Below are 55,908 nucleotides of genomic sequence, written 5' to 3'. Positions count from 1 at the left end.
AGCCCGCGCAGCAGGCTCACGTCCAGCGGCGGCAGGGCCAGGACGCGCCATTGATCCGTCATGCCCGGATCCTACGCACCGGTCACCACCCGCCCTGGAAGAAGGCCAGCAGCCCCGGCGCCGGGTCCGCCGCGTTGCCCGTGTTCGCGACGGCGACGACGACCAGGGCGAGCGCCGCGAGCACCGAGAGACCCCCGGACGCGCCCAGCACGCCCCGTCCGCGCCGTCCGGCCGACCGCGCGAACGCCCGCCCCAGCACGACGCCGACCGCGAGGAGGACGACCGCGACGACGGCCGCGATCACCGCCATGACCAGGTGGTACCGGGCGAAGTCGCCGACCATCGCGTCGAGCGGCGGGGTGCGGCCGTCCGGCGCGCCCGCGAGCTGGCTCCGTACCTGGTCGAGCGTGCCGGCGAGCCGAGGGTCGTGGCCGCCGTCCGGGAGCATGGGGAGCAGGGACGCGAACGGCGCCGCCGCGCCCTGGACATTGGCCATCACCGCGACGAGGGCGAACGCCGCGAACATGCCGAGGGAAAGGCCCGTCGTGGCGAGAACGCCGCGCCGTCCGGTGCCGTCCGCCCGGAGGTACGCCGTCCAGACGAGCCGGCCGAGCGCGAGCAGCACGATCAACAGCATCGCGGCGAACGCGCCCTTGGCCACGTGGTAGCGGAACCAGTAATCGACGACCCGTTCCAGGTCGGGCGACAAGTCCCGGCCGCCCGCGTCCCAGTACCCGGTGAACGCCGCCCGCAGCGCGGCGGAGAGATCGGACTGGCTTCCGAACTCACCGCCCGCCACCACTCCCGGAGCGACGACGAACGCACCGGCCAGCACGGCCGCGAGCACGCCGAGGAGCCCGAGCACACGACGGGGAACAGGCGCCGACGGCGCCGGGACAGCGAACATGAGACCTGCCTTCAACGAGCCGGAACGACCGGGACCCGAGCCGTTCCCTCCCGAGCATCGCGCCCGCCGGGGCCGCTTCGCATCGCCCGCGAGGTTGACGGTGGGTCATCCGCCGAGCTGACCCCGCCGCGCGGGCTAGACCAGAAGGCCGATGCAGCGGAGCAGGTCCTTGAGCGTGGCCGGGTCGTCGATGCGGCGTTTGTCCATCTCCGTCCGGGGGACGCGGGCCAGTTCGAGGACGGCGTCGGTGAACGCGACGGCCTGGCGGCGGATCGCGCGGGTGTCCACGAAACGCATTGTCGGCATCCCGGCGTTCAGCAGATACGCGGGGCCGCTGATGAACTGGAGCGACGGCAGGCCCGCGATCCGCCACATGCCCTCGCCGTCCCCCGGCCACCAGAACCCGCTCGGCGACTCGTTGCGCGTGTCGGGCAGGAACGGCCGCATGACGCGCGCGTCGCCCATGCCCGACCGCAGGTGCGCGCGGGTCGCCGCGCCGATCACGGCGGGGTGCGGGGACGTGAAGCAGATCGCCGTCTCGTATCCGGAACCGATCTGGAACCGTCCGTCCGGGCCGGGCAGCCACGGCCGCGCGCCGAGGTGCTCCAGGCTCATCCCGGCCACGGTCCGCGCGACGAGCCCGTCCTTGTGATGGCGCAGGAACGTGTCCGTACCGATCGTCCCGGCCATATGCCCGGTACTCAGCACGACCAGCACGGACCTGGGGAGTTCGGCGCGCGGTATACGGGCGAGGTACTGCGCCATCGCGAGGATCGCTTCGGGGCCGTTCTCCTCCAGCCCGTTGGTGCCGTCGGTGTGCGACTGGACCATGACCAGTTCGTCGGACGCGCCGGGAATGATCCCGTACAGGTTCGGCGTCGTGATCTGCTCGACCGCCGCCTCCAGCCGCAGCCGCACGCTCGCGCCGTCCCGCGCCGCCGCCGCGAGCCGCGCCCCGGCGTCGCCGTCGACGATCAGCGACGGGATGCCCCTGTTGATCCCGTCGTAGGGCAGGTACTGGCCGCGCGCGACCTCGGCGGGCAGGTCCAGGACGACGACCAGCCCGACCGCCCCGGCGGCCTTGTGGTCGTCCATCGCCCGGACGGCCGACATCCCGCCGAACCACGGACGGTCGTACACGTCCAGCGGGTTGTAGCCCGGCGCGTGCCGCGGCCTGCCGGGGGCGTTCCAGTCGATCAGGTCCAGCAGCAGGTACGGGAGCTGCGGCGGACGCACCGTGACCAGCCCGATCGTGCCGCGCTCGGGCTCGGTCGACAGCGGCGCGGTCACGCCGTCCGGCCCGGTGCTCCCCGAATACGGGACGTACCAGGAGACGTCGACGGCGCCCCGGCCGACGACGTCCAGCCCCCAGCCGGACGGCTCCCAGCGCGCCAGCGGCACCGGATCCGTCCGGACCCCCCGGATCCCGACCTGTTCCATCCGCTCGGCGAGCCGGTCCACGTACGCGTGGTGCGCGCGGCCGCCGGTGGCGCGCAGGCCGATGGCGTCCACGGCCTCCTGCCAGGCGTGGATCTGCTCCCACGGCAGGAACTGGGCGTCGGCGACGCGGAGCGCGGCGTCCCCGGTCAGCGGGGCGTCCGGCCAGGTCGCGGCGCGGGCGGACGGGGCGAGCCAGGTCCCGGCCAGCGCCGCCGCGCCGCCGGCCAGCACGTGCCGTCGCCTGAACGTTCTCGGCATCTCGACCCCCTAGAGGACCGCGCGGAAGGCGCCGGCCATGCGGCGGTAGCCCTCGGTCGTGGCGTGGCCGTCGTTGTCGGTGCACTGGGACGTCCAGGCGCAGATCCGCGCGACGTTGACCGGGATGCTCCCGTACGGGTCGAGCGTCACCTTGGCCCCGAAGTCGTGGGTCTGGAACGTCTCGTTGACGTCGGCGACGCGGAAGCCGGCCACCGCCGCGGCGGCGCGCTGGACGAAGTTGAAGGCGTCCAGCAGCGGCACGGACGCCAGCGCGGTGAGCTGGTCGCCCTTGACCCAGGACGCCAGCCCCGGGTCGTAGTAGGTCATGGACGCGTAGCGCGGCGCGTCCCCGCCCGCCTCCTTCAGCCTGCTCGTGATGGACGGCAGCTCGGTGAGGAGCGCGGCCGTCCCGCGCAGCCCGCACGCGAGGTCACCGCCCAGCAGGCAGGCGGTGTTGTTGACGCCGACGCTGAGGGTCACGTACCGCACCCGTCCGGGGTGCGCTTTGAGGAACGCGAGCGCCGCGTTGAGCTGGGAACCCTCGGGGTACTCGCAGATCCCGCCCTGGATCATCGTGGTGGTGGTCTCGCCCGCGCAGCCGAGCTTCACCAGCTTCAGCTCGGGCTGATCGGCCCGCAGCGCGGCGTGCAGGACGTCGACGTAGCCTTCGTCGGTCGGGCCCTTCCCGTGCTGGAATCCGACCGCGCCCGAATCGCCGAGCGCCAGGTAATAGGTGGGTTCGGTGGCGGCGCGGGCGGGCATGGTCCCGGACGCCGCCAGCACGGCCAGGCTGATCAGGAGTGAGACACAGGCACGACGCATGGGACGCTCCCCGGCTCTCGAATAGTCCATTTCGGACTATCGTCACCGTAGAGACGGCCGGTGGCACCGTCAAGGCCTCCGGGGGGCCGTCAGGAAGGCTCCTGCTCCAAGGCGTCCTGCCAGAGCCCGACCATCATCCGCTCGTACCGGATCCCGAACTCCAGCGCGTGCCGCTGCCCCGGCGTCAACTGGTCGCCGACCAGACGGGCCAGCTCCTCGTACTCGGCGAGCGTCCTGGAATGCGCCGCGACCTGCGTGGGCGCGTGTTCCCGGGGACTTCCGCCGAGCCACATCTTCAAGATGCCGCGCTCGCGCGCCTCGACCGGCGTCACGACGGTGTCGGCCAGCCATTCGCGCAACGCGTCCCGTCCGGCGTCGGTCAGCCGCATGACGCGCCGCTGCCGCCCCTTCCCCTCCTGCTCCTGCTCCAGCAGCCCGGCCTCGACCAGCCGGTCGCACACCGCGTACACCTGCGCGTGCGGAACCTGCCAGAACGGCGCCACCGTGCGCCCGGCCTCCACCTTCACGTCGTACGGACTGGCCGACCCCAGCAGGTTGACGACACCGAGCACCAGAAAGGCCGAGGGAGTGAGGTTCACACCCCCGAAGATAACGCCGCCCGCCGGCTCACGACCCTGATGCGGGGCCGGCCTGGGTGAGGGCGGCGGCGGTGACGCGGCCCATGCCGCGGACGACGGAGAACGGGCCGGGCGCGAGCCGGGGGGCCGATCCGGCGGCGATGCGGTGGAACTGGGCGTTGTGCCAGGCCAGCTCCAGGTAGGAGTCGGCGGGCCGGTAACCGGTGCGGGGCGCGGCGGGGAGGGCCGGGACGTCCTCTCCGGCCAGGAGGCGCCGGGGGATGTCGGGGTGGAAGGCCAGCGGACGGCCCAGCCCGATGACGTCGACGGTCCCGACGCTCAGCAGCTCGTTCATCGCGGCGCGCGTCCGGATGCCGCCGGTGAGCATGATCGGCATGGTCGTCCGGCCGGTGAGCTGACGGGCGTACTCCAGGAAGTAGGCGTCCCGGTGGCCGACGCCTTCGACGAGCCCGGTCATCGCCGGGGACTGGTAGTCGCCGCCGGACACCTCCAGCAGGTCGATCCCCTCGTCGGCGAGCGCGAGCGCCACGTGGAGGGACTCCTCCTGGGTGAGGCCGCCGCGATGGAAGTCGGCGGCGTTGAGCTTGACGCCGACCGGGACGCCGGGCCCGACGGAGGCGCGGACGGCGCGGACCACGTCCAGCAGCAGGCGGCGGCGGTTGGAGGGCTCGCCCCCGTAGGCGTCGGTGCGGCGGTTGGCCGCCGGGCTCAGGAACTGCGACAGCAGGTAGCCGTGCGCGGCGTGGATCTGCACGCCGTCGAACCCGGCGGCGACGGCGAGTTCGGCGGTCCGGGCGAACCGCCCGACGATCTCGGTGATCTCGGCGCCGGTGAGGGCGCGCGGCCGGCGCAGGTTGTAGCCGGGGACCGGGAGCCGGACCGCGGACGGAGCGACGGGCCGGCGCGACAGGGGCGCCACGGCGGCCCGGCCCGGATGGTTGATCTGCATCCAGACCGCGGCGCCGTGCGCGTGCACGGCGTCGGCCCAGGCGCGGTGGGCGGGCAGGTGGCGCGGGTCCTCCAGGACGGCGTTGCGCGGCTCGGTGAACGCCGCGGAGCTGATCATGACGTTGCCGGTGATGAGCAGGCCGGCGCCGCCTCGGGACCAGGTCGCGTACAGGCGGTTCAGCCCGGGGGTGGGCGAGCCGTGCCGGTCGGCGAGCTGTTCGCTCATGGCGGCCTTGGCGATCCGGTTGCGCAGGACCGCGCCGCACGGCAGGGTCAGCGGCTGGTGGAGCATCACGGGGCCTCCTTACAGAACACGGGTGGACAGGGTGCGCAGCGTGTGGAACGGGCTGACCGGACGGATCGGGATCGGGGGCCGTCCGACGGTGAGGTCGACGCGGTGCAGGCGTCCGAGCAGCACGGAGCCGACGCCCATCCGGCGCAGCTCGTCGCCGATCGTCAGGTCGATGGCGGCGTGGCGGGTCTCGATCGGCCGCTCGCCCGGGGTGAAGGCGACGACGCGCGGGAACGCGGCGCCGAGCAGGCCGGTGACGTTGCGGTGCGGTCGCCCGATGATGGGCGGCGCGTCGGGGTCGGTGCCGCCGAGGTCGGCGGTCATGCGGACCGCGTCCGCGCCGCGTCGCGCGGCGTGCGCCGTGATGCGGTTGTCCCGGTGGTCCCAGGTGATCTCGGCGAGGCGTTTCGGATAGCCGGTGGCCTCCCGGCCGAGGATGAGGGCCCGGTCGTCGTCGACCAGCATCCAGGGGCAGTGGACGCCCGTGCGCCCTCTGCTCCCCGGCCCGGTCCTGACGTGGACGAACAGCCCGGCCTCGCGGTAGGGGCCGGTGTAGGTCTGGTCGGGGAAGTAGGCGGTGAACAGCTCGGCACGGTAGGGGGCGGCCAGCCGCAGGGTGCGCGGCAGGAACCGCCGCATGGCCTTGGGGTCGATCTCGACGGTGGCGGCCAGGTAGTGCGCGTCGCGGTACGGGGGACGGCCGTGCGGACGGACCAGGCTACTGACCGGGTTCATGTGAGGGCTCCGATGACCTTGGTGAGGACGGGCAGCAGGACCGCGCGGGGCGTGTACCGTCCGCCGACGGTCCCGGCGACGGCGAACGCCCCCGGCACGGCCCGGCGGCGTCCGCGTTCCATCGCGGTGAGGGCCTGGCCGGCAGCCTGTTCGGCGCTCACCCAGACGAATCCCGGCGCCCTCCGCTCGAACTCGGGGACGTCGGCGACGGCGGTGAACCCGGTGCGGACCGGGCCCGGCGCCAGCAGCGTGCAGGTGACGCCGGTGCCGCGCAGCTCGGCGTGCAGCGCCTCGGCGAAGGTGTTGACGAACGCCTTGGACGCCGAGTAGGTCGCGGCCCCGGGCATCGGCTGGTGCCCGGCTGTCGAGCCGGTGACCAGGACCGCGCCCGAGCCGCGCGCCACCATGCCCGGCAGCACGGCGGCGGTCAGCTCGTGGACGGCGACGACGTTCACCTCCACCTCCTCCCGCTCGCGGGCCGCGTCCAGGGCGGAGAACCCGCCGAAGGTGGCGAATCCGGCGTTGTTGCAGAGCACCGAGATCGTCCGGTCCGCCAGTTCCCCGCACAGGGCGCGGCGGTCCCGGACGTCGGCCAGATCGCAGCCGCGCACCTCGACCTCGACCGCGCGGTCCCGGCGCAGCCGTCCGGCCAGTTCCTCCATCCGGTCGACGCGGCGGGCGACGAGGATCAGCGCGTGGCCGCGGGCCGCCAGCCCTTCCGCGAGGGCGGCGCCGATTCCGGACGAGGCGCCGGTGACCACGGCACGGGCGGCGGGGTGGGGACGGGGCAGGCTCATGACTCGAACTCCTGGTTCGTGGAACGCGGGTTCCCCGCGCTGGTCGGGAACGCGGCCGGTGTCCGGGGCGACGGTCCGGCGCCGCCGGGTCGCCGCGTCCGGGCCGACACGCGGCCGAGCCGGCGGCGCAGCCGGCGGATTCCGGCGAGCAGTTCGGCGTTGCCGGCGAGGATCGAGCCGTCGGCCCGGCCGCGCTGGCCGAGGAAGTCCGACAGCGGACGGCCGAGCGGTTCCTGGGCGCGGACCGCCTCGGCCAGCAGCCGCGATCCGCGGGTGATCATCCGTCCGGCGCCCGAGCGCGGCGCGACCAGCCCGAAGACGTACAGGTTCGCCAGGCCGGGCACGAGGACGTGTTCGATCAGCAGCGGCTGGCCGTCCTCCCACACGAACGTGGAGTCGTCCAGGAAGGGGAAGGCCGTGTGGAAGCCGGTCGCCCACACGATCGTGTCGTAGTCCGAGCGCGACCCGTCGGCGAAGCGCACGGTGGAACCGTCGAAGCCGCTGATCTCCGGTCGCGGGGTGACCTTGCCGTGCCGCAGCGCGTACAGCAGGGCCGTGGAGACGGTGACGTCCTTGCTGAACAGCTTGTGGTCGGGGTGGGGCAGCCCGTACTGCCGGTACAGGCCCTGGGACATCAGCAGCGCGGCCTTCATCGCGACGCGCTGGACGGGAATCGGAACGTTGATCCGGTCCAGCTCGGAGGACGGGATCCCGAAGACGGTCTTGGGCAGGAACCAGTAGCCGCGGCGCATCGACACGTCGGCGTGCCCGAAGGTCGCGGCGGCCTCCACCGCCATGTCGCTGCCGGAGTTGCCCGGCCCGACCACGAGCACGCGCGGTCCGGGGCCGAAGTCGGCGGGGCGTTTGTAGTCCTTGGAGTGGATCTGGTGTCCGGTGAACGTGCCCGGATAACTGGGGATGTTCTTCTTCCAGTAGTGGCCGTTGCAGACGACCACCCCCCGGTAGTGCCGGACCTCGCCGTCGGCGGTCTCGACCCGCCAGCCGGTCAGTCCGCGCGGATCCAGCGGGGCGCAGGAGACCACCTCGGCGTTGAGGACGATGCGTTCGCGCAGCCCGAAACGGTCGACGTAGTCGTTCAGGTAGGCCAGCATCTGCGCGGCGCTCGGGAAGTCGGGGTAGTGGCCGGGCATCGGGTGGTCGGCGTACTGCGTGGACCGGCGCGAGGAGATCAGGTGGGCGGAGTCGTAGACGCCGTGCGCCCAGTTGCCGCCGATGTGATCGGTGGCCTCCAACTGGTCGTAGTCGATGCCCGCGTCGGTGAACGCCTTGGCCACGCCGTTGCCGACGTACCCCGCACCGATGATGCAGTAGCGGTGTCGTGTGCTCGGTGTTGTCATCGTGGTCGCCTCTCGGCAGGGGCGGGGGTCGGCGGACCCTCTTGATGACCAATTGGTCATAATTGCTACACCACTGAAGCTTCAGTCATGTAGCAATCTGGGTCAAGGGGGAGGCGGAGTGACCGCCGTCACGCGTGCGCGGGTCCGGTGTCCCTGGTCAGCGAGCGGAGTGCGAAAAGCTAGACTTCCGGGACATGCCACCTCGACGGCCTGCGGAGCGGCGCCCCTACGCGCCCCGGATGTCCCCCGAGGAACGCCGCGAGCAGCTTCTGGACGCGGCGCTGCTCCTGATCAACGAGGGCGGCGTCAAGGCCGTGACCGTGGACGCGGTCGCGCGGACCGCCGAGGTCACCCGTCCCGTGGTCTACGGCCAGTTCGAGGACGCCGACGACATCCTGCGCGCCCTGCTCGACCGGGAGGCCGCCGCCGCGCTGCGCGAGTTCGAGGCCAGCCTGCCGCCGGAGCCGGGCAGCGGGGACCCGGGCCGGGTCGCGGCCCGGTCGCTGCGCGTCCTGCTGACCGCCATCGCGCAGAACCCGCGACGCTGGCACGCCATCCTGCTGCCGGTCGGCATCAGCCCCGCCCCGGTCCAGCGCCGGCACCGCCGGATCCGGGCGTTCGTCCTGGAGCGCGTCACCGCGTTCAGCGCCTGGGGCATCGAGCAGCGGGGCCTGGACCTGGACCCGGAGCTCCTCGCGCACAACCTGCTGTGCTGGGTCGAGGAGTGCGGACGCCTGATCCTCACCGAACCCGACGCCTACCCTCCCGAGCGTCTCGTCGCCTTCAGCGAGCAGATGATCGCCCTGTTCTTCGGCGGCCCCGCCGGCGAAGCGGGTCGCGACGAGCCGGAAGCCACCTGAGCGCGAGCCCTGCCCCAGGCCGACGCCCGGCGGTCCAAGCTTCGGCAGGGACGCGCAAAGCCCGCGCCGAACGGCCGATGCGATGAGTCGCGGACGACTACACCAAGGATTCGGACGAACAGGAGCTTGATCATGTCCGAACGTGTGGTCGATCCTTGCTCTGGAACGTTCCCGTGGGAGGGCTGGGGCGCCTGCCTGTCCTGGTGGGCGGGCACCGAACTCGGCCGGCGGGACGACCTCGCCCGCGCGCTGTTCGGCCGCGGCCGGACGCGCGTGCGGCTCGCCGACCAGGACGTCACGCTCCCCGGGCTGGGCCTCACGGTCGTCCGGTACGACCTCGGCGCCTGCACCTGGCCGCGCCCCGGCGACGGCCCGGCGCGGATGATCGAATCGCCCCGGATCGTGCGGCGCAAACAGATCGAGGGCTACTGGCGCGGCACGGACTGGGACTGGGCCGCCGATGCGAACCAGCGGAGCATGCTGCTGAAGTCCCGCGACCTGGGCGCGGACCACTTCGAGATGTTCTCGGTGTCGCCGCCGTGGTGGATGACCGTGAACGGGAACCCGTCCGGAGCCGAACGTCCCGACCAGGACAACCTGGCCCCGCCGCACCGCGAGACGTTCGCGCGGTACATCGCCGCCGTCACACGGCACGCCCGCGACCACTGGGGCGTGCGCTTCGGATCGGTGGAGCCGTTCAACGAGCCGTCCCTGCTGGCGTGGCACGCGAGCCAGAACCAGGAGGGCTGCCACTTCACCGTCGACGCACAGGCGGCGGTCCTCACTCCGCTGCGCCGCGCACTGGACGAACGGGGCCTGGGCGACGTACGGATCTCCGCGTCCGACGAATGCTTCTACTCACAGGCGACGAACACCTGGCGCGGCCTCCCCGCGGACGTCCGCCGAATGGTCGGGCGCGTCAACGTCCACGGCTACGAACGCGACGACGAGTCCGCCGGCCGCGCGGCACTGCGCACCGCGGTAGGCGCGACGACCCCCATCTGGCAGAGCGAGTACTGCGACGGCGAACCCAGCGGACTGAAGACCGCACTGAACATCGGCCGCGACCTGCGGAGCCTGCACCCCCGCGCCTGGGTCTACTGGCAACCGGTCGACGGGTCCGGCTGGGGACTGCTCACCGGCGCCTACGACGACACGACCCCGCATCCGAACGGCGGCGCACCGGGATCGCTCCGCGCCACCGTCACCGGAGTCAACCCCAAGTACTACGTCCTCGCCCAGTACACACGCCACATCAGACCCGGAATGCGCATCCTCGACGCCGGCCGTCGCGACACCGTCGCCGCCTACGACGACGCCGCCGACCGCCTGACGCTGATCACAACGAACGCCGGCCCCGCTCGCACCGTGACCTACGACCTGCGCCGCTTCTCCAGAGCAGCGGGCCACGGCGACGACCACGCCGTCCGCGTATGGGTCACCGACGCGACCGACGACCGTCCCGCCCGCACCTACGCACGCGACCACGACGCCCGGCTGGACGGCCGCACGTTCCCGATGACCCACGCACCGGACACGGTCACAACAATGGAAGTCGACAACGTAAAACCCTGACAACGCCTTCGACGGCGCCGGTCCGCGTGCTCGCCTCGGTGGTGATCATGTGCGGACCGCCCTCAATTTCGGCTGCTATAAGTGCCGATGTGTCGGTGGACGGCGCTTGGCGATCGTTCCACGCCAATCATTTGACTTGGCGTTACCGGCATTGTCAGGCCATGTGTGGGCGGCGTAGGGTGTGATCATTCACGGTGCATTGGATTCAGATTTAGCGCGAGACGTGACCGCGGGCGATGTCGTTCGCGAATGGGCTCATCGAAGCCCGAATAATTTCGGCGCATCCGAATCGAAGGTCGGCCATGGGAATGAGTGACATCCCCGCGCGACGGGTGATCGTTCAAGGCTTCTCAACGTACTATCTGGACGTGGGCGAAGGCCCGGTCGTCCTGCTCGTGCACGGAAACGCGAGCAGCGCACGCGACTGGTGGCCGTTCGCGGAGGCGCTGACGACGACGAACCGGGTCGTCGCGCTGTCGCTGCCGGGCTACGGGGAGACCAGTCCGGTGGGCGACGTCCGGCCGGGCCGGTTCGTGTCCTTCATCGCCGCGTTCCTGGACGAACTGGGCATCGACCACGTCATGGCCGTGGGCCACTCCTACGGCGGCCTGCTCGTGGCCGAGCTGGCGCTCGCCCATCCCCGGCGGGTGACGCGGCTGGTGATGATCGACTCGGCCGGGCTCGGCCGGGCGGTGAACCCGCTGCTCGTCGTCGAGTCGCTCATCCCCGTCCCGGTCGCCGAAGTCCTGATCACGGCGCTGCTCCTGCCCGGAGGCGCGGCTTTGAGGGCGCTCGGCGGCGCGCTGCAACTACAGCGGCCGTGGCGTCTTCCGAAAAGCTTCTGGGTCCGGCAACTGCGCCTCGGCCATTCCCGGACGTTCCTGCGGACGTCCTTCGACGCCGTTCGCAACGGTGTGGGCCTACGCGGCCAGCGTTTCGACGTTGACGCACGTCTCGGCGAGATCCACGTCCCCGCGCTGGTCGTATGGGGCGCCTTGGATCAGCTTTTCCCGGTCTGGCAGGGAGTGCTCGCCGCCCGGAAACTCCCGCGCGGCCGGTTCGGACTGATCATTTCGGCGTCTCACATCTCGTTCATCGACAGCCCGGCGGAAGTCATGAACTTCCTCGGCCCGTTCATCCGGGACGACCTCGTCGAGGCCGAGGACGCCGCTCCCGCCCGTTGATCGCCGCACGCCGGAAAGGACGCCGATGTCCGAGAAAACTCCCGCCGCCGGTCGTCCCGGCGTCGCGCGACGCCTACTGGAGGCCGACCGTCGTTTCGCGGCGGGCCTCCTGCGGACCGTCGGGGCGACCGTGGGAGCCGGACCGGGACATCCGGCCGCGAGTCCCGTCGCGGTCGAGCCCGGCGACCGGCGCTTCACCGATCCCGCATGGAACGGCAACGCGTACTTCCACCTGCTGCAACAGGTGTACCTGCTCAGCGCGCGGCTGGCGCTGGAGTCGGTGGACGCCCTCCCGCTCGGCGACCACGACCGCAGTGTCGCGCGCTTCCTCGCCCGGCAGGTGATCGACGCCGGGTCCCCGACCAACGTCCTGCCCGGCAACCCCGCCGCGCTCCGGACCGCGTGGCGAACGCGCGGTCGCAGCCTGGCCCGGGGCGCGGGCGCCTTCCTCGGCGACCTGGCCGCCGGCCGCAGGCTGCCCAAAGCCGTGGCCGACGAAGGGCTCGTGCTCGGCCGTGACCTGGCGGCGACGTCGGGACGGGTCGTCTTCCGCAACCAGCTCATGGAGCTGCTCCAGTACGAGCCGCGGACCGAGACCGTCCACGCGACACCGATGCTGGTGAGCCCGCCGTGGGTCAACAAGTACTACGTCCTGGATCTGACCCCCGGCCGCAGCGTGATCGAATGGCTCGTCGACCAAGGTCACACGGTCTTCGTCGTCAGCTACCGCAACCCCGACGCGTCCCTGCGCGACATCGGCTTCGACGACTACCTGCGCGACGGCCTGCTCACCGCGATCGGCGTCATCGAGGACATCACCGGCCACGACGAGGTCAACCTCACCGGTGCGTGCCTGGGCGGCCTGCTGGCCCTGATGCTGACGGCCTGGCTCGCCGACGACACGAGCCCGCGCGTCGGCTCCGTCACGCTGATCAACACTCTCGCCGACTTCTCCGACGTCACGGAGTTCGTGGAGTCCAGCGTGGCGGGCAAGGTGTACGAGCGCGTCCTGGTGGACCTCATCGAACGCGCCACCGGGCGCCGGGGCTACCTGGACGGCCGCCGCGTCGACGACTTCTTCCGCTTCCTGCGGGCCAACGAGCTGGTGTGGCGCTACACCGGCTCCAACTGGCTGATGGGACGCCGGCCGCCGAGCTCGGACATCCTGACCTGGAGTTCCGACGCGATGAACATCCCGCACCGCGCGCAGCGGTACTTCATGCGGGAGATCTGCCTGCGCAACGAGTTCGCCCGGGGACAGGCCGTCCTCGCCGGCCGGACGCTGCGTCCCGACAAGATCACCCAGGACGTGTTCGTCGCGGCGGCGCGCGGCGACCACATCGTCCCCTGGGAGTCCGCGTACCGCACCACGGCCCTTCTGCCGGGCGCGATCCGGTTCTTCCTCTCCGCCGGCGGCCATGTCGCCGGAGCGCTGTCGCCGCCGGGGTCCAAAGTCCAGTACTGGACGAGCGAACATCCCTTCGCGTCGGATCCGCGGACCTGGCTGGCCGAGGCCACCGAGCACCGTCAGGGCTGGTGGGAGTCGTGGGCGGCCTGGCTCGCCGACCGCTCCGGGCCGCGGCGCACCCCGCCTCCGACGGGCAGCGACCGGTATCCGCCCGGTGAGCCGGCACCCGGGACGTACGTCCTGCAAAAAGCCTAGGCGGGCCCGTCGCGCGACACCGGACGGCCCGGAAGGGAACCGACCATGCCGAAGCACGAGCAGCGTCCGGCCGCGAGCCCCGCGCCGGACCGCGAGGAGAGTCACCGCGTCGTCATCATCGGGGCGGGCGTCGGCGGCAGCGTCACCGCGTTCCGGCTCGCCCGCGCCGGGATCGACAACGTCGTCCTGGAGCGCGGCCGTCGCTGGCCCATCACCCCGGAAGGCGGCACTTTCCCCCGGATCCCGTCCCTGGACCGGCGGCTGCTCTGGCTCCAGGGGCGAGCGCCGAGGCCCGGCCCGCGATGGCTCGCCCACCTCATCGAGGCCGCCGGCGCCGACGCGCTCTTCCGCTCCACCGGCCTCCTGGACGTCCTCGTCACCAAGAGGTTCTCCGTCGTCTGCGGAGCGGGCGTCGGCGGCGGAACGCTCGTCTACGGCGGGATCCTGCCCCAGCCGCGCGCCGACGTCTTCCGGCGCGTCTTCCCCGCCGAGATCGACTACGACGAACTCGACCGCACCTACTATCCGCGCGCCCGCCGTCGCCTAATGGGAACGGCGTTCCCCGACGACCTTCTCGCCCATCCCCGCTACCGATCCAACCGCCTGTGGCGGGACGCCCTGGAGCACTCGGGACTCGCGACGGAGCAGGTCGTCTCCACCTACGACTTCGACGTCGTCCGGGCCGAACTCGACGGCACCGCCACACCCTCGGTCACCGCCGGACAGTACTTCTTCACGGGCTGCGACAGCGGCGCGAAGCTCAGCGTCGACCGCACCTACCTGGCCCGCGCGGAGCAGACGGGCCGGACGTCGGTGCGCCCCCTGCACAACGTCCTCGACATCGCGCGACGCCGCGACGGCAGGTACGTGGTCACCGCCGAACGGCTCGACACCGCCGGAACGCCACAGGAGCGGGTCGCCCTGACCTGCGACCGGCTGGTCGTCGCGGCGGGCGGCGTCCACACGCCGCGCCTGCTGGTCACCGCCCGTGACACCGGCGCCCTACCGGACCTCGACGCGGCGGTGGGCCGCCAGTGGGGCACGAACGGCGACCAGCTTCCGATCATCAGAACCGACGACGAACCGACCGGCGCACCGCAGGCGGGCCCGCCGAACCTGCTGGCCCGCAACGGCGACGGCGACATGCTGGTGACCCACGGCGGGCTCCCGCTCCCCTTCGAGACGAAGCTGATGCTCTGCGCCGGAGTCGGCGTCTCCGACCGCTTCGGCCACTGGAGCTACTCCACGGCCGAAAGCCGCGCCCGGCTCACCTGGGACCCGGACAACGACACCACCGCCCGGCGCGCCGTCACCGACCTTCTGCGCCCCATCGCAGCGCACCTCCCGTCCGGCGCGAAGACGGTCAATCCCACGGCCGCATACCCCCTGATCCTGCATCCTCTCGGCGGAGCGGCGATCGGCAAGGCCACGGACGCGTACGGACGCCTGCACGGCTACCGCGGTCTCTACTGCCTCGACTCCGCCCTCATGCCCGGCTCCACCGCCGCCGCCAACCCCGTCCTGACCATCGCGGCGATCGTGGAACGCTGCCTGGACCACCTCATCGACGAGTTCGCCGACTAAGCGCGTTCCCTTCCGACCTCGCTGCCGCGGGTTCCGTCTGTGCACTCACAGGTTCCGAACCCGCCTCGAAAGCACCGCTCATAGCCGCTCGTTGTTCTGCGGCAGGAATTAAACCGCTACTTCCGCGATGGGTGTGGCGAGTACGGTGCGGCTGTGGCCGGTGCTCACGCGCAGCGGCGGCTCACGGAGACAAGCGCGCGGACGCGAAGGAACGAATGGTGCCAAACGCTGTACTGCGAGGCGTGACCCTGGACTGCGCCGACCCGCGCACCCTGGCGAACTTCTACGCTGGACTGACCGGGATGCGCGAACTCTTCGCTGCGGACGAGTTCGTCGCTCTGACGGACGGCTCCGGCTGCGATCTGGGATTCCAGAGGGTCGACGGATACCGGGCCCCGCAGTGGCCAGGTCAGGACGTGCCACAACAGTTCCACCTGGACTTCCGCGCCGACGACCTCGATGCGATGGAAGCGCTGGCACTCGAACTCGGCGCGGCCAAACCGGACCACCAGCCCGGCAACGGACGCTGGCGAGTACTCCTGGACCCGGCCGGCCACCCCTTCTGCCTGACGTCTTCCTGACCCCACCGACAGGTTCGCGAGGCCCGCCGGGTGCCTGCCGGGAAACCCCGGCTGATTCATGAGGCGTCGCGGCGCGCTGGCTTCGAGAGGCTGATCTGGCCGAGCAGGGTGGCCTGAAGTCGGTGTATGCGTGTCTCGGTGCCCGCCACTCAGCGCGGGATCGGGCGCATCTGAAACCCCAGCATCTGCAAATGCTGGCGCCACATGGAAGACCGCGGAAGCGTCACACAGAATCATTTACCAGTTGCGTACTTCTGTACTCGGGCCTGTGGTGGCCGGAGCAGGACGACGTTGACCGCTGGAGCTGTTCGCGTTGTGTCAGGTGAGGACTGCGTTGGCCGGCGTCAGGTGGGTGACCAGGCGGTCGACTACGGACAGAGCCGTTGATTGACAGGGTCGGCTGGGAGCGTCGCGGGATGACGGCGGAAAGGGGATGCGGGAGAGCGGGATGTGGCGGGCAGGCTAGCCCATTGAGGGCGAGTTCGGTGATTTCCTGATTGCGGAGGGTCGCAGGGCGCGGTCCTGGTTTGGGGGGCGTGCGTGGAGGCGGAGATCATCGAGCGGTTGCGGACCAGGTTCGACACGCTGGACGGCAATGGCAACGGGTTCCTGGAGAAGGACGATTTCGACGATGAGGTCACCCGGATCGTGTCGGTGACCGGGGTCGCGGCGGGGGCGCCCAGGGCGCAGTTGCTGCGGGACGCCTACCGGGCCTACTGGTGGGCGATGCTCGACCGGCTGGACAAGGACGGCGACGGGCGGATCAGTTTCGAGGAGTACGCCGAGATCGTCCACGCCGTTGATGACTTCAAGTCCTTCGCCAAGGCCCGGGCGGACGCGGTGGACCGGTTCACTGACTTCGACGGTGACGGCTGGATCGAGCGGGACGACTACCTGGCCGTCATGGTCGCCGCCCGATTCGACCCGGCGGCGGCCGGCGCGGCCTATGACGCGCTCGTCCCGGACCAGGCGGGCAAGGTCCGCGCTGGCAGGTACGCCGATCTGATCATGGAGTTCTACGACACGATCGGCAAGGCGGGGGCGGCGCAGCTGCTGGTGCCACCTCAGTGACCTCCCCTGCCCGGACACAGTACGAACAGGTCGCCCGGGCCCGCGACACCGACGCGCTTTCCCTGGTGCACCGCCTCCTCGCGGGCGGTGCACCAGGTGAGTGCTTTGTGTGCCGACTTGCCCGTCGAGGGCTTGCGCGCCTACGGCTGGCTCGCCTTCGAATAGGCACACCTTCTCTACCAGGGGAGATGGGGGGCGGGGCCCCGTGGGTTTCGGGCGGCGGGACGAGCGTGCTTCAGGTAGTCGTGCCGGTGAGCGAGGTGCGAATCAACGGATCCGCGCCGGGCAACTCCAAAAGGTGATCGTGTCACGCAGGTGCCTGTGGACTTCCCGGCCACCTATCGGGCGGGCCGGGCGGCCAGCACCCCGGCGCGGTCGTACCTGGTCGACCTGCCGGGCATGCGGGCGACCGGATTCAGCCCCGAAATGATGCTGACCGCATCTCCCGAGGGCCGGGTCATCACCAACCCGCTCGCCGGAACGCGCGCACTCCACGGCACGACTGAGGATCTGTGGTTGTGGGCGGAGCTCCAGACCGATCCGAAAGAGGTGCACGAGCACGCCATTTCGGTCAAGGTCGCCGCCGACGAACTCGCCTCGGTCTGCACACCCGGCGGGATCACGGTCGACGATTTCAAGTCGGTCAAGCGGCGCGGCAGCGTTCAGCATTGCGGCACCCGGGTAGGCGGCGATCTGGTCGGTGGCCGCGACCGCTGGGACGCCCTCGACGCGGCCGGCGCCCTCAGAACGCTCTTCGAACGCAACGGACAGGCCCGGCTCCAGCCTGGCACCGGAATCGTCGCGGCCTTCGATCCCGCACGTGAATACGAGAAGACCTGCGAGAAGCTCCGCAGCATCGCGCCCTATCCGACCGAACCCCTACCATCCGATCACGAGGGCCAGGAGCATGGAACGGGTCACCGAGCGACGAACCAGCCAGGCCCCGCCATGGGTAAGACCGCCTCCGGGTACGTGTTCGACAACGACGGCGCCCACTCCGCAGATCAGCTCTCTCTCTTGGCCCAAACCCTCGACGGCATCACCCGCGACCGCCTGACCCGGCTCGGACTCGCCCCCGGATGGTCCTGTCTCGAAGTAGGGGCGGGCAACGGAACCATCGCCGCATGGCTCGCCGACCAGGTCGGCCCGGGCGGGCACGTCCTGGCAACCGACCTCAACACGACCCATCTCCGCACCCTCAAGTCACAAGGCCATCTGAGAGTCGAACGGCACGACATCACCACCGACGACCTCCCCGACAAAGCGTTCGACCTGATCCACGCCAGGCTCGTGCTGATGCACATCCCGCAGCGGGACGCCGTTCTGGAACGTCTGCGCCGGGCACTCAAACCAGGCGGGACAATTCTCCTCGACGAGTTCGACTGCACCTATGCGCCCGTCCTCAGCCTCCCCGATGGGACACCGCCAGGACTGTTCGAAACCTTCAACCAGGCACTGATCCGCCTGCTCACCGCAGCCGGAGCCGACCCCGCCTTCGGACGCCACAGCCACCACGCACTCCACCGCGCCGGCTTCACCGACTCCGACATCGAGACACACCTCAACCCATGGCGCGGCGGCTCACCCGGCTGCGCCCTGCACCACAGCAACACCCTCCACCTCAAAGAAGGACTGGAAACACACGGCGCGACCACCAACGACCTCCAAGCCCTCCGCCCGCTCCTGCGCGACCCGCGCTTCATCGTCAGCTCCTACCCCATCTACACCGCCAGCGCCCGAACCCGCTAGCCAACCGCAGCAGCCGAGGCCGAGCGAACGAGGCGCCTCCCAGCGACACGACCGTTGCCTCCACAGATACGCCGGATCTTGGCCCCAGCCGCCGGATGAGGAGTGACGGCGATCAGCGACACCGAAGCAGCCGGAGCGTTCTCCCACCTCGACCTCGACGGAGACGGCCACCTGTCCGCCGACGAATTCATCACCGCGACCATCGAATACTGGACCAGCCCCGATCCCACAGCCTCTGGAAACTCGTGGACCGGACGCCCGCCAACCCCCTGACCTGGGCTGTGCGGCAGAGAGACTCCCCTTTCGCCGTCGGGCACGGTCAACGTGCCGACCCCCGAGTCACGTCGACCACATCATGCCGACGAGATCGAACAGGGAGTTGCCTTGGCCGCTCTAAATGCAGCGTCATGAAACTGGGGCTCGCGGCGTGGGGCGTGCCGGTTCTCCGGACACGGTCTGCTCATTCATGACGGGACTGATCACAAGGGCCACAACGGGAAGCTCGAGGAAAGGACGAAGCCGCTCCCGCACGTACGTCTTCACGACCTGCGCCATGTCCACGCGACGACGCTGCTCCTGAGGGCGTCCCGGTTCACATCGTCGCTGCGAGGCTGGGCCATGCCGATCCCTCGATCACGCTGAGGGTCTACGCCCACGTCATCAACGAACAGCTCGCCGAAGCGGCCGAGGGCTTCGCCAAGCGCGTGGACGGTGCCGCCTGAGAAACGGCTGTTAGCAAACCCGTTAGCAAAAAGGCCCCTGCGATGATCGCAAGGGGCCTTTGACCTGGGTGCACCCGAAGGGATTCGAACCCCTAACCTTCTGATCCGTAGTCAGATGCTCTATCCGTTGAGCTACGGGTGCTCGTCCCGGTGGGCCGGGAGGTGTGTCGCGACGGCGAGTCTAGCAGGCTCGGTAATGGTGTCCGGGCCGTCCGGTCTGCGTGGCGACGTCCACCAGTGTAGGGCATCGCGGTGGGAGGGCGAGCCATGTGGGTGGGGCCCGGGAGATGGAACCGTCTGCGAAGTTTTAGCGCCGAAGGGGTATTCGCGACGGGATCGACGGTCACCGTCTAGTCTCGTCCGACGTCCCGACCCCCCATGCAAGGAGACTCCCATGCGCTTGTCCGCCAGCTCGCTGGTCGGCGCCGTCATGGTCGGCGGTGCCGTGCTCGGCGCCACGGCCTGCGGGCCGATCGACTCCGTCACCGGCGGCGGTGCCAAGAAGTCCGCGTGCAACAGCATCGAGTCGACGCTCCGGTCGCTGACGACCGTCAGCACGCCCGACCTCAGCAACCCGACCGCCAGCGCCACGGCGAACGCGCAGAAGTACTCGGACGCGGCCGCCAAGATCCGCAGCGCCGGGCAGGACGCCGGCGGGGACGTCCAGTCCGCGGCGGGCGCTTTCGCCACCGACCTGGAGAGCACTGCCAGCACGCTGCGGAGCCTCGGGTCGGGCAACCTGTCCGGTGGGACGAGCGGGCTTCAGTCGCTCGGCCAGATGCAGCAGCACGCCCAGGACCTCGGCCGGGCCTGCGGGTTCAGCGGAACAGGGTTCCGGTTCGGCTCCTGAGCCCGCGCCGGCCGGCCCCGGCCGGGAGCGGCCGGGGCCGGTGTCGCCTGCCTCCCGAAACGCGCTTTGCCGGTTGCCGCGCGTACCGGTAGCCTGTGCTGAGCCCACGGGCTGCAACTGGAGGATTCGCCTAGTCCGGTCTATGGCGCCGCACTGCTAATGCGGTTTGGGTTCACGCCCATCCGGGGTTCAAATCCCCGATCCTCCGCACATCTACCAGCGGGGTTGTGGTTTCAACGCAACCCCGCTGGCGCACTACTGGACCATCAAGCGGTGTTGCAGGTTCGAGTGTGTCGTTCGGCCGCTGCCCTGGCCCGTGAGCACGAGACGTCGTGGCGGTGTCACCGAGCCCAGGTCAGAGTCCCTGGCGGCCCGAACTGTTCATCGACCGCGATACGTAGCGCACCCTGATCGGCCGGGCGCGCAGACGGCCAGGACGCGGAATGCTTGTGGGCTAAAAACCGGCCGCCGACCGGTGGAGGATGGGATGTCCCCCACCGGTCGGCGGCGGTTGTGACCTGGCGTGATGGCTACTGGTGGTCTCGCCACGGGAGGACGGTCATGATGGGCGGCGGTCCGGACCGGCCGCCAGGGGACGGGACGGCGTAGGTGGTGACGCGGGCGTCATTGGGCGTGCCGGCGGCCCACGTGTCGCTGGTGCCTGCGAAAGTGGCGGCGAAGTAGCCGTTGCCGTAGGCGCGGACCTTGGCCTTGTAGCGGCCCTTGCTGTCGGTCTTCACCCACTTGACGTGGTACCAGGTCTTCTTGCCGCGGAACCGGAAGATGATGCGCACCTTCTGGCCGGGGAACGCGCCGAAACGCTTTTTGCTGCTGTAGTAGCGGCTCAGTGTTCCGGAGACGGTGATGTAGTGGTTCTTGCGGACCCTGGTCGGGGACGCCTTCAGCTTGCTCATCGAGGTCGACCATCGCCACGTCTTGCGCACGGGGCTGACGGAGGGGGCCGCGGCGGTGTCCCCGGCGAAGCGAGCTCGCCAGTAGCCGGACGTGTTCACGGTGAACGAGGCGCTGAACTGCCCCTGGCTGGTCTTCATCCGGCGGATTGTCTGCCAGCCTGTGCGGCCGTCGGGGGAGTATTCGAGGAGCACCTGCTTGCCGTTCACGTCCCCGCCGGCGGAAGCCGCGTACAGGGCGCCCTGCGCCTGGAAACGTCCGTAGGCGTCCATGGTCGCCGACAGTGAGGTCGTCGTGGCCGGCCGGACGCTGACCGCGGGAAGGGTCGTCGTGGAGCCTTCGTAAAAACCGGCGGCGGGTGTCCGCGCGACGTAGGTCGCGGTGCAGGACGGCTTGATGGTGGTGCTGAACCGGCCTTCGGCGTCCGTGTTGGCCCGGAAGGTGTACATGGGCGAGGTGCAGCGGGACGGGTCGACGGCGGGGTCGATGAAGACGGCCCGTCCGGACAGCGGCCTGCCCTGGTAGGTGACCTGACCGCTGAGGGTGAGGGGCTGGCCCTCGTCCAGGTCGGTTCGGCTCGCGAGCAGGGTCGTCTGCGTCTCTCCGTGGACGACCTGGACGGCCACCATCTCGGAGTGGATCCCCAGGGACGGCACATCGGCCCAGACGGTTACCGAGTCGCTCTCCCCGTTGGGACTCAGCGTCGCGGTGAAAGCGCCGTCGGCGTCGGTGGTGGCGTCGGTGACCGAGCCCCATCCGGTGTTCGTGGACAGGTCGACCGGGATGCTCGCGGCGGGGGATCCGTCCGCGGCGACGACCTTCCCGGTGATGGTGGTCGTGGGGTGGTCGGGGTCGACGGAGGCGGCCTGAGCGGCGAGCACGATGGACGCCGTTCCGTCGGCGAGGGCGGGAGTGGCCGTCAGTGTGCCGACGAAGAGCGCGGCCGCCATCCCGATGGTGGCGATACGAAGCACGAGTGTCCCTATGGGTGAAGGCAATAGTCAGCGTTGATCAGGACGCCGCGCCTGGGAATCAGGTTGCTTCCCGAAACCCGATTGTGATCTTCATGGGGCCGCACCTGGCGGTGATCTACGCCATGGGCGGTGTCGCCGACGACGGGGAACAGGCCGCCAAACCCGGTCCTCATGGACCGTCCGAAGGCCCCGGCGAACCTGGGTGGCTAGACGTGGCTTCCGTGCGGATGCGTCATCTTTGGGGCGGGGAGCCGTGCGGGCTGGCGCTGGTCGCCACTCGGCACTGCGACCGGCCGCATCCGGGCTGTGTCCAGGTAACAGTCTCGCTGCTCGGATCGAAGCTGTTCGGTCCACTTGCGCTGGAAATACCGGGGCGCCATGAAGGTGTCCGGGCGTCGGGCGGGCGGTGGCTGGAAGGCCTCCTGCGCGGAGGCAATCGAGGAATCGAGGCGGGCGTCAGGATCTGGTCTGCCGTGCGGCGCACAGTCGTCCGCGCGGGCGTCGGCCGTCGCGCTCGATCTTCATGAAAGTGTGATGCGGGCGCGCGGCCCGGCACTTTATGATCTTGGTTTGCCCTGTTCACAGCTATACGAAAAGAGTGCTGCCCATGGATCGTCCAGGTGGATGGAGGGCGGCTTTCAGTGTCCTCGTCGCGCTCATCCTCGCTGTCTCCGGATTCGCGGCGCCTGCGGCCGCCGATACGTCACTGACCGCCTGTGGTCCCTGGCTCAGGTCGCTCGACCTGCCAGACAAGAAGATCCATTCGGGTGGTGAGACCCAGGGCACCGTCAAGGTGAGCTGCAAGTCACCGGTCCCGCTCGTCGTGGCGATGACGTCCGCGGACTCGTCCTGGGTGAGTGTGCCGGACAAGGTGGTGGTTCCGGCTGGAGCGACGGAGACGACCTTTCCCATCCGGACGCACCAGCCGGACTACATCTACGGCGAGCTCAGCATCTCGCTGACCGCGAAACTGCGGGATCGGACGTTGTCCGGGCCGCTCACGTTGCAGCCCGGCCTGAAGTTCATTGACTTTGGCGGCCATTCGGCGATCGTCAGCGGCGATAACCCGTTCATCACTGTCGGGCTGAACGGCACGGCACCCGCGGGAGGGATGGTCGTCGAGCTGGAGAGCGACAACCCGGCCCTCCAGCTCCCGGCGAGCATCACCATCCCGCAGGGCGCCCTCGGCATGAATGTTCCTCGGCCGACGAGCTCGCGCATCCCGACCGACGCGGACGTCACCGTGACGGCGAAGGTCGAAGGGCAGAGCCTCACCGGTGCCATAAAGCTTCTCGCCTGGAACTACGATCCCGGTAACTGGAGCTTCACCGGATCGGCCGAGGCGTACGGCGGAGTCTACGACACTATGGCCCTGTACCTTCCGAATCCTGTGCCGCACGGTGGCATCAAGGTCACTTTCAGTTCCGACGACCCGAAGCTCGCGGAACCGCATCAGCCGATGCAGCTCGCGGAAGGCACCACGGGCACGTTTCAGGTTCCGGTGTCGATGCCGTCCAACATCGACGGCAATGTCACTGTGACGGCGAACATCGAGGGCGTGGGAAGCCGGAGCCAGACCGTCCGCGTCCGGCCTGGCATCATCGGACTCGATATCGAGCCCATGTTGGTCACCGGCGGGGAACCGTTCGAGGGCACGGTCCGCCTGGGGACGACGACGAGCAGCCCTGTCACGGTCCGGCTCGACAGCGATAACCCGGCGGTCCAACTCCCCGCCGAGGTGACCATTCCGGCCGGGCAGTCCTCGGTGACCTTCCAAGGCACCACGTCGCCGGTGACCGACTTCGCGTTCGCGACCGTGACGGCTTCCATTCTGGGAGGGTCGCGCAGTCAGACCGAGCTTTTCGTGGAAGCCGCGTCCTAACGGCGAAGCTTTCATTGGACGACACCGAAGGGATCGTTCGTTCGCCCGGACGGGCGATCCCTTCGGTCGAAAACGGCGTACGGCCGCAGAAGGTTGCCGGCTTTAAGAGCAAGTTGGCGGCTGGCCGCCGACAGCCCGATTACTCTGGGCGAGCATCTTGCCGAACTCGGTCAAGCCCGGGCCCCAGCGCTGGCCGCATGGCGCTCGATTGCTGCGGCCACTTGTCGCTCGACTTGCTAACCGCCGCGTGGCCAACGGGGTCTTCGGTGGAGGGGCGTGAAACCCAAACCGCATTAGCAGTGCGGTTGCGTACTGTCCGAAAAGGTCCGCACTGTTCCCGGCGGCGTCCGCCTTGTGCCGGGGGACGGGCATACCGAGCTGCTCGTCGACCCGAGGCAGCTCGGCGTGGGGTCGAAGGTTCCGGCCATGGTGGACGTCCTGGAAGTTCAGGCGGGTGGGTCAGGCCCTCGGTTCCTGCGATCGCTACGGCCCCGACGTGCCGTGGTAGACGCGTTCAGAAGTACGGTGTCAGGGTCTTTGGTGTGACTTGGGGCACAAAGTGGGGCGCGGGAGTTGTGTGTCCGAGTTATTGGAATCAGTGTCCACTTACTCTAGTGTTGCGTGGCCGTCATCCGGGCGGTGTCGGGGGATGACGAAGGGTTCCATGTCGATGTCCACCAGTCTTCGCCGCGTCGTGCGGTCGGTGCTGGGCTCCTGTGTCGGCGTCGCCATCGCGGCGACCGCTCTCCAGGGGACCGCGCAGGCGGCGCCTGCCGACGTCACGCCGCCGGCCCAGGACGCGTTCTATACGCCGCCGTCTCCGCTGCCGCAGGGCAAGCCGGGTGATGTTATTCGGTCGCGGCAGTCGCAGTACCCGACGTTCGGGGACGCCAAGGCGTGGCAGGTGCTTTACCGCTCTGAGTCGGCGACGGGCGAGCCCATCGCGGTGTCCGGGACCGTCGTCGTGCCGACCAAGGCGTGGACGGGCGGCGGCAAGCGTCCGCTGGTCACGTGGGGCGTCGGGACGCGCGGGCTCGGCGACGCGTGCGCGCCGTCCTACACGCTCGCGACCGGGCTCGACTATGAGGCGCTGTTCGTCGCGGACGCGCTCAGCCGCGGCTGGGCCGTCGCGATCACCGACATGCAGGGGCTCGGGACGCCCGGCCAGCACACCTATGAGGTGGGCCAGTCGCAGGGACGGGCCGTCCTCAACATCGCGCGGGCGGCCGAGCGGCTGGACGAGACGGGCCTCGGCGCGGACGCGCCCGTCGGGATCATGGGCTACTCGCAGGGCGGGACGTCCGCCGGCTGGGCCGCGCAGCTCGCCGGGACGTACGCGCCGGATCTCCAGGTGAAGGGGACGGCGGCGGGCGGCGTCCCGGCGGACCTGCTCGCGGTCGCCAAGAGCCTGGACCAGGGCCCGTTCGCGGCGCTGATGTACATGGCGGCGGTCGGTTATGACGCGGCCTACCCCGAGCTGAACCTGCAGAAGTACCTCAACGACGCAGGGAAGAAGCTGCTCGCCGACACCAAGGACCTGTGCCTGGTGAGCGTCGACGTCCTTCCCGCGCTGTTCAACACGGCCTTCAAGAAGATCAGCGACTTCACCACCACGAACCCGCTCGACCAGCCCGACTGGCAGGCGCGGCTGAAGGAGAACCGCCTCGGCGGCACGGCGCCGTCCGCGCCGGTGTTCCAGGCGCAGGCCGTGTTCGACGAGATCATCCCGTTCCAGCAGGCCGACACGCTGCACAAGGAGTGGTGCGCCAAGGGCGCGAACGTGACCTGGAAGACCTACCTGTTCGCCGAGCACGCGCTCGGCATGGTGCAGAGCGAGCCGGATTCGATGGCCTTCCTCGCCGACCGGTTCGCGGGCAAGCCGGCGCAGGGCAACTGCGCCGCTTGATCCGGCGCGTGGGGGGCGGGTCCCGCCCCCCACGCGTCAGTCCCCGGAGACGACGTTCTTCGCGGCGGGCCGGACGATCCGGATCGGCTTGCCGAAACCGTCGAAGTTGAGCGTCCCGTCCGCGCTGCTGCCGAGACGCAGCGCGTACGCCGGGCCTTCCAGCGCGACGTAGAGAATGCTGTTGGTCTCGTCGGCGATCGCGATGGCCCGCCGTCCGGCGACCTTCATGCCGCCGACGTGTCGTACCGCGCCCGTGGGCTTCAGCAGGGTATCCACCAGCGCGGGGAGGCTGGTCATCTCGGCCATTTCCTTGAAGTCCTTGGCGGTGGCCCTGGCCTTGATGAACTTCCCGCGCAGGAGTTCCGGGCCGTCCTTCCCGGCGGCGGAGACGTAGAAGGCGTCGTTCCCGCTCAGGTAGAGCGTCGAGCCGAACCGGCGGACGTCGATCCGCTGCCGTCCGATGGTGATCGAGCCGGACGACGTCCGCTCGTCGGCGAAGCGGAGGTCGAGGCGGATGGTGTCGTGGCCGTCCCGGGTCGTCCCGTGGACGTGCAGCGACCCGGCGCCGCGCGTCGCGGCGAGCGCGCGGGCGAGGACCGTCGCGGCGGGGAGCTTGTCGAGGCCGTTGGTGGCGGGGGACGCGGCGCTCCGGGTCGGGGTGGCCGTCGTGCCGCTCTCGCACGCGGTGGCGAGGGTGAGGACGGCCGCGCAGGCGACGGCAACCGGGATTCGCATGTTTCTGTCCTGTTCTGGGGCAATTGTGAGTCCCGGTGATTATGGTGTCCCCCGCTGACGGAAGACGCGGGAGGGCACATGGACGGCGAGGACTTCGACCAGGAGCGCGAGCGGCGCCGGGTGGAGAGCGACCTGGAGACCGCGACGCTGAACGTCCGGCTGCTCCTCCAGCAGGCGTTGCAGTGGTGGAACTGCATCCAGGTGGACGAGCCGACGCCCGAGCGGCAGCGGACCGGCGCCGGGACGGTGAAGGCGGTGAACCTCGCGCTGAACGCGTTGCACCACGTCGAGGACCTGCTGTCGCCGGAGCACCCGATCGAGGGCGACGCGGAACAGGCCGAGCGCCTGATCGAACAGCTCGGCGAGTACCGCGCCCGCCTGCGGGCCGAGCTGGAGCGCGTCGAGCCGCTGCTGCGGGAGCAGGCCGTCCGGGCGGTCGGCGAAGGGCTGAGCCGTGACAAGGCGGCCGAGGCCGCGCAGGTGCCGCCCGAGACGCTCGACGATTGGACCGCGTCCGGGCGCTGACCTCGACGAGCGCGCACGGGCTTAGGACCCGCTGGACGCCTCCGGCGTCGTGCGTCCGCGGAGCAGGATCTCGCGCCAGTCCGCGCGTCCGGCGGCCGGAACGGTCATGAACTCGGCGACGAGCGCCGCGAACCGCTCCGGGTCGTCGTGGTGCGGGAAGTGCCCGGCGCGCGGGAAGATCTCCAGCCGGCTGCCGGGCAGCGCGGCGTGCGCGACGTGCGCGTGCCGCACCGGGATGATCGGGTCCCGCGCGCCCCAGACGACGAGCGTCGGCAGGCCGCGCGCCAGGTAGCTGCGGTCGAGCATGGTGATGGCCTGGCCGCGCAGGTCGACGCCCGCGCGGATCGTCCGCAGGAACGCGAGCCTGGCCGACCGGTCGGCGAACCCGAGGTAGCGGCCGTGGACGTAGTCGAGGTCCCCGCCGAGCCCGGCCCCGCCGAGCGCGCGCAACGCGGGCAGCACCGCCCGGACGGCCGCGCGCACCGGCGGCGTGGTGAGCAGCGCCAGCCCGGCGCCGGCGCCCGGCCCGGTGACGAGCCGGAACGCCGGATGCACCTCGCGTCCGAGCCCGGCGCTGCCGACGAGCGCGAGCCGGTCGCAGCGCTCGGGGAACTGGTAGGCGAACTGCATGGCGACGCCGCCGCCGAGGGAGTGCCCGACGACGCTCACGCGGTCGACGCCGAGCGTGGTGAGCAGGTCGCGCAGCCCGCACGCGAACGCGCCGATGGCGTAGTCGGCGCGCGGTTTGGCGGACGCGCCGTGCCCGAGGAGGTCGGGCGCGATGACGGTGTGCCTCGCGGCGAGCAGCGGCAGCACCGACGACCAGGTGGCGGAGCTGTCGCCGATGCCGTGGACGAGCAGGAGCGGCGGCCCGTCGCCGAGGATCCGGTAGGCGCGGCGGTACCCGTGGATGTCCCGGAAGTGCAACATGAAGGCAGATTCCGGGCGCGGTGTTTCGCCTGTGCTTCCCGCCGGTGACCGGGATGTAAGCGAAAAAACCCCAGTTGACAGGATATTTGCCGGAAACAAAGGGCACCTACGCTCGCGTGATGGGCGACCGTGCGGATGTGATGGCCGTCGGTGTGGAGGAGGAGTTCCACACCGTCGATCTTGAGACGCACCGGCTCCTGCCGCGTGCCGACAGCCTGCTGCAGCAGCTTCCGGCCGAGCGGTTCGGCGCCGAGTTGCAGCGTTCGGTGGTCGAGACGAACAGCCGTCCGTTCCTGCGGCTGCTCGACCTCGCCGAGGACCTGGCGGCGCTGCGGCGCGGGGTGGTGGCGTCGGCGGAGCCGCTCGGGCTCGGGATCGTCGCGGCGGGCACCGTTCCGGTGGTGGACCTGGACGCGCTCAAGGTCACCCCCGACGCCCGCTACGAGAACATGCTGGAGGAGTACCAGGCCCTCGCGCGCGAGCAACTGATCTGTGGCGCGCAGGTCCATGTGGACGTCGGGGACCGCGAGCTGGCCGTCGCCGTCGCGCAGCGCCTGACGCCGCGCATCCCGGTCCTGCTGGCGCTGTCGGCCAGCTCGCCGTACTGGCTCGGCACCGACACCGGCTACGCCAGCTACCGGACGCTGCTGTGGAGCCGCTGGCCCACCGCAGGCCCGATGGGACGGTTCGCGACGGCGGACGAGTACGACGCGCTGATCGCCGATCTCGTCCGGTCCGGGGTGATCAGCGACCCGGGGATGATCTATTTCGACGTGCGCCCGTCCGCGCACCTGCCGACCGTGGAGCTGCGGCTGTGCGACGCGTGCCCGCGCGTCGAGGACGTGGTGCTGCTCGCCGGCCTGTTCCGCGCGATGGTGATCGAGGAGCTGGACGCGATCGACGCGGGCCGCCCCTGCGAGCCGCCGCGGCCGGAGCTGGCGCGGTCGCTGACCTGGCGCGCCGCCCGCGCCGGGCTGGCGGGCGAGCTGGTCGACCCGGACGCGCGCACCCCGGTCCCCGCGCCCGTGTACGTACGCCGCGTGGTGGACGCGCTGCGCCCGACCCTGGAACGCACCGGCGACTGGGAACTGGTGTCGGAACTGACCGACGCGGCGCTGACCGGTGGCGGCTCGGCGGCCCGGCAGCGCGCGGCGTTCGCCGGGGGCGGGTTCGACGGCGTCATGGACCTGCTGCTCGCCAAGACCCGCGCGCACACCGACTGGGCGCCCGCCGTCGGCCCGGTCCGGCCGCGCGTGGAGGTGATGCTGCGCGGCTACGACGCGTCCGCCGACGAGGCCGTGGTGTTCGACGGGACGGCGCGCGGCCCCTACGGCCTGGTGCTGAACGCGCTGGAGCGGCTCGGCCCGGACGGCCTGCACGAGCGCGAGAAGCTGCGCGACGAGGTGCAGCGCGGCCTCGGCATGACGTTCCACGTGGACGGCGAGAAGGAGCGGCTGTTCCCGGTCGACGTGATCCCGCGCGTCATCGCGGCCCGGGACTGGACGTGGTTGCAGGACGGGCTCGTCCAGCGCGTCCGCGGCCTGGAGGCGTTCCTGCGGGACGCGTACGGCGAGCGGGAGGCGGTGCGCGCCGGGATCGTCCCGGCCTGGGCGCTGGACGAGGCGCCCGGATCGCGGGCCGACGGCGCGCTCGTCCCTACGGGGACGGTCCGGTGCGCGGTGGCGGGCATCGACCTCGTCCGGGACGGCGCGGGCCGCTGGTCCGTGCTGGAGGACAACCTTCGCGTCCCCTCCGGAATCGGGTACGCGCTGGCGAACCGGTGGCTGTCCGCGCGCGTGCTGCCCGAGCTGATGCGGGCGCAGCCGACCGCCGGCCCGGCGCGTGCGATCAGCGTGCTGCGGGCGGCGCTGGCGGGCGACGCCGCGCTGGTCACGGTCGGCGAGAGCGACGCGGCGTTCTTCGAGCACCGGCTGCTCGCGGACGAGATGGACATTCCGCTCGTCACGCCCGACCAACTGCGCGTGGACGACACCGGCGTGCACGCGAACGGCCACCGCGTCGACGTCCTCTACCGCCGCATCGACGAGGACGAGTTGTACGGCGCGTGCCCGGATCTGCTGGCGTCGGTACAGCGCGGTTCGGTCCGGCTGGCGAACGCGCCCGGCAACGGGATCGGGGACGACAAGGCGCTGTACGCGTTCGTTCCCGACCTGATCCGCTACTACTTGGGCGAGGAGCCGATCCTCCCGAACGTCCCGACCTACCTGTGCCGCGACCCCGACCAGCGCGAACGCGTGCTGGAGGAGATCGCCGACCTCGTCGTCAAGCCGGTGGACGGCTACGGCGGCGCGGGCGTCCTCATCGGCCCGGACGCGACGGCCGCCGAGCGCGAGGAGGCCCGGGAGCGCATCCGGGCCGAGCCCGCGCGGTGGATCGCGCAGGACACCGTCCGGCTCTCGACGCATCCGACGTTCCACGACGGGCGCCTCAGTCCGCGCGTCGTGGACCTGCGCGCGTTCGTCACGCAGGCGCCGGACGCCGCGCCGGAGGTCGTGCCGATCGCGCTGACCCGCGTCGCGCCCGAGGGCAGCCGGGTCGTGAACTCCTCGCGCGGCGGCGGGTCCAAGGACACCTGGCTGGTGCTGTGACGGAAGGGCGGTGCGCATGTGCGGGCTGAGCGGTGAGGTGCGGCTGGACGGCGGCGTCCCGGACGTGGCGGCGGTCGCCCGCATGGCGGCGGCGCTGGAGCCGCGCGGGCCGGACGGCGCGGGCTCGTGGTCGGCGGGCCGGGTCGCGCTCGCGCACCGCCGCCTGAAGATCATCGACCTGTCGGAGCGGGGCGCGCAGCCGATGGTGGACGGCGCGCTCGGGCTCACCGGCGTCTTCAACGGCTGTCTCTACAACTACCGCGAGCTGCGGGCGCTGCTGCGCGACGAGGGGTATGCGTTCTTCTCCACGTCCGACACCGAGGTGCTGCTGAAGGCGTACCACCGCTGGGGCCGCGACTGCGTGGACCACTTCAAGGGCATGTTCGCATTTGCAGTCGTCGAACGGGACACCGGAACGGTCGTCCTGGCCCGCGACCGGCTCGGCATCAAGCCCCTCTACGTCACGCGGGACGCGCGGAGGCTGCGGTTCGCGTCCACACTGCCCGCGCTGCTGGCGGGCGGGGGCGTGGACACGTCGCTGGATCTCGTCGCGCTGCATCGGTACATGACGTTCCACTCGGTGGTGCCCGCGCCGCGCACGATCCTCGCGGGAGTGGAGAAGCTGCCGCCGGCGACCGTCCGGACGATAACCGCCGACGGTCGTATCGAGGACCGTTGTTACTGGCGTCCCGATTTCACCCGCTCCCTGGACGGCGTGGAGTGGGTCGAGGCCGTCCGGGACGCGCTGCGCGCCGCCGTCGCGCGCCGGATGGTCGCCGACGTCCCGGTCGGCGTGCTGCTGTCGGGCGGGCTGGACTCCAGCCTCATCGTGGCGCTGCTCGCCGAGGCCGGGCAGCGCGACCTGGCGACGTTCAGCATCGGGTTCACGGCGGCGGGCGGCGAGTCCGGCGACGAGTTCGCCTACTCCGACCTGGTCGCGGACCGGTTCGGCACCGACCACCACCAGATCCGCGTGGACGACGCCCGGCTGCTGCCCGCGCTGCACGGCGCGGTCGCGGCGATGAGCGAGCCGATGGTCAGCCACGACGTCGTGGCGTTCTACCTGCTGTCGCAGGAGGTCGCGCAGCACGTCAAGGTGGTGCAATCCGGGCAGGGCGCGGACGAGGTGTTCGCCGGGTACTCCTGGTATCCGCCGCTGGCCGACGTCCCGCGCGCCGAGGCCGCCGACGCCTACGCCCGCGTGTTCTTCGACGCCCCGCACGACGAGCTGGCGTCGCTGCTCAACCCCGCCTACCTGCTGGAACGCGACGCGGCGGGCGAGTTCGTCCGGTCGCACTTCGCCGAACCGGGCGCGGCCACGGCGGTGGACGCCGCGCTGCGCCTCGACACGACCGTCATGCTCGTGGACGACCCGGTGAAGCGCGTCGACAACATGACGATGGCGTGGGGGCTGGAGGCGCGCACCCCGTTCCTGGACCACGAACTGGTGGAACTGGCCGCCGCCTGCCCGCCGGAGCTGAAGCTCGCGTCCGACGGCAAGGGCGTGCTGAAGGACGCGGCGCGCGGGCTCGTCCCGGACGCGGTCATCGACCGGACGAAGGGGTACTTTCCGGTCCCAGCGATCCGGCATCTGTCCGGCCCGTACCTGGAACTCGTCCGGGACGCGCTGACCGATCCGGCCGCCAAAGCGCGCGGTCTCTACCGCCCCGAGCACGTGGACCGCCTGCTGGCCGCGCCGGACGAGCACCGCACGACACTCGGCGCGAGCCGGCTCTGGCAGGTCGCGTTGCTGGAGTTGTGGCTACAGTCGCATGGCGTCTGAGTGAGGGAGGTCTGTCGATGTGCCGGCATTTCGCGTGGGTGGGGGCGCCCAGGAATCTGCACGCCCTCTTCTACGAGCCGTCCTACGGTCTGGTGGAGCAGGCGAGGCTGCCGCGCTGGCAGCAGGTCGGCCTGGTCAACAAGGACGGGTTCGGTGCGGGCTGGCACGGACCGGACGGCCGTACGACCGTCTACCGTACGACCACCCCGATCTGGGACGACACGGTCTTCCCCGCCCGGTCGCGTGACCTGACGGCGTCCTGCGTCCTCGGCGCCGCCCGCGCCGCCAGCCCCGGGATGCCGCTGGAGCGCGCCGCGAACGCCCCGTTCACCGACGGACGGCTGCTGTTCAGCCTGAACGGCCAGTTCGACACGTCCGCCGTGGCGTCGCTCGTACCGCCCGGCGTCGTCCCCGAATCCACCGTCGACTCGGCCCTGCTCGCCGCGCTGCTGTGGCGCCGCGCGACCGGCCCGCTCGACGCCGTCGTGGAGAACCTGCTCTACGACATCGTGGAGCACGACATCGCCGCCTGCCTGAACCTCATGGTCACCGACGGGACGCGCGTCGTCGCGACCACGTGGGCCGAGACGCTCTGCTACCGGCGCGAGGACGACGGCGTGCTCGTCGCCAGCGAACCCCACGACGACGGCGAAGGCTGGATGACCGTGCCCGATCGGTCGATCGTCGTAGCGGACGCGCACTCACTGACCGTCCGTCCGCTCCGGGCGATCGTCGCGGCGCCCGTCGCGCTGCCCGGCGAGGCCGTCCCCGGCTAGGACGGCAGGTCTTCGGGCGTCAGGGTGACGAGTTGGTCGCGGGTCGGTTCGGTGCCGGACGCCGCGAGGTGCTCGGTGCGGCGGGCGTGGGCCGTCACGGCGGCGCGGAACAGCTTGTCGATCTCGCGGCCGTTGCCCTGGCGGTAGCGCGCGGCGTCGGCGGCGAGGTGGCGGCGCAGGGCGGCGACCGTTTCGTCCGGGACGACGTAGTCGGCGGCGCGGGCCTTGTCGGCGAAGATCTGCGCGAGACCGTCGGCGTCGTAGGGGGCGAACGTGAGCGTCCGGGCGAAACGGGAGGCCAGCCCCGGGTTGGACGCCAGGAACTCCTCCATCTCCGCCGTGTAGCCCGCCGCGATGACGATCACTTCGTCGCGGTGGTCCTCCATGAGCTTGACGAGCGTGTCGATGGCTTCGAGGCCGAAGTCGTGGCCCGTTCCCGCCGGGCGCGACAGCGTGTACGCCTCGTCGATGAACAGCACGCCGCCGCGCGCCCGCTCGAACACCTCGGACGTCTTCTGCGCGGTGTGGCCGACGTACTGGCCGACCAGGTCCACGCGCGCGGCCTCCACGACCTGGCCCTGCGCGAGGACGCCGAGCGCCGCGAGCAGTTCGCCGTAGAGCCGCGCGACGGTCGTCTTGCCGGTGCCGGGCGGGCCCGCGAAGACCAGGTGGCCGGTGACGGCGTCGGCGTCCAGGCCCGCGCGGCGGCGGCGCCGGGCCGAGTCCAGCAGGGCCAGGAGGTCGTTGATCTCGCGTTTGACGTCGTCCAGCCCGATCAGCGCGACCAGGCGTTCCAGCACCGCCGCGACCTGGTCGGCGTCGCGCGCCTCGCCGAACCGCGCGGCAAGTCCGGACGCGACGTCCAGGTCCTCGGGCAGCAGCAGCGTCAGCTCCTCCACCGACGGGTCGCCCTCGGCGAGCCGCTGCGCCTGCCGTTCCACCGCCGCCTCATAGACGCGGCGGGCCTCGCGCCCGTTGCCGAACCCCGCGTCCCGCCGGACGCCGGTGAAGTGCCGCGCGACGGCCGCGCGCGTCTCGGGGGCGAGGCGGTAGCCGTCCTTGACGGCGTGCGCCTCGGTGATGTCGGCCAGCTCGTCGGGGGTGTAGTTCGCAAAGTCGATGGTCCGGGAGAAGCGGGAGCGCAGGCCGGGGTTGGCGGCCAGGAACTCGCGCATCTCCGCCGAGTAGCCCGCCGCGATGACGACGACCTCGTCGCGGTGGTCCTCCATCAGCTTGACGAGCGTGTCGATGGCCTCGCGGCCGAAGTCGGGGCCGCCGCCCGCCTCGCGCGCGAGGGCGTACGCCTCGTCCAGGAACAGGACGCCGCCGCGCGCCCGGTCGAACGCCTCCCGCGTCTTGATGGCCGTCCCGCCGACGTTGTCGGACACCAGGTCGCCCCGGCTGACCTCGATGACCTGGCCCTTCTCGATGACGCCGAGCGCCGACAGCAGCCCGCCGTAGAGCCGCGCGACGGTCGTCTTGCCGGTGCCCGGCGGCCCCGCGAACACCATGTGGCGGCTGATCGACGGGCCCGGCGGGAGCCCGGCGCGGCGCCGCCGCTCGGCCACCTTCTGGAGGTTGACGATCTTGCGGATCTCCTGCTTGACCGACGCCAGGCCGATCATCGCGTCCAGTTCGGCGAGCCAGTTCCCGGTGGGCTCGGCGTCGTCGGTCTCCTGGTCGCCGGTCGCCGGGACGGTCGCGGTGCTCGTCTTGACGTGCTCGCCGCCGATCCGGTCCGGGCCGCCGTTGCCGTGGCTGACGAGATCGGTGCCCCGGAATTTGGCGCTCGGCGCCACGACCACGCCGCGATCGGTATTGCCGACGACCGAACAGCCGTGCAAGGTGACGTCCGCGTCGTCCTCGACGGCGACGCCGTAGACGCCGTTGTCCTTGAAGGCCGTCCCCGTCGCGGTGAACGTCGCGCCGCCGACGGCGCGCAACCCCATCTCGCCGGCGCCGGTGACCGATCCGCCGGTGACAGTGCCCTGCGCGTCCTCCACGACGATGCCGTGCGTGGCGGTGCCGCGGACCTCGCAGTCCTCGAAGACGGCCGTCCCGTGGTCGGACACGCACAGGCCGGCGCGGCGCCCGCCCTCGGCGAGGACGCGGCGGGCCGTCAGCGAGCCGCGCGCCGTCACCCACACGGCCTCCAGGCCGGCGTCGGCGATGCGGCTGTCCTCCAGAACGGCCGTCGCGTTGTCCCGGACGACGAACGCGCAGACGTCCGAGTCCTCCATGGACGTGTTGCGGACGGTCGCCTCCGCCCGGTCGTCGATGAGGATCGCCGCGTGGCCCGGCCGCGCGACCGTGCACTGCTCGATGATCGGCCGCGAGCCCTCGGTGACCCAGATCCCGGACGCCCCCGCGTCCAGCACCCGGCACAGCCTTACGGTGACGGCGCTGCCGGTGCGGAGCGCGATGGCGTTGTCGCGCGTGCCCTGGACGGTCGAGTCCTCGATGATGCCCGTCGCGCTGGAGTACACGACGGCGCCGTCGCTGACCGTGCAGCCGCGCAGCGCGACGGACGCGCCGTCCCACACGCTCACCGCGACCGTCCCGGGACGGCTCACGAACTCGCACCGCTCGGCGAACACGTTCCCGCCCGGGACGCGCAGCGCGCTGCCCTCCTCGCTCCAGTTCCGGACGGTGAGGCCCTGGAGCGTGACGCGTCCCGCGAGCCGCATCGTCACGCCGGTCGCGCCGTCCAGCGTCACCGTGCCGGGGCCGCCGACCGCCGTGAGGATGAAGTCGGCGTCGCTCTGGAACCCGGTGCCGGGGTAGTGGCCCGGCTCGATGAAGATGTGCTTGCCGCGCGGGCCGTACGGGGGGAGCGGGACTTGGAGGGCGTCCAGAACCGTGCGGAACGCGCGGGGCGCGGTAGGTGAGACGACCAGACGCAGCAATCCGCCCTCCCATCCTTCGCCGCCGGGGACTCCTCATCGTCCCACCCCCCACGCCGTCGGCGCGAGGTCCCCGGCACCGAACGGCCCCGCGCCATGCGGAGCCGTTCGGTTCACCGGCCGGTCAGTCGAGGCTGTCGCGGACGGCCTTGATGAGCGCGGCGGCGTCCCCGTCGAAGTAGTCGCGGATGACGGCGTTCAGGACGGCGCGGGCGCGCGGGTTGGGCGCGGCGTCGGGCGCCGGTCCGTCGGCGGCGGCGTTGCCGACCTGGAGGAGGTTGTGGATCTCGGCGGCGTGGTACCGCCGGTGCCCCGACGGCAACGTGATCGGGTTCAGCGTCCCGGTCCGCGCCCACCGCGTGACGGTCTTCGGGTCGACGCGGAAGAAGTTCGCGACCTCCGCCGGGGTGTAGAGGGACGGCTGCTGCGGTTCTTCGGGCTTCTTGGCCATTGGTTCTCGGTTTCTGTGAGGGCGGGCGGCGGCCCGCAGGGGGTTGGTGACGGACGCACCCGTCAAGCGGGGTTCAGCCGGGCGGCCTTCTCGTCCTCGTGCGCCATGAGGGCGGCGAGCCCGTCGCGGTCGGCCGCGACGACGACATAGAGCAGCCCGGCCGTCTCCTGCGCGTGGTTGAGCGGACGGCGGAGGCGGCACGTCCACGTCCCGTCACGCGAGACGTAAGGCTGCAACCACCGCCCCACGGGCTCGCGATATCCGGGCAGCGGCTCCCGGTGGTCGATCCGCCGGACGCCGTCGCGCCGCTCGGGCGCGCTCACCCGGCCACCGCCGGACGCCCGGCGAACAGCGCACGGAAGAAATGCCCGCGCCGACGCGGCTGCCGCCCCGCGTCCCTGTCCGCCCGCACCGGGATGTGCGGCGTCATGGCGGCCTCGCCCGTCCGGTGCGCGGACGAGAACATCGCCTCGATCTCCTGCCGAACGCCGAGCGCCGTCGGACGCTCGATGAGCCGTCCGTCCAGGAAAGCCCACCAGGAACCGGTGTGCTTCCCGCACCAGACATGGACAGGGGACGCGGTCAGGCTGCGTCCGTACGCTTCAAGGCCGCGAGCGGCCACGTCGGGTTCCGCCGTGGGATCACTCCACGGCGAATGGTCATCTACGCTGTGCATCGGGTCGGACCCTCCTGTCCGATCAAGACTCCGGAGCCACTGGTGCTCGAACACCAGTCCGGAGCCGCTCTTCGGGCCGGGCCGTCGCAGATGGAAGCTGCGACGGCCCGGCCTTTTCCGTCTCGTACGGAACGCGGGGACGGATCCCCCCATTGGCCCGCGCAGCCCGCTTCACCTCGGTAAAGATGGACGAGCAACGCGGCTTCTTGGCTAGGATCCACCTCACTAGTGCGCGACGCTAGCACTTGTGCGCTACGGATGTGGCCTTATCCGGCCACGATGAGTCATGTTTCTGACGAGGGAAGCGGACCATGCCGAACGAATACGGACCAACCGCCCGGCACCGGAGGCTCGCCGCCGAGCTGCGGCGCCGCCGCGAGGCCGTCGGCCTCACCCCCGAGCAGGCCGCCGGCGCGCTGGGCTGGCACCGGACGAAGCTCGTCCGCATCGAGACCGCCGTCAACATGCCGAGCGTCGCCGACGTCGAACGCATCCTCGACACCTACGGCGGCGACAGCGCGGTCAAAGCCGCGCTCCTCCAACTCGCCCGAGAGATCCGGACGCGCGGCTGGTGGACGAGCTACGACGACGTTTTCCCCGGCTCATACGCCGAACTGGAAGACGCCGCCAACCGCATCCGCTCCTGGCAGACGGAAGTCGTGCCGGGCCTGCTCCAGCACGAGAGCTACGCACGGACCCTCATCGAGGGCGGGATCAGTGACCAAGCCGAAGTCGACCGGCGTCTGAGCGCCCGCATGAAGCGGCGTGCCCTGCTCTCGCTCGCCAACGCTCCGCGCCTCGACGTCGTTCTGGCCGAAGAAGTCCTGCGCCGACCGGTAGGCGGCCCGACCGTAATGGTGCAGCAGCTCCGCGCACTTCTTGAGGACGCCGCTCGTCCGAAAGTCAGCGTCCGCGTCGTGCCGATCTCGATCGGTTACCGGCCGAGCCTGGGCGTCGGCTCGCTGGTCTTGTTCGAGTTCGATGCGCCGGTCGAACTGGACACCGCCTACGTCGAGACCATGAGCGGCGGGATGTACGTGGAGGACATGACTCAGGTCAAGCGCTGTACGTTTGAGCTGGACCGCATTAGCGGTGCAGCCCTGCCCGCCGATGAGTCGGCGGCGCTGATCGCCGAGATCGCCAAGGAGTTCCAGTCCCATGCGTAGCCTCCCCCCGCTCACCGGAGCTGTGTGGCACAAGAGCAGCTACAGCGAACGCGGCGCTGACGCCTGCGTCGAAGTGGCCGACAACCTTCCGGGCATCGTCGGCGTCCGCGACTCGGTGGACCCGCACGGCCCGGCGCTGGCGGTCACCCCGGCGGCCTGGCGCTCGCTGACCACCCAGATCAAGGCAGGCGCGCACAAGCTCTAACCCGCGGGCCGCCGAGACGCGAAGGAGACCACTCCATGAGTGACAACCGCTTCTGCACCACGCTCGACGGCGCTGACTGGCGGGTCAGCTCGCGCTCGGGCAGTGGCGCCGACACCTGCGTGGAGGTGGCCACCAACCTCCCCGGCGTCGTCGGCGTCCGCGACAGCGTCGACGCCGACGGCCCGCGCCTTGCCGTCGCGTCGGCGGCCTGGCGCTCGCTGACGACCCAGATCAAAGCAGGCGCCCACGCGCTCTAATCCGTGTGCTGCCGAGACGCGAAGGAGCCCAGTCCATGAGCAGCCTTCCCCCGCTCGCCGGAGCTGTGTGGCACAAGAGCAGCCACAGCGGCAGGGGCAACGACGCCTGCGTCGAGGTGGCCGACAACCTTCCGGGCATCGTCGGCGTCCGCGACTCGGTGGACCCGCACGGCCCGGCCCTGGCGGTCACCCCGGCGGCCTGGCGCGCATTGACGACTCAGATCAAGACAGGCGCCCACACCCTCTGACCCCGCGCGGCTCATCTCCGAGATTGGCGAGGAGTTCCAGTCCCATGAGTAGCCTCCCCACCACGCTTGACGGCGCGACTTGGCGCGTCAGCTCATACTCGGGCTCGGGCAACGACACCTGCGTGGAAGTCGCCACCAACCTAGTTGGCGTGGTCGGCGTTCGCGACAGCGTCGACCCCGACGATCCGCGCCTTGCCGTCGCGCCGACGACCTGGCGCTCACTGACCACTCAGATCAAGGCAGGCGCGCACACGCTCTGAGCCGCCGGAACGCGAAGGAGCCCAGTCCATGAGTAGCCATCCCCCGCTCGCCGGAACTGCGTGGCGCAAGTCCAGCCGCAGCGACACTGGGGCCGACACCTGCGTGGAGGTGGCCACCAACCTCCCCGGTGTCGTCGGCGTCCGCGACTCGGTGGACCCGCACGGCCCGCGCCTAGCTGTCGCACCGGCGGCTTGGCGTTCGCTGATGTCTCAGATCAAGGCGGGCGCCCACACGCTTTGACCCCCGCGCCCCGAACGCGAAAGAGGCCCCGGACACCACGTTCCGGGCCTCTTTTCATTGCACTGCCGTATCGACGGCTGCGGCGTCGGTGTCGGGCGCCCTGCTCCCGCATATCGCCACCGTAAGGCTCTCGCCTCGGTCCGCGCCTCCGGTCGCCGCTCCCGTCGCGGAGTGGGGACGGGGCCGGCCGAGGCGAGGCCGAGTAGGAGCCTTGCCTCGTCGGGGAGCTGGAGACCGTCGGCGATACGGGTGAGCACCTCGATGTCGGAGACGCGGCTCTGCCGGATACCGCGGACCCAGTTGGAGATATCGGACCGGTCGTGCCCGGTGAGAAGCGCGAGTCGCGTCTGAGTGCAGTCGGGGAACCCGGCGAGGAACAGGCGGAACAACTCCGCGACGTCGCGTCGGGTGAGCGCGCCGCAAACCTCGGCACGGCGCCAGAACGCCGTGGGGACGGTCCCGGGATCGAAGACCCTGCGCCTGGTCACGTCGTTCTCGCCCCTGATTCCGTTGTCTCCCGTCCAGAGCCTAACCACTGCCTCCCGGGCGGCACCGGCGTTCGTCGGACCGAATCTGTGGCACGAGCCCGTGGAAGCGGTCCACGGGCTCCGCCACTGCCTGTTTCCTGCATTCGGCTGCACCTTGGTGTTCGTAACGGCATTGACCGATTCCCGCGCGCAACTCACTCGACCGCCGCTGAGCCGGGGCTCAGAGCGGCTGAAGGGAAGAACCCCATGAAAGGACTTCCGATGCCCGGCAGGACGGCCACCGTCGACGAGCTTCCGTCGGCCGCCAGTACCGTGCACGAGCACCCGCGCGCCCTCGTTCCGCGTCACATCATGGAGCATCTGATCACGCGCGCGGTGCGGCGCGGACATGACCGCTCGGCCGCGCTGCGGCTCATCGACATCACGCTCGTATTTCTCGTCGCATGTGCCGAGAATCCGGAAGCGAGGCTGTCGCCGGTCTCCGACGCGTCCGATGAAATCTGGCACGACCTGATCACGCACACCACGTTCTACCCGGACTTCTGCCGGGCCCTCGGGAGGAAGTTCATCCATCACGTCCCCACGATCAACGAGGACATCATGTCCGGCCGGGCGCACGCGCGTACGATCGCCGCCATGCAGCGCACCGGCCTTCCGGTCGATGAAGAACTCCTCATCACATCGCCCAGATGCATGAACACGTGCAATCACCCCTGCCATGACTCCGACGATGACGAGAGCGACGACGAGGATAAGTGAACGCTGCGTCACGGATCGCGTGGGACGACGTACCAGCGGCCGTTCGCGCCGCCGTGTGCGATCGGGTCGGTGCGGTACGGGCCGAGATGCCGACGCGTTTCGGGGCGCGCTCCCATGTGACGTCGACGCTCTCGACCGAGAACGGCCCGGTCTTCGTGAAGGCCACGCGCATCGACGGCCCGTTCGCCGGGGGACTCCGGAACGAGCGGGCCGTCAACCGCCATGTCCGGGACATAGCCGCGCCGCTGCTGTGGACCGTCGAAGAAGCCGGCTGGATCGTCCTCGGCTTCGAGCACATTGACGGACGCCACGAGTTCTATGAGCCGGGCGGCGCGGCGTCGGCCGCTCTCGCCGACGTCCTGGACGCGTTGGCCGCAGTGCCCTGCCCGCACGCTGTGACCAAGCAGGTCGCGCTCGCGTGGGCCCGCGACGACGAGCGGCTCGGCACCGCAATGTCCGGGGACGCGCTCCTGCACACCGACCTCAATCCTGCCAACCTCCTGCTCACCGAAGCCGGACCGCGGCTGGTCGACTGGGCCTGGGCGTCCCGGGGCGCGGCCTGGGTCGAGATCGCCCTGGCGCTTCCACGGCTCATCGACCACGGGCACACACCACACGAGGCAGAGAAGTGGGCACACCGGTTCCCGGCCTGGCGGCAGGCCCCGGCCGACGCCGTGGACGCGCTGGCACGGCGGAGCCTGACACGGTGGACGAAGGCCACGGGCGGAAACCACGCGCGAAACAGGGCGCTGGCCAAGGCGACCCATCAGTGGATCGGTTGGCGAGCCCAAGCCCGTGCGTGACCGGCCTCCCGGGAAATCCGTGGTGTGCCGGGTGAGGGCGATAACGGCGGACGATGGGTCGTCACCGAATTGGACGAGACCCGCGCGGCACGCCTCTGCGGAACGCCGACCAGTCTGGCTCGTACTCGGTACTGGCGGGTGACGGCTCCATTACGTTGGGGCGTCGTGCCACAGCGAACGTGATCGAGGGGATGGACATGGCGTCGCAGCAGTTCGAGCCGCCGTCGGGAACGCGGGACTTCCTGGCCGGGGATCTTCGGCGGCGAGAACGGGTGTTCGCGGCGGCGCGGACGGTGTTCGAGCGGTACGGGTTCGAGCCGTTGCAGACGCCGGCGTTCGAGCGGCTGGAGACGCTGACCGGCAAGTACGGGGACGAGGGCGACAAGCTCATCTTCAAGATCCTCAAGCGGGGCGCGCACGAGGCCAGCGGCGAGGCGGACATGGCGTTGCGCTATGACCTGACGGTGCCGCTGGCGCGGGTCGTCGCGGCGCACGGGAGCCGGTTGCCCACCCCGTACAAGCGGTACGCGATCGGGCCGGTGTGGCGGGCCGACCGTCCGGGACGGGGCCGGTTCCGCGAGTTCACCCAGTGCGATGTCGACGTCGTGGGCTCGTCGTCGCCGCTGGTGGAGGCCGAGGTCGTGTGCGCGGGCGCGGACGCCTTGGACGCGATGGGCGTCGAAGACTTCACGATCCTGGTCAACTCGCGGCGGGCACTCACCGGCCTCATGCAGGTGTACGGGGTCCCTGCCGACCGCGCTGCCGGTGCCTTGATCACGCTGGACAAGCTGGACAAGCAGCGGCCCGAAGCGGTGGTCGCCGAACTGGTGGACGGACGCGGCCTGGAGCAGAGCGTCGCCCAAGAACTGGTCCGCGACGTCACCGTCGAAGACGCCGTGGACCGGATGCGCGCCGCGCTGAAGGACAACGCCGAGGGCCGCGACGGACTGGCGGAGGTGGACCGTCTGCTGGAGCTGGCCGGACCGCACGTGGGTGAGGAGCGCATCCGGTTCGCGCCGAACTTGGTCCGGGGCCTGGACTACTACACGGGCTCGATCTGGGAGGTGGTCGCGCCGGGGATGCCGGGTTCCATCGCGTCCGGCGGCCGGTACGACCACCTGATCGAGACGCTCGGCGGTCCGGACGTCACCGCTTGCGGCTTCTCGATCGGCGTCGAACGGATCATCGGCGCGCTAGGCGACGAGGATCAGGGGACCGACCGCATCGACGTTGCGGTCACCGTCATGAACGAGGATTACGCCACAGACGCGCTCGGCTTCGTCCAGGGCCTGCGGCGTGCGGGCCACCGGGCGGAGATCTTCCTCGGCACCAGCCGCAAGCTCGGCAAGCAGCTCAAATGGGCCGCCGACCGCCAGGCCCGCTACGCGCTCCTACAAGGCGACGACGAGCACGCCGAAGGCACCGTCACCATCCGCGACATGGAGTCGGGAAACCAAGAGCGGGTTTCGGCCACCGACGTCTTCACGGCCATCGACTCCAAGTTCACGATGTAGAGCCTGAGGAGCCGTCTGCACACCGGAGGCAGGGCATGGGCGTTCAAGCTGACCGGATCTTCGCCGCCGTCGCCGAACGAGGATTCCCTGATCCCTGGGCCACGTTCGGCGAGCACCTGTCCTGGGAGGCCGCCTACGCCGTCCAGCTCAAGACAACGATCGACACGGCCCGCAAGAACCCGAACGGTAACGCGGCCGACGAGGCGCTGAAACTCTTCGACCGCAAGGCGGCCAACCTGAAAGCCGCCTCCCACCTGCTCGCCGACGTCACCGAAGAGTACGACGCCTCAGGCATGTGGACTGTCCTGAACGAGCGCGCGGCCCGGTTGGACATCGCCGACATGACCGAACGATGGGCCAAGGGACTGGTCCACCACCCGTTCCCGATCGCTCTCCGATCCCTAGAGTTCAACTGGGGCTACATGAAAGAGCACGGGGTCCGAGCGTTCTACGAAATGACCACCCGGTACGTCACCGACCTCGCCACCAACACCGCCCGCTGGCAAAAGGCGTTCGAGGACGAACGAGCCTCCGGCGTAATAGACCGCATCACCACCGTAGAAGCCGACCTAGCTTCCGAAGAAGCTCTGATGCACTGCGACATCTGCAAGAAAACGATCACGGCACTGCTGTACCTGGACGGCTGACCGCCCCAAGGCCGGCGGTTCAACTCGGATGGATGGCTCCTCATGCCCGATCGCGCGAACGCCCCGCTCGCCAAGCTCCGCGAGTCGTTGCAACTCGCCTTAGAGGCTGACGGACCGGGCGGCGGCCCGCAGGTCATGGACCAGCTCGACGCCGCGGTCGGCTACTACTCCCTGCATTTCTCCAAGTACCCGCCCGCCGAGCTCGCGGACGAAGCGCATCGGACCCGCGCGCTGGTCGCCTTGATGCTGCGGCAGCCGCAGCCCGACGCACGGCGGGCGGATCTGAGGCGCGCCGCCGGGTGGCTGTCGGCGCTCGTCGGCAACCTGGCGTACGTCCTGGGGGACTACGCCGCGGCGCGCATTCATCTGGAGACCGCGCACCGGCTGGGGAACGCGGCCGGGGATCGGTGGCTCGTGGGCTGGTCACTTGGTGCGAAGACCATGCTCGCCAACAGCCTCGGCAGCCACGACGAGGCGTTGGCGCTGTCCGAACGGGCGCTGGAGTACGCCGACACGCCACTCCGGTACGCGCAACTCCTGGCGTGGGGACGGCTGCGGTCGCTGGCCGCTGTCGGCGACCGTGCCGAGGCCGCCGCAGTGGTCGGCTCGGCGCAGGACGCGATGGCCGCCGACCCCGAGGGCGACCAACCGGGCCGATTCGGTTTCGATCTGACCGAACTGCGGCTGCATCTCGCCGAGGCGGCGCGGGACATGGGTGACCATGCCGAATGCCGCGACCACGCGGAGGCGTCGCGTGCCGGTCTGTCGCCGTCACGCCCCGCGTGGGCGGCGGCAACGCTCGTACTGGCCCGTGGGGAGGCGGCCCGCGGGCGTTACGGAGACGCCGCCGCACTCGCAGCCGAGGTACTGGACGCGGTGCCCGCACAGTCGTTGCGCGCCACGAGCCGCGAGCGACTGCGGCAACTTCACGGCGATCTGGTCACCGCGGACTCCGGCGTTCACGCCGAAACGCTCGAAGAGCGGCTGAGGACGATGCCACCGCTGCTCCCCGGAGGAGCTTCAAGCGACGAACCGAACGGCGTGACCTAGCCCAGCCGGCCCACGGACGCGCAACCGTCGCGGCGATCATTCTCCAAGCCGCCGATCGGAACCCCGTCCGCCTCGCGCCCTACGTCCGCTCGCACGCCCGCCGACTCGCAACGTTCGAAGGCCCCTGAGCACCAACCCGTCACTCAATAAGCGCAGACGGGCCACGGCGATCACTCGCCGCTGCTAGCCTCCCGGCGATCCCACCCCATCACTCCCGCGAGGATGGCACTGCTCATGGAGCCCTTGCCGCAGGGTGCGGCGTTGAAGGACGTCCAGGAATACGTCCGCAGGCTGGAGGTCGAGCGCGGCTTCATCGGCCGCAGCATCACCGACCAGGCGCTCAAGTTCGGCAGCGAGGCCGGCGAAGTCCTCGACGCGGTCGCCGCCTACAACGGGCAACCGCAGAACGGGGAACGCAGCGCCGCCGACCTCGGAAGCGAGGCCGCAGACGCCTTGATCATGCTCGTCTCGGTATGCAACCGGGCCGGGATCGACCTTGAGGACGCGTTCCGCCGCAAAGAGCAGATCAACGAGACCCGCCGCTGGCGCTGAGGAGGACGCGTTTGCGACCTCCTCGCCACCATGCCGTCGTGCCATGAACCCGGAATGCGAGCTGGACATGCCCCAACGCAACCTGATCGCCGCGACCTGGCTGCGCTACTTCGATGGGACGGACCGATGAGCATCACCCACGACGAAATCCGGACCACCGTCGCCCGGTACCTGGCCCGCTACCCCAACGAGACCGACCACCTGCGGCCCCTCACCGACGCGCTCGACGCCGGAACCGACCTGACCTCGCGCAAGGAGTTCAACGGCGGGCACGTCACCTGTGGTGCCGTGGTCATCGACGACACCCGCCGGCTCCTGCTCATCCAGCACATCGCGCTCGGCCGCTGGCTGCTGCCCGGCGGCCACCTGGAACCCGAAGACGACGCACTGCCCTACGCGGCGCTACGCGAACTGGAAGAGGAAACCGGAATCTCCTGGCACGGCGCCGTCGCCCCACCCGGCCACGACGTCACCCCGGTCGACATCGACGTCCACACCATCCCCGCCAACCCGGCCAAAGGCGAACCCGAACACTGGCACGCCGACTTCCGCTGGGCACTCTGGGTGAAAGAACCCAAGGTCGTACTCCAGGCGGAAGAGGTGGAGGGCTACGCCTGGCGCTCCCGCGACAGCGCCCCAACCCCCAAACTGGCCGCCAAACTCGCCGCCCTCTGACCACGCCGAGCGGCACCGACAGAAAGGTGCAACGTCACCACGATCCACCGATGCGCCCGCAATAATCGTCCAGCTCACGCTGGCCATTGAAAGCCCTGCCGCCAGCCCTGAGTCGTAGAGCCTCTGACTACCGAAATGAGTGCGGTGGCCGGTATCTCGCGCGCCTACGTGGCACCCGCAGCCAGCGCGCTCAAGCCGAGTTGCTGAACGAGCTGGCGGGAACGGCGACCCTCACGCGCAACGAGGTGTCCCGGTGGGAGCGCGGCGACCGTATCCTTGACGACTGGCTTCCCCGCATCGCCCGAGCGCACGACGTGCCGCTCGCCGTCCTGGAGCGCATGGCCGCCCATGCCCGGGGCATCGACACCGGGCCGGCCGGGTTCCCGTTCGACCTGTCGGCGTTCTTCCCTGACGGCGAAGCGCTGAAGGCCCGGATCGCCAACGCGTGGCACGGCCGCACCGTCGCCAACGCTGGCGGCGCACCCGTCCTCGTCTTGGTCGGCGGCTACGCGGGATCGGGCAAGACCGAGTTCGCCCGCTTCCTGGCCGACCTGTCGGGATGGGCGGTCCTGGACAAGGACGCCCTCACGCGCCGCATGACCGAACGCCTCCTGGTCTCCCTCGGCGGAGACCCCCACGACCGCCAGACCGACCTGTACCGCGACGACGTCCGCCCGCACGAGTACCGGTCGCTGATGAACCTGGCCTACAGCAACATCGACTGCGGAGTCTCCCTGATCCTTGCCGCCCCGTTCATCAACGAGCTGAACACCCTCGGATGGCTTCCCCGCCTGACGCACCGTTGCAAGGCCCGAGGCGTGGACGTCGCCGCTGTCTGGGTGAACAGCGACCTGGACACCATGCACGAGTACATCGAGACCCGCGACGCCCCCGCGACCACTGGAAGCTGCGCCACTGGGACGAGTACACCAGCACCCTCAACCCCGACGATGCACCACCAGGCGTCCACGTCACCATCGACAACCGCCTAGGCGCAGCCGTCAGCCTCGCCGACCAAACCCGCACCACCCTCCGCAAACTCATGACCTAACCAACCACAGCACCGCCAGCGCCCGCCCGAATGAGAACTTACTCTACGTGTTCAAGGGCGACCCGCTACGCGGCCAGGCGCACGTGCGGGGTGCACACCGAGCATGCGGCTTCTCCAGGCCGGTCCCGGCGCGCCTTGCCATGCTCCTTTTCAGGTTTGGTCTCGCGCCCCGCACCATGGAGGAACGCCGCAAAGTCGAAAATCTCCGAGATGCCTGCATGAAGCACGGTGGACAGCTATCATGGCCAACTACCTGTTTGACCTGTTATGAGAGCGGTTGGCCATCAATGCCACAGGACGAGTCTAGTTTTGAGTTTGAAGCGCGGGCTTTGAACATAGCTCGAGCTATTCACGACCCGGCCGGATTGCAAGGTCCGGTCTTCTACCAGGGCCGCGAAAGAGACGCTATTTTCGTCACTTCCGATGCTATACACGCATACGAGTTTACTACTCGCAGGGATGTCGAAAAAGCCAAGCACGATGCCCAAAAAACAAAAGATATGCTCACCGAGTTGCAACGCAAGCCGGAAAACGCATTTAAAAGCCTGACTGGCTGGTTTGTCACAAGAGAGGAGCCGACAGCCGATCAAAAGAAAGTGATTGCACAAATGCTGCGTGGCTCACAAGTAGTGATCCATCCGATTAGCGTGACTACCCTACTGGGGAGGCTCTGTAATTCGGAGGCATACCTTGCAGCACGCGGCAAGGCACCGTTCGGAAGTATTGCCTACTCAATTCGTCAAAATTTTCCGGACGTTAAAGTTCCAGTGCCATTTTTCGCTAAACAGGGCGGGCTTCTTCATGTGGGCGACGTCTCGGAGAGACTGGCGGCAGGGTCACGATTCTTGCTATCGGGAGAGTTCGGTATCGGCAAAAGTCATGCACTGAGAGAAATATATCTTAGCCTCCGAAAGGCACACCTTCGCAGTCATAAGCTAAAGAGATTTCCCTTGCACATTAATCTTCGGGATTGTGTGGGACTTAGGAGCCCTGCAGAAATAATACGACGCCATGCCGAGGAGATCGGGTTCCCGGAGGGGGATAAACTTATTTCTGCTTGGCGTGCTGGCTCATGCACCCTTTTGCTAGATGGATTTGACGAGGTAGTACCTCCTCGGTGGCTCGGCAGCGCGTCAGATCTAAAGGATTTCCGCTGGGAGGCACTAGCCCCCGTGCGACGACTGATCGAGGAAACTCCTACTAACTCGGGTGTAATCACTTGCGGACGATCCCACTATTTCTCTTCCGAAAAAGAGATGCTGGATGCGCTTGGATTTGGGCTAACCTGCAACCTCCTTACTTTGAACGATTTCGACAAGGAGCAGCTGCAAAAGTATCTCGATCTAGTAGGCGTTCAATGGTCCGTGCCTGACTGGATGCCGACGCGCCCCTTGCTTATCGGCTACCTAGTGTCAATGCAACTTTTTTCGGAAATAGATTCTACCCTAGGGAACCCGACTACAGCATGGCGAAAGCTGTTTAGCGCTGTTTGTGAGCGAGAATCGCGTATGTTTGTCGCAGTCCGCCCTCAGGTCATTCAACGTCTCGTTTCGCGCGTAGCAACAATTGCGCGCTCGAACGGTGATGAGACCGGACCTGTTGACGTTAGCATGCTTCGCACCGCATTCATTGATGTCAATGGACGAGAACCAGATGAAGAAGGTTCTCAAGTTCTTCTACGCCTTCCGGGGCTAGCAATCGCGGATGCTGAAACGAATTCGGCACTGGATGGAGAGAAGCGATACTTCGTCGACAAGTCTCTCGCTGAGACAGCATACGGGGAAGATCTAGCCCAGTATCTGATTAGTCCTTACGATAGCCACGCTCTTTCAAGAAGTGCATCATGGGTGCAGGCTGCAAGCGAACTAGGAATCGGAGTGGCTACTGCAGCCTGTGTTGATGCGGGAGTAACGGCTACTGGCGTAATTGCTGCAGCCAAACGACGACAGAACAACCATCAATACGATGCCGTACTTGCGGATGCGCTACGAGTCCACTTTGAACTGGGCCCTGGGAAAGGCAATACTAGAGAGCAATTTCTGATCGAGGGAGTGATTTTTCCTTTCCTCACCTTGTCTGGAGACGATCCCATACAGTCACGCACCACCTTCAGTGATTGTGTGATTGAGACTCTCGACGTTTCAGACGTAGATGCGGGTGAAAAAGTTCCCATCTTCCGAAACACTATCATTGGCTACCTCGAAGGTGCCTCTCGAATCCCAGATTGGCTAAACAAGAATCTCACCTCGTGTGAGATATACAATTTCTCTGCACCGAACCGCACGACTGCGGCGATCATGGAGCTGAAAATTTCCCCGGAACGACGCGTCGCTTTGGCGATACTTAAAAAGATCTACGCGCAGCCGGGCAGCGGGCGCAAAGAGGGGGCACTCTTCCGGGGTATGGATATGAGAAGTCGAGAACTCGTCCCAGACGTGATCGGAAAGCTCGTCTCGGGAGGATGGATATCCCCGGCTCCTGCGGGACGTGAGCACTTGTACGTTCAGGTCAAAGGCATTAGGGGGCGGGTAATGCGCGCACTGGACGACCCGGCGAGCTTTTATTTCTGATTATCGGGCGATAGAAAGACCTGTTGAGCATAGAAAGGGATATGTCGGCAGGCGTGTACGCATGGGCGATGTCTGGGTGCAGGTGTCTTATTTATGGGAAATAATGGTCAGCCATGTGAGCGTGGTGCCGGGGTTCGAGGCGATCGCCCTGGGGGCTTGCGGTCTGGAGAGTGGTTGGCGTGATCGCTGCCCCAGGGCTTCCGGATGCTCGGGCCATGGACGGCCTTGCGCTCCGGATTCCTTGCCCTTTGCGAGGCGTTGGGTGGAATCTTGCTAACGCGGTGCTAACAACGGGGTGGATCGGCGTGGACGAGGGCGGACACGTCGAAAGCTCCGGGGCTGGCCAGAGCACGGAGCGGGCGGCCGTGAACGAGCCCGATATTGCTGCGGTTCAGGAAGTTTGAGATTCGAATTTATCCGGGTGGAGAAAAAATTCCTGGTCGGCAGTATTAACTAAAGATTCTTGGTTTTCGGATAGGGCGAAAATGTTTTTGGCTCATTTTGTGCACCACCGCACTTATGGTTCGTAGGCATCGCTGTCAATTGCGAAGTTCTGGACGGACTACTGGACCGCCGGCGAAGATGGCTGCTATCGGCCGAGTTCCTCGCCGAGGCTGCCGCAGCGGTGACGGAATTGAGCTGGCTGGGCGGCGCCATTTGGGAAAGCCTGGGCCTGGCCAGGCTTGCCGCCGTCGAGCGCGCTTTCCGTGACATACGCGACTACCGAACCCTATTTTCGCTCAGACTGCGTTCGCTCGCGCCAACCTCTTGCGGCGGTTCACTTGGCCCCGTGCGGAGGCTTGGGTACCGGTTGTGAAGCGGGGATCGTGGGGCGGTTGTTCAAGGGAGCGATTTTTCGGTGGGGATCAGGGGCTCTAGGACTCGTTCTACTAGGGCGGTGTCGCAGTGTTCGATGACCTCGGTGATTTTGCCGTCCGCGATTCGGAAGATGAAGCAGTAGGTCTGGTCGTAGCGGTCGCCGTGCTTGGTGCTTGCGGTGGCGTGGGCCTGCACGACTACGCGGTCGCCGTCGGCCAGGATCAGGTCGGCTTCGTTGCGGTAGTCGGTGAACTGAGCCATCAGGGGGCGCAGGAGGCCGGAGAGTGCGACGGTTTTGGGTTCCCAGACTCCTGTCCAGGACCAGTTTCCTGGGAACACCCAGCGGAAGTCGTCGGACATCGCGTCGCTTAGCGCTCGGGGGTTGCCGCGTGCCATCTCGGCGAAGATGGCTCGGATCAGTTCTCTGTTCTCTTCGGTGCTCATGGCTGCCACGGTAGGGAGCAGGGCAGGTATGCGGCAAACGAATCTTTCGCATGTGTGGTATCTGTTTTGCGCATGAGTGAGTTCACTGTTGCCGGGCTGCGGGTGGTCCGTGAGGCGGTTCGTCTTGGCTCGTTCTCGTTGGCTGCCGACCGGCTCGGGTACACGCAGTCGGCGGTGTCCCGGCAGATCGCGTTGATGGAGCGGGCGGCGGGGCGGGCGTTGTTCGAGCGGCAGGCGCGTGGTGTGCGGCCTACCGCTGCCGGACGGGTTGTGGCTCGGCGTGCTGACGCTGTGCTCGCTGATCTGCATGCGGTTCGGCAGGAGCTGGACGGCCTTGGGTCGCGTGCGCCCGTCCGGCTGCGCGTCGGTGCGTTCGCCACGGCTACTGCGGCGTTGGTGCCGCGTGCGTTGGCTGCGCTGGGCGAACGTGAGCCGCAGATTCGGGTGTTGTTGCGGGAGGGGTTGAGTCCGAGCCTGCTGGCTGCGGTTGCGCGGGGGCGGTTGGATGCGGCCGTCGCGACCGGGCCGGTTCCTGAGGGTGTTGAGGTCGTGCATCTTGTGGATGATCCGCTGCTTGTCGCGGTCGCCGCCGGGCATCCGCTGGCGGGTGGGCCGGCTGTGCCGCCGGATGCGTTGCGGGCCGAACGGTGGGTTGCGGGTGCCGCCGATACGGGGTCGACTCTGCTCGGCACTTGGCCGGGGGAGTGGGACGTGGCGTTCGTGGCCCGCGACTGGACGGCCAAGCTCGGCCTGGTCGCCGCCGGGCTCGGTGTCACCGTCGTCCCGGGGCTGGCGGTGCCGATGCTGCCGTCTTCGGTGGCGGTGGTCGCGGTGGACGATCCGGCGGCGGTCCGTCCGACCGTCCTCGCACATCGTCCCGGCCACCCGTGCCCCGGCTTTGTCGCGGCGCTGCGGGAGGCCGTCGTCGGGCTGTCCGCCGAAGTGCGACGGCGGCTGGACGCTGGCTGAGCATGCCGCCGCGCACGTTCACGGGGCACGGTTCAGCGGTTCGGCGTTGCGGACGATGGCTGTGTGGATTGTCGTCTTTGTGGGCGTCTGTCAAAAAGACAACTGTGGCTGTATGGTCGATTGAGGGCGTTGGCCTTGGGGATCAGAGGCCGGCACTGCGGCGAAACCGGCGTGTTCGGTGTGCGCGGGTCCACGGGGAGGGATCGGCATGTCGGCACGACGCTTACAGCGGCTCGCGGATCGGGACGGCATCCGCGTCCACAGCGCCGAGCGGATTTTCGGGGCGCGTAGCGGGTGGTTGGTGCGGTTGACGCTTTCGGCTCGGAAGTTCGCGGAACTCGGGGCCTCCCCGGACGAGCCGCTGTGCATCGCAGAGTGGCCCTGCGTCGGAGCGCGGAGTCGGCCGGGCGCGGGGGACGTGTTGCTGGAGTGGTTCGCCACGCTCGTCGGCCGAGGTCCGGAGCGGGTGCCGCCCGAGGTGGGGACGGCGCTGAACGACGACCTCCGCTACCTGCTGGGCGACACCTACGGGGAGTACAAGCGCGCTTCCGGGTTCTAGTGGCTCACGAGAGGGTCATCAGGAAGGTTCTGACGGCGGCGGTGAAGGCTTCGGGGTCGGTGGCGTGGGCGAAGTGGTCGCCGTCCAGTTCGGCTACGCGCGTGTTGGGACGGCGGGCGACGATCTGACGGCCTTGCTCGGGCGTGATGACCTGGCTGTGGGAGGCCAGGACGAACAGGGCGGGGCAGGTGGTGGCCGTCCAGTCGGGCCAGTGGTCGCCGTGCGTTCCCTGTTCTGACGTGACGGTGTCCTGCGGGTGGAAGGGCAGGCGCCAGCCTCCGTCGGGCGTAGGACGCAGCTTGTCGCCGAGGACCGGGGCCAGCGGGCCGATGGCGTCCAAGAGCGCTTGGCGGTCGGGGGCGGTGTAGGGCATGGGCAGGACGAACGCGAGGGCGCTCGGGCCGTCGTCCAGGTCGCAGACCGGCCCCTCGACGTTGACGATCGCCGCGACGCGGCCGGGGTGGCGGGCGGCGATCTGGAACGCGGTGATGGCGCCGCCGGAGTGCCCTAGCGTCACGGCCTGCGAGATCCCCAGGTGGTCCAGGAGGGCTATCGCGTCGGCCACGTAGTCGTCGCGGGTGTAGGACGACGCCCGGTCGGAGTCGCCGTGGCCGCGCTGGTCAGGGGCGATGACGCGCCAGCCCGGCGCCAGCGCTCGCGCCAGGCCGGACCAGGCGTCCGCCTCGGAGAGGTGGCCGTGCAGGGCCAGCAGAGGACGGCCGGGGCCGCCGAAGTCCAGGTAGGAGAGCCGGCGGCCGTCGATGTGCAGCTCGCTGCGGGTGCCGTTCATGATCGTGACCTCCGTCGGGTGTCGATGAACTGCACTGTGGCGGCGTCCGCTGACCGTCCGCGCACCGGTCGCTGACCGGGCCGTTCTGTCGGTGGCGGCGGTTAGGTTCGGGACGTGGACGGGATCCGGTTCGTGCGCGGGGACGCTACGGCTCCGCAGGCCAAGGGCGTCAAGCTCATCGCGCACGTGTGCAACGACCGGGGCGGGTGGGGGAAGGGGTTCGTGCTCGCGGTGTCGGCTCGGTGGGCCGAGCCGGAGAAGGAGTACCGGGCCTGGTGGCGCGGACGGCCGGGAAGCGGGTTCCGGCTCGGCGCCGTGCAGTTCGTGCAGGTCGAGCGGCTGGTGTGGGTGGCGAACATGGTGGGGCAGCACGGGACGCGGACGGGGAGCAAAGGGCCGCCCGTCCGGTATGACGCGATTGATGAGTGCCTGGCGGCGGTCGGGTCCAAGGCGCTGGAGCTGGGCGCGAGCGTTCACGCGCCGCGCATCGGATGTGGTCTGGCGGGCGGGAAGTGGGAGCGCGTGGAGCCGCTCGTGCGGCAGAACCTCGTCGATCGGGGGGTGGCCGTCACGATCTATGACCACGACTAGGGCGTGATGCCCCGTTCGGCGTGGTGGGCGTGCAGGCGGTGGAGCATGGCCGTGAACTGGGCGCGTTCGTCGGGGGACAGCGGCGCCAGGAGCGTTTCGTCCAGGTCGGCGGCCTGGGCGGTGGCGTGGTCGAGTTCGGCGCGTCCGCGTGCGGTCAGCGTGATCAGGTAGCGGCGGCGGTCGGTGGGGTCGCGGTCGCGGCCGATCAGGCCGGCTTCGAGTAGGCGTGCCATGACGTCCACGAGGTCGCTCGGGTCGATGGCGAAGCGGCGGGCCAGGGCGCGTTGCGACGCGGGCGGCGAGTCGTCCAAGGCCGTCAGGACGGCCAGGTCCCAGAGCGTGAGGCCGCGTTCGCGGAGCATCGCGGCCATGCGGGCGCGTCCCGTGCGACCCACGCGGGCGAGGACGTACGTCGAGATGCCGAGCAGGCGGGGCGGCACGGTGTCGCTCATGGGGTCTATCGTAGGGCTTGACCAATCGTTGGACATGACCTACGGAAGGACGGGCCCATGGACGCGCTCTATCCGCGCCTGCTCGTTGACGACTTCGCCACGTCCGCTCGGTTCTATGAGGAGGCGCTGCGGGAGCTGCTGGGCATCGAGCCGGTGAAGGTCGTCCCGCAGGCCCGGTACGCGAACTGGGACCTGGACGGCCAGGCCGTGCTGTCGCTGTTCGGTCGCGCGGCCATCGCCGAGATCACCGGGGAGACCGGGCGGCCCGCGGGACAGGACCGGGGCATGCTCGTCTTCCGCGTGGACGACGTGGACACGGCCGCCGAACGGCTCATCGCGCTCGGCGCGCGGAGTGTGGCCGCGCCGCAGGACCGTCCGGCCTGGGGGGCGACGCTCCGGGCCGCGCACCTGCGCGACCCGGAGGGCAACCTGATCGAGCTTCAGTCGTACTAGCGGCTGTGACCGGAAGGCCGCTCGTGGGAGGAGCGCACGCGAAGCGGCTGGTATTAGTGGGGCATGCAGGAAGAGGCCGCACGCTCCGCGATCGACACCTTCATCTCCGCGTTCAACGCCTCGGACGACAGCGATGTGACCGCCCTGCTCTCCCAGGCGCTGACGTCGGACGTGGTCTTCTGGGGGCCGTTGGGCCGCAGCGAGGGAATCGGGGCGGTCGGGCGGTTCGTGCTGGACATCCGCCACCACCCGGCGGGGGCCGGCACGATGGTGCGCAGCTCAGCGGTCGACATGCCCGACGAATGGGCCCGGTACCGGTGGGTCTTCACCACTCCCGACGGAGGCCCCCGCCTGGCGGGAACGGATGTCGTCCATCTGCGACGGAGCCTCATCGACCAGGTCATCGTCTTCGCGGGGGAGATCGAGCCGCTCACCTCCTGAGCCGTCGTCCTGTTCGCCGACCCCGGTGAACGAGCACTAGCGGGGTGTGAGCGCCCGGTAGGTGAGGACGCCGCCGATCGTGGACAGCACCGCCAGGACGAGCCCGACGGTGTGGAAGGCGCTGGTGAAGCCCGCAGACAAAGCGGCCTGATGGGCGGCGGCGACCTGGCCCTGGACGGCCTCGCCGGCGATCCGCGTCGCGACGTCCGCCGGGACGCCGTTCAGCCGCGCGGCCGTCAGCGTCGTGAGCAGCGCCGCCGCCCCGGCGACGGCCACCGACTCGCCGGTGATCCGCATCGTGTTGAAGATGCCCGCCGCCGCCCCGGCGTTCTCGACCGGGACGGTGCTGACGGCCGCGTTGTCCATCACGCCGAACGCCAGGCCCACCCCCGCGCCGAACGGCAGCAGCGGCAACGCCAGAGCCCACCACGAACCGCCGCTGTGCAGCGTCGTCAGCAGCAGCGCGCCGAGGACGATCAGCGCGGACGCCCCGGTCAGCACCGCCCGCACGGACGTCCGCGCCGCGAGCCGGCTCGCCGCGAGCGGCAGCAGCAGCACCGGGGCGGTCATCGGCAGCAGGAGCAGGCCGCTCGCCGAGGTCGTCCGGCCGCCGACGCCCTGGAGGTAGGCGGGCAGGTAGACGAGCATGATCACGAACCCGAGCGTCACTGTGAACGGCTGGCACACCACCGCGACGAACTCGGGACGCCGGAACAGCCGGACGTCGAACATCGCCCGTCCGGCCAGCCGCGTCTCGACCACGGCGAACAGCGCGACCAGCGCGACGGCGGCGACGAGCGGCAGCAGCGTGCTCCAAGCGCCCCAGCCCGCCGACCCCGCCTGGACG

At 69.7% G+C, this 55,908-nt stretch carries 55 protein-coding genes, 2 tRNA genes and 1 pseudogene (2 of these 58 running past the window's edge); 37 read left to right on the top strand and 21 right to left on the bottom strand.

Annotation, left to right across the window (positions count from 1 at the left end; all coding sequences use genetic code 11):
- The 9 genes from BTM25_RS02325 to BTM25_RS02285 form a co-directional block, all read right to left on the bottom strand.
- On the bottom strand, nt 1-62 hold the 5' end (the start) of the coding sequence (locus BTM25_RS02325) for an NAD(P)-dependent oxidoreductase (protein WP_103561101.1). The gene continues 928 nt to the left of window position 1, outside the view; 62 of the gene's 990 nt are visible here — the first part of the coding sequence; its start codon is at nt 60-62; its stop codon lies beyond the left edge, outside the window.
- Nucleotides 63-82: 20 nt separating this feature from the next.
- Nucleotides 83-907, bottom strand: coding sequence for a hypothetical protein (locus tag BTM25_RS02320; protein WP_146058928.1), 825 nt, complete (start codon nt 905-907; stop codon nt 83-85).
- Between the two features lie 135 nt (nt 908-1,042).
- Entirely contained in the window at nt 1,043-2,605 is a 1,563-nt protein-coding gene (locus BTM25_RS02315; protein ID WP_146058927.1) for a Zn-dependent exopeptidase M28, read from the bottom strand.
- A gap of 9 nt (nt 2,606-2,614) precedes the next feature.
- Nucleotides 2,615-3,427 (bottom strand): SGNH/GDSL hydrolase family protein, encoded by an 813-nt coding sequence (locus BTM25_RS02310; RefSeq protein WP_235828070.1) that lies wholly within the window; start codon nt 3,425-3,427, stop codon nt 2,615-2,617.
- Between the two features lie 89 nt (nt 3,428-3,516).
- Entirely contained in the window at nt 3,517-4,026 is a 510-nt protein-coding gene (locus tag BTM25_RS02305; RefSeq protein WP_103561098.1) for a PadR family transcriptional regulator, read from the bottom strand.
- Between the two features lie 28 nt (nt 4,027-4,054).
- Entirely contained in the window at nt 4,055-5,266 is a 1,212-nt protein-coding gene (locus BTM25_RS02300; RefSeq protein ID WP_103561097.1) for an NADH:flavin oxidoreductase/NADH oxidase family protein, read from the bottom strand.
- A gap of 12 nt (nt 5,267-5,278) precedes the next feature.
- Complete coding sequence (locus BTM25_RS02295) at nt 5,279-6,001, bottom strand: acetoacetate decarboxylase family protein (RefSeq protein ID WP_103561096.1); 723 nt, start codon at nt 5,999-6,001, stop codon at nt 5,279-5,281.
- Entirely contained in the window at nt 5,998-6,798 is an 801-nt protein-coding gene (locus tag BTM25_RS02290; protein WP_103561095.1) for an SDR family NAD(P)-dependent oxidoreductase, read from the bottom strand. The genes BTM25_RS02295 and BTM25_RS02290 overlap by 4 nt, the downstream gene beginning before the upstream one ends.
- Nucleotides 6,795-8,156, bottom strand: coding sequence for a flavin-containing monooxygenase (locus tag BTM25_RS02285; RefSeq protein ID WP_103561094.1), 1,362 nt, complete (start codon nt 8,154-8,156; stop codon nt 6,795-6,797). The genes BTM25_RS02290 and BTM25_RS02285 overlap by 4 nt, the downstream gene beginning before the upstream one ends.
- Nucleotides 8,157-8,350: 194 nt before the next feature.
- Here BTM25_RS02285 and BTM25_RS02280 point away from each other — a divergent pair, with 194 nt between their 5' ends.
- The 9 genes from BTM25_RS02280 (at nt 8,351) to BTM25_RS29410 (ending at nt 18,696) form a co-directional block, all read left to right on the top strand.
- The gene (locus tag BTM25_RS02280; protein WP_103561093.1) at nt 8,351-9,016 is read left to right on the top strand and encodes a TetR/AcrR family transcriptional regulator; all 666 of its coding nucleotides are present in this window, start codon (nt 8,351-8,353) and stop codon (nt 9,014-9,016) included.
- A gap of 132 nt (nt 9,017-9,148) precedes the next feature.
- Entirely contained in the window at nt 9,149-10,591 is a 1,443-nt protein-coding gene (locus tag BTM25_RS02275; RefSeq protein ID WP_103561092.1) for a glycoside hydrolase, read from the top strand.
- A 368-nt stretch (nt 10,592-10,959) separates the two neighbouring features.
- Nucleotides 10,960-11,775 (top strand): alpha/beta fold hydrolase, encoded by an 816-nt coding sequence (locus BTM25_RS02270; RefSeq protein ID WP_168211975.1) that lies wholly within the window; start codon nt 10,960-10,962, stop codon nt 11,773-11,775.
- 25 nt (nt 11,776-11,800) lie between these two features.
- Nucleotides 11,801-13,438 carry a PHA/PHB synthase family protein gene (locus BTM25_RS02265; protein WP_103561090.1) on the top strand — a complete coding sequence of 546 codons (1,638 nt, stop codon included), beginning with the start codon at nt 11,801-11,803 and terminating at the stop codon, nt 13,436-13,438.
- A 45-nt stretch (nt 13,439-13,483) separates the two neighbouring features.
- Entirely contained in the window at nt 13,484-15,022 is a 1,539-nt protein-coding gene (locus BTM25_RS02260) for a GMC oxidoreductase (RefSeq protein WP_103561089.1), read from the top strand.
- Nucleotides 15,023-15,264: 242 nt separating this feature from the next.
- Complete coding sequence (locus BTM25_RS02255) at nt 15,265-15,603, top strand: VOC family protein (protein WP_235828068.1); 339 nt, start codon at nt 15,265-15,267, stop codon at nt 15,601-15,603.
- 540 nt (nt 15,604-16,143) lie between these two features.
- On the top strand, nt 16,144-16,674 hold the full coding sequence (locus BTM25_RS02250; RefSeq protein ID WP_168211974.1) for an EF-hand domain-containing protein: 531 nt from the start codon (nt 16,144-16,146) through the stop codon (nt 16,672-16,674).
- 315 nt (nt 16,675-16,989) lie between these two features.
- Complete coding sequence (locus BTM25_RS02245) at nt 16,990-18,423, top strand: chorismate-binding protein (protein WP_103561087.1); 1,434 nt, start codon at nt 16,990-16,992, stop codon at nt 18,421-18,423.
- A 102-nt stretch (nt 18,424-18,525) separates the two neighbouring features.
- Nucleotides 18,526-18,696 carry an EF-hand domain-containing protein gene (locus BTM25_RS29410; RefSeq protein ID WP_168211973.1) on the top strand — a complete coding sequence of 57 codons (171 nt, stop codon included), beginning with the start codon at nt 18,526-18,528 and terminating at the stop codon, nt 18,694-18,696.
- A 518-nt stretch (nt 18,697-19,214) separates the two neighbouring features.
- On the opposite strand, the gene BTM25_RS02235 is transcribed toward BTM25_RS29410, so the two are convergent.
- Nucleotides 19,215-19,287: transfer RNA gene (locus BTM25_RS02235), tRNA-Arg, on the bottom strand.
- 252 nt (nt 19,288-19,539) lie between these two features.
- On the opposite strand from BTM25_RS02235, the gene BTM25_RS02230 reads away from it, so the two are divergent.
- Both BTM25_RS02230 and BTM25_RS02225 read left to right on the top strand, forming a co-directional pair.
- On the top strand, nt 19,540-19,995 hold the full coding sequence (locus BTM25_RS02230; protein WP_103561086.1) for a hypothetical protein: 456 nt from the start codon (nt 19,540-19,542) through the stop codon (nt 19,993-19,995).
- A 119-nt stretch (nt 19,996-20,114) separates the two neighbouring features.
- Nucleotides 20,115-20,203: transfer RNA gene (locus BTM25_RS02225), tRNA-Ser, on the top strand.
- A 322-nt stretch (nt 20,204-20,525) separates the two neighbouring features.
- Here the strand turns inward: BTM25_RS02225 and BTM25_RS02220 are convergent.
- Nucleotides 20,526-21,881 (bottom strand): Ig-like domain-containing protein, encoded by a 1,356-nt coding sequence (locus BTM25_RS02220; protein ID WP_146058926.1) that lies wholly within the window; start codon nt 21,879-21,881, stop codon nt 20,526-20,528.
- 607 nt (nt 21,882-22,488) lie between these two features.
- Between BTM25_RS02220 and BTM25_RS02215 the strand changes: the two genes are divergently transcribed.
- Nucleotides 22,489-23,763 (top strand): hypothetical protein, encoded by a 1,275-nt coding sequence (locus BTM25_RS02215; RefSeq protein WP_146058925.1) that lies wholly within the window; start codon nt 22,489-22,491, stop codon nt 23,761-23,763.
- A gap of 649 nt (nt 23,764-24,412) precedes the next feature.
- The gene (locus tag BTM25_RS02210; protein ID WP_235828061.1) at nt 24,413-25,669 is read left to right on the top strand and encodes a lipase family protein; all 1,257 of its coding nucleotides are present in this window, start codon (nt 24,413-24,415) and stop codon (nt 25,667-25,669) included.
- Between the two features lie 36 nt (nt 25,670-25,705).
- Here BTM25_RS02210 and BTM25_RS02205 read toward each other — a convergent pair whose 3' ends face one another.
- Nucleotides 25,706-26,404 carry a hypothetical protein gene (locus BTM25_RS02205; protein WP_103561083.1) on the bottom strand — a complete coding sequence of 233 codons (699 nt, stop codon included), beginning with the start codon at nt 26,402-26,404 and terminating at the stop codon, nt 25,706-25,708.
- Nucleotides 26,405-26,482: 78 nt separating this feature from the next.
- Here BTM25_RS02205 and BTM25_RS02200 point away from each other — a divergent pair, with 78 nt between their 5' ends.
- Nucleotides 26,483-26,929: a hypothetical protein gene (locus tag BTM25_RS02200; protein ID WP_103561082.1), complete on the top strand. Its 447-nt coding sequence runs from the start codon at nt 26,483-26,485 to the stop codon at nt 26,927-26,929.
- A gap of 21 nt (nt 26,930-26,950) precedes the next feature.
- On the opposite strand, the gene BTM25_RS02195 is transcribed toward BTM25_RS02200, so the two are convergent.
- Entirely contained in the window at nt 26,951-27,859 is a 909-nt protein-coding gene (locus BTM25_RS02195) for an alpha/beta fold hydrolase (protein WP_103561081.1), read from the bottom strand.
- 119 nt (nt 27,860-27,978) lie between these two features.
- On the opposite strand from BTM25_RS02195, the gene BTM25_RS02190 reads away from it, so the two are divergent.
- The 3 genes from BTM25_RS02190 to BTM25_RS02180 are packed head-to-tail and all read left to right on the top strand — an operon-like array spanning nt 27,979 to nt 33,027.
- On the top strand, nt 27,979-30,468 hold the full coding sequence (locus tag BTM25_RS02190) for a glutamate--cysteine ligase (protein ID WP_103562695.1): 2,490 nt from the start codon (nt 27,979-27,981) through the stop codon (nt 30,466-30,468).
- 16 nt (nt 30,469-30,484) lie between these two features.
- Complete coding sequence (locus BTM25_RS02185; protein ID WP_103561080.1) at nt 30,485-32,251, top strand: N-acetylglutaminylglutamine amidotransferase; 1,767 nt, start codon at nt 30,485-30,487, stop codon at nt 32,249-32,251.
- A 17-nt stretch (nt 32,252-32,268) separates the two neighbouring features.
- The gene (locus tag BTM25_RS02180) at nt 32,269-33,027 is read left to right on the top strand and encodes a class II glutamine amidotransferase domain-containing protein (RefSeq protein ID WP_103561079.1); all 759 of its coding nucleotides are present in this window, start codon (nt 32,269-32,271) and stop codon (nt 33,025-33,027) included.
- Here BTM25_RS02180 and BTM25_RS02175 read toward each other — a convergent pair.
- From BTM25_RS02175 to BTM25_RS02160, 4 genes and pseudogenes are all read right to left on the bottom strand, one after another.
- Entirely contained in the window at nt 33,024-35,933 is a 2,910-nt protein-coding gene (locus BTM25_RS02175) for a right-handed parallel beta-helix repeat-containing protein (RefSeq protein WP_103561078.1), read from the bottom strand. The two genes, BTM25_RS02180 and BTM25_RS02175, sit on opposite strands and share 4 nt — an antisense overlap.
- 268 nt (nt 35,934-36,201) lie before the next feature.
- Nucleotides 36,202-36,381, bottom strand: a pseudogene (locus BTM25_RS30150) (helix-turn-helix domain-containing protein); the annotation flags it as partial.
- 62 nt (nt 36,382-36,443) lie between these two features.
- Entirely contained in the window at nt 36,444-36,704 is a 261-nt protein-coding gene (locus tag BTM25_RS02165; protein ID WP_168211972.1) for a hypothetical protein, read from the bottom strand.
- Nucleotides 36,701-37,003: a hypothetical protein gene (locus BTM25_RS02160; RefSeq protein ID WP_103561076.1), complete on the bottom strand. Its 303-nt coding sequence runs from the start codon at nt 37,001-37,003 to the stop codon at nt 36,701-36,703. Before BTM25_RS02160 ends, BTM25_RS02165 begins: the two co-directional genes overlap by 4 nt.
- A gap of 365 nt (nt 37,004-37,368) precedes the next feature.
- On the opposite strand from BTM25_RS02160, the gene BTM25_RS02155 reads away from it, so the two are divergent.
- The 15 genes from BTM25_RS02155 to BTM25_RS29030 all read left to right on the top strand — a co-directional run bounded on the left by BTM25_RS02155 (nt 37,369) and on the right by BTM25_RS29030 (nt 49,543).
- A complete protein-coding gene (locus tag BTM25_RS02155; protein ID WP_103561075.1) occupies nt 37,369-38,223 on the top strand; it encodes a helix-turn-helix domain-containing protein in 855 nt (284 codons plus the stop codon).
- Entirely contained in the window at nt 38,216-38,428 is a 213-nt protein-coding gene (locus BTM25_RS02150) for a DUF397 domain-containing protein (protein WP_103561074.1), read from the top strand. Before BTM25_RS02155 ends, BTM25_RS02150 begins: the two co-directional genes overlap by 8 nt.
- A gap of 35 nt (nt 38,429-38,463) precedes the next feature.
- Nucleotides 38,464-38,685 carry a DUF397 domain-containing protein gene (locus BTM25_RS02145; protein ID WP_103561073.1) on the top strand — a complete coding sequence of 74 codons (222 nt, stop codon included), beginning with the start codon at nt 38,464-38,466 and terminating at the stop codon, nt 38,683-38,685.
- 35 nt (nt 38,686-38,720) lie between these two features.
- A complete protein-coding gene (locus BTM25_RS02140; RefSeq protein ID WP_103561072.1) occupies nt 38,721-38,933 on the top strand; it encodes a DUF397 domain-containing protein in 213 nt (70 codons plus the stop codon).
- A gap of 44 nt (nt 38,934-38,977) precedes the next feature.
- Nucleotides 38,978-39,193, top strand: a complete 216-nt coding sequence (locus tag BTM25_RS30625; protein WP_103561071.1) for a DUF397 domain-containing protein — start codon at nt 38,978-38,980, stop codon at nt 39,191-39,193.
- A 28-nt stretch (nt 39,194-39,221) separates the two neighbouring features.
- Nucleotides 39,222-39,434: a DUF397 domain-containing protein gene (locus BTM25_RS02130; protein WP_103561070.1), complete on the top strand. Its 213-nt coding sequence runs from the start codon at nt 39,222-39,224 to the stop codon at nt 39,432-39,434.
- Between the two features lie 749 nt (nt 39,435-40,183).
- Nucleotides 40,184-40,681, top strand: a complete 498-nt coding sequence (locus BTM25_RS02125) for a glycine-rich domain-containing protein (RefSeq protein WP_103561069.1) — start codon at nt 40,184-40,186, stop codon at nt 40,679-40,681.
- 86 nt (nt 40,682-40,767) lie between these two features.
- A complete protein-coding gene (locus tag BTM25_RS02120; RefSeq protein ID WP_146058924.1) occupies nt 40,768-41,484 on the top strand; it encodes a protein kinase family protein in 717 nt (238 codons plus the stop codon).
- Between the two features lie 197 nt (nt 41,485-41,681).
- The gene (hisS, locus tag BTM25_RS02115; protein WP_103562693.1) at nt 41,682-42,998 is read left to right on the top strand and encodes a histidine--tRNA ligase; all 1,317 of its coding nucleotides are present in this window, start codon (nt 41,682-41,684) and stop codon (nt 42,996-42,998) included.
- A gap of 35 nt (nt 42,999-43,033) precedes the next feature.
- On the top strand, nt 43,034-43,645 hold the full coding sequence (locus tag BTM25_RS02110; protein WP_103561067.1) for a hypothetical protein: 612 nt from the start codon (nt 43,034-43,036) through the stop codon (nt 43,643-43,645).
- A 42-nt stretch (nt 43,646-43,687) separates the two neighbouring features.
- Complete coding sequence (locus BTM25_RS02105) at nt 43,688-44,695, top strand: hypothetical protein (protein ID WP_103561066.1); 1,008 nt, start codon at nt 43,688-43,690, stop codon at nt 44,693-44,695.
- Between the two features lie 222 nt (nt 44,696-44,917).
- A complete protein-coding gene (locus BTM25_RS02100; RefSeq protein WP_103561065.1) occupies nt 44,918-45,247 on the top strand; it encodes a MazG nucleotide pyrophosphohydrolase domain-containing protein in 330 nt (109 codons plus the stop codon).
- A 126-nt stretch (nt 45,248-45,373) separates the two neighbouring features.
- Nucleotides 45,374-45,922 carry an NUDIX hydrolase gene (locus BTM25_RS02095; RefSeq protein WP_103561064.1) on the top strand — a complete coding sequence of 183 codons (549 nt, stop codon included), beginning with the start codon at nt 45,374-45,376 and terminating at the stop codon, nt 45,920-45,922.
- A 200-nt stretch (nt 45,923-46,122) separates the two neighbouring features.
- Nucleotides 46,123-46,914: an AAA family ATPase gene (locus BTM25_RS02090; RefSeq protein ID WP_103561063.1), complete on the top strand. Its 792-nt coding sequence runs from the start codon at nt 46,123-46,125 to the stop codon at nt 46,912-46,914.
- A gap of 346 nt (nt 46,915-47,260) precedes the next feature.
- Nucleotides 47,261-49,543, top strand: coding sequence for an NACHT domain-containing protein (locus tag BTM25_RS29030; protein ID WP_168211971.1), 2,283 nt, complete (start codon nt 47,261-47,263; stop codon nt 49,541-49,543).
- An 840-nt stretch (nt 49,544-50,383) separates the two neighbouring features.
- Here BTM25_RS29030 and BTM25_RS02085 read toward each other — a convergent pair.
- On the bottom strand, nt 50,384-50,806 hold the full coding sequence (locus BTM25_RS02085; protein WP_103561062.1) for a nuclear transport factor 2 family protein: 423 nt from the start codon (nt 50,804-50,806) through the stop codon (nt 50,384-50,386).
- A 72-nt stretch (nt 50,807-50,878) separates the two neighbouring features.
- On the opposite strand from BTM25_RS02085, the gene BTM25_RS02080 reads away from it, so the two are divergent.
- Nucleotides 50,879-51,775, top strand: a complete 897-nt coding sequence (locus tag BTM25_RS02080; protein WP_103561061.1) for a LysR family transcriptional regulator — start codon at nt 50,879-50,881, stop codon at nt 51,773-51,775.
- Nucleotides 51,776-52,193: 418 nt separating this feature from the next.
- Complete coding sequence (locus BTM25_RS29405) at nt 52,194-52,334, top strand: hypothetical protein (protein WP_168211970.1); 141 nt, start codon at nt 52,194-52,196, stop codon at nt 52,332-52,334.
- A gap of 4 nt (nt 52,335-52,338) precedes the next feature.
- On the opposite strand, the gene BTM25_RS02070 is transcribed toward BTM25_RS29405, so the two are convergent.
- A complete protein-coding gene (locus tag BTM25_RS02070; protein WP_103561059.1) occupies nt 52,339-53,124 on the bottom strand; it encodes an alpha/beta fold hydrolase in 786 nt (261 codons plus the stop codon).
- 114 nt (nt 53,125-53,238) lie between these two features.
- Here BTM25_RS02070 and BTM25_RS02065 point away from each other — a divergent pair, with 114 nt between their 5' ends.
- A complete protein-coding gene (locus BTM25_RS02065) occupies nt 53,239-53,715 on the top strand; it encodes a macro domain-containing protein (RefSeq protein WP_103561058.1) in 477 nt (158 codons plus the stop codon).
- Here the strand turns inward: BTM25_RS02065 and BTM25_RS02060 are convergent.
- Nucleotides 53,712-54,167, bottom strand: a complete 456-nt coding sequence (locus BTM25_RS02060) for a MarR family winged helix-turn-helix transcriptional regulator (protein WP_168211969.1) — start codon at nt 54,165-54,167, stop codon at nt 53,712-53,714. The two genes, BTM25_RS02065 and BTM25_RS02060, sit on opposite strands and share 4 nt — an antisense overlap.
- A gap of 57 nt (nt 54,168-54,224) precedes the next feature.
- Here BTM25_RS02060 and BTM25_RS02055 point away from each other — a divergent pair, with 57 nt between their 5' ends.
- Entirely contained in the window at nt 54,225-54,620 is a 396-nt protein-coding gene (locus tag BTM25_RS02055; RefSeq protein ID WP_103561056.1) for a VOC family protein, read from the top strand.
- A 63-nt stretch (nt 54,621-54,683) separates the two neighbouring features.
- Complete coding sequence (locus tag BTM25_RS02050; RefSeq protein WP_103561055.1) at nt 54,684-55,061, top strand: nuclear transport factor 2 family protein; 378 nt, start codon at nt 54,684-54,686, stop codon at nt 55,059-55,061.
- 36 nt (nt 55,062-55,097) lie between these two features.
- Here BTM25_RS02050 and BTM25_RS02045 read toward each other — a convergent pair whose 3' ends face one another.
- A protein-coding gene (locus BTM25_RS02045; protein ID WP_205647939.1) for an MFS transporter crosses the window boundary here: on the bottom strand, nt 55,098-55,908 show its 3' portion. Its footprint extends 662 nt past the window's final position; the window shows 811 of its 1,473 coding nt (coding positions 663-1,473); the start codon falls outside the window, past its right edge; it ends in the stop codon at nt 55,098-55,100.

It is taken from the genome of Actinomadura rubteroloni (genome assembly GCF_002911665.1).
GTDB lineage: Bacteria > Actinomycetota > Actinomycetes > Streptosporangiales > Streptosporangiaceae > Spirillospora > Spirillospora rubteroloni.
The sequence above is the reverse complement of the archived record's forward strand: the minus strand, read 5'-3'. Positions and strand labels throughout refer to the sequence as shown.

Excerpts from the sequence above, each read along its gene's own strand:
- BTM25_RS02190 (WP_103562695.1), top strand. The coding sequence starts at position 27,979 with ATGGGCGACCGTGCGGATGTGATGGCCGTCGGTGTGGAGGAGGAGTTC.
- BTM25_RS02095 (WP_103561064.1), top strand. The coding sequence starts at position 45,374 with ATGAGCATCACCCACGACGAAATCCGGACCACCGTCGCCCGGTACCTG.
- BTM25_RS02230 (WP_103561086.1), top strand. The coding sequence starts at position 19,540 with ATGCGCTTGTCCGCCAGCTCGCTGGTCGGCGCCGTCATGGTCGGCGGT.
- BTM25_RS02265 (WP_103561090.1), top strand. The coding sequence starts at position 11,801 with ATGTCCGAGAAAACTCCCGCCGCCGGTCGTCCCGGCGTCGCGCGACGC.
- BTM25_RS02280 (WP_103561093.1), top strand. The coding sequence starts at position 8,351 with ATGCCACCTCGACGGCCTGCGGAGCGGCGCCCCTACGCGCCCCGGATG.
- BTM25_RS02105 (WP_103561066.1), top strand. The coding sequence starts at position 43,688 with ATGCCCGATCGCGCGAACGCCCCGCTCGCCAAGCTCCGCGAGTCGTTG.
- BTM25_RS02295 (WP_103561096.1), bottom strand. The coding sequence starts at position 6,001 with ATGAACCCGGTCAGTAGCCTGGTCCGTCCGCACGGCCGTCCCCCGTAC.
- BTM25_RS02185 (WP_103561080.1), top strand. The coding sequence starts at position 30,485 with ATGTGCGGGCTGAGCGGTGAGGTGCGGCTGGACGGCGGCGTCCCGGAC.
- BTM25_RS02120 (WP_146058924.1), top strand. The coding sequence starts at position 40,768 with ATGCCGACGCGTTTCGGGGCGCGCTCCCATGTGACGTCGACGCTCTCG.
- BTM25_RS02195 (WP_103561081.1), bottom strand. The coding sequence starts at position 27,859 with ATGTTGCACTTCCGGGACATCCACGGGTACCGCCGCGCCTACCGGATC.
- BTM25_RS02290 (WP_103561095.1), bottom strand. The coding sequence starts at position 6,798 with ATGAGCCTGCCCCGTCCCCACCCCGCCGCCCGTGCCGTGGTCACCGGC.
- BTM25_RS02210 (WP_235828061.1), top strand. The coding sequence starts at position 24,413 with ATGACGAAGGGTTCCATGTCGATGTCCACCAGTCTTCGCCGCGTCGTG.
- BTM25_RS02150 (WP_103561074.1), top strand. The coding sequence starts at position 38,216 with ATGCGTAGCCTCCCCCCGCTCACCGGAGCTGTGTGGCACAAGAGCAGC.
- BTM25_RS02125 (WP_103561069.1), top strand. The coding sequence starts at position 40,184 with ATGCCCGGCAGGACGGCCACCGTCGACGAGCTTCCGTCGGCCGCCAGT.
- BTM25_RS02275 (WP_103561092.1), top strand. The coding sequence starts at position 9,149 with ATGTCCGAACGTGTGGTCGATCCTTGCTCTGGAACGTTCCCGTGGGAG.
- BTM25_RS02215 (WP_146058925.1), top strand. The coding sequence starts at position 22,489 with ATGGATCGTCCAGGTGGATGGAGGGCGGCTTTCAGTGTCCTCGTCGCG.
- BTM25_RS29030 (WP_168211971.1), top strand. The coding sequence starts at position 47,261 with ATGCCACAGGACGAGTCTAGTTTTGAGTTTGAAGCGCGGGCTTTGAAC.
- BTM25_RS02050 (WP_103561055.1), top strand. The coding sequence starts at position 54,684 with ATGCAGGAAGAGGCCGCACGCTCCGCGATCGACACCTTCATCTCCGCG.
- BTM25_RS02200 (WP_103561082.1), top strand. The coding sequence starts at position 26,483 with ATGGACGGCGAGGACTTCGACCAGGAGCGCGAGCGGCGCCGGGTGGAG.
- BTM25_RS02310 (WP_235828070.1), bottom strand. The coding sequence starts at position 3,427 with ATGCGTCGTGCCTGTGTCTCACTCCTGATCAGCCTGGCCGTGCTGGCG.
- BTM25_RS02070 (WP_103561059.1), bottom strand. The coding sequence starts at position 53,124 with ATGAACGGCACCCGCAGCGAGCTGCACATCGACGGCCGCCGGCTCTCC.
- BTM25_RS02180 (WP_103561079.1), top strand. The coding sequence starts at position 32,269 with ATGTGCCGGCATTTCGCGTGGGTGGGGGCGCCCAGGAATCTGCACGCC.
- hisS (WP_103562693.1), top strand. The coding sequence starts at position 41,682 with ATGGCGTCGCAGCAGTTCGAGCCGCCGTCGGGAACGCGGGACTTCCTG.
- BTM25_RS02130 (WP_103561070.1), top strand. The coding sequence starts at position 39,222 with ATGAGTAGCCATCCCCCGCTCGCCGGAACTGCGTGGCGCAAGTCCAGC.
- BTM25_RS02155 (WP_103561075.1), top strand. The coding sequence starts at position 37,369 with ATGCCGAACGAATACGGACCAACCGCCCGGCACCGGAGGCTCGCCGCC.
- BTM25_RS02060 (WP_168211969.1), bottom strand. The coding sequence starts at position 54,167 with ATGAGCGACACCGTGCCGCCCCGCCTGCTCGGCATCTCGACGTACGTC.
- BTM25_RS02285 (WP_103561094.1), bottom strand. The coding sequence starts at position 8,156 with ATGACAACACCGAGCACACGACACCGCTACTGCATCATCGGTGCGGGG.
- BTM25_RS02110 (WP_103561067.1), top strand. The coding sequence starts at position 43,034 with ATGGGCGTTCAAGCTGACCGGATCTTCGCCGCCGTCGCCGAACGAGGA.
- BTM25_RS30625 (WP_103561071.1), top strand. The coding sequence starts at position 38,978 with ATGAGTAGCCTCCCCACCACGCTTGACGGCGCGACTTGGCGCGTCAGC.
- BTM25_RS02140 (WP_103561072.1), top strand. The coding sequence starts at position 38,721 with ATGAGCAGCCTTCCCCCGCTCGCCGGAGCTGTGTGGCACAAGAGCAGC.
- BTM25_RS02320 (WP_146058928.1), bottom strand. The coding sequence starts at position 907 with ATGTTCGCTGTCCCGGCGCCGTCGGCGCCTGTTCCCCGTCGTGTGCTC.
- BTM25_RS02100 (WP_103561065.1), top strand. The coding sequence starts at position 44,918 with ATGGCACTGCTCATGGAGCCCTTGCCGCAGGGTGCGGCGTTGAAGGAC.
- BTM25_RS02260 (WP_103561089.1), top strand. The coding sequence starts at position 13,484 with ATGCCGAAGCACGAGCAGCGTCCGGCCGCGAGCCCCGCGCCGGACCGC.
- BTM25_RS02315 (WP_146058927.1), bottom strand. The coding sequence starts at position 2,605 with ATGCCGAGAACGTTCAGGCGACGGCACGTGCTGGCCGGCGGCGCGGCG.
- BTM25_RS02300 (WP_103561097.1), bottom strand. The coding sequence starts at position 5,266 with ATGCTCCACCAGCCGCTGACCCTGCCGTGCGGCGCGGTCCTGCGCAAC.
- BTM25_RS02145 (WP_103561073.1), top strand. The coding sequence starts at position 38,464 with ATGAGTGACAACCGCTTCTGCACCACGCTCGACGGCGCTGACTGGCGG.
- BTM25_RS02080 (WP_103561061.1), top strand. The coding sequence starts at position 50,879 with ATGAGTGAGTTCACTGTTGCCGGGCTGCGGGTGGTCCGTGAGGCGGTT.
- BTM25_RS02205 (WP_103561083.1), bottom strand. The coding sequence starts at position 26,404 with ATGCGAATCCCGGTTGCCGTCGCCTGCGCGGCCGTCCTCACCCTCGCC.
- BTM25_RS02055 (WP_103561056.1), top strand. The coding sequence starts at position 54,225 with ATGGACGCGCTCTATCCGCGCCTGCTCGTTGACGACTTCGCCACGTCC.
- BTM25_RS02085 (WP_103561062.1), bottom strand. The coding sequence starts at position 50,806 with ATGAGCACCGAAGAGAACAGAGAACTGATCCGAGCCATCTTCGCCGAG.